The organism is Burkholderia sp. LS-044, assembly GCF_004803625.1.
GTDB lineage: Bacteria > Pseudomonadota > Gammaproteobacteria > Burkholderiales > Burkholderiaceae > Burkholderia > Burkholderia cepacia.
The window spans coordinates 113,340-169,563 of sequence record NZ_SSWO01000017.1 but is presented as its reverse complement, the minus strand read 5'-3'; the positions used below and the strand labels follow the sequence as shown (position 1 = coordinate 169,563).

Below are 56,224 nucleotides of genomic sequence, written 5' to 3'. Positions count from 1 at the left end.
GTGATCGAGATCGGGATGAACCATCCGGGCGAGACCGAAGTCCTCGCGCGTCTCACGGCGCCGACGGTCGCGCTCGTCAACAACGCGCAGCGCGAGCACCAGGAATTCATGGCGACGGTCGAAGCGGTCGCGCTCGAACATGCGGCCGTGATTCACGCGCTCCCGCCGGACGGCGTTGCGGTGTTCCCGGCCGACGACGCGTATGCGGGCATCTGGCGCGTCGCGGCGACCGGCAACCGGATCCTCGATTTCGCGCTGCACGACGCCGAACGGCAGAACGACGCGCAGGTCACGGGCCGTCTTCACGGCGGCGAACTCGCGATCGATACGCCCGCGGGCGCCGTCACAGTGCGGCTGCGCGCGCTCGGCGAGCACAACGCGCGCAACGCGCTGGCCGCCACGGCCGCGGCGCTGGGTGCCGGCGTCGCGCTGTCGGCGATCAAGCAGGGTCTCGAATCGTTCGAGCCGGTCAAGGGCCGGCTGCAGGTGAAGCAGGCGATCGCGGGCAGCCTCGCGGGTGCGACGGTCGTCGACGATACGTACAACGCGAATCCCGATTCGATGCGTGCCGCGATCGACGTGCTCGCCACGCAATCGGCGCCGCGCGTGCTGGTGATCGGCGACATGGGCGAGGTCGGCGACGAAGGGCCGGCATTCCATCGCGAGGTCGGTGCATACGCGCGCGAGCGCGGGATCGACGCGCTGTTCGCGCTCGGCGACGCATCGCGAGATGCGTGCACGGCGTACGGCGACACGGCACGCCACTTCGACGACGTCGGCGCGCTCGTGGCGGCGCTGCTCGCGGCCGGTTACGGCGCGCAGGCGACGCTGCTCGTGAAGGGCTCGCGGTACATGAAGATGGAGCGCGTGGTCGACGCGCTGACGAACCAACCCGCGGCGGGCACGGCGCCCGCTGCACACTGAGTAGAAGGAAGGAAGCATGCTGCTGGCGCTGGCGCAATGGCTGCAAGGAGACGCAAGCTTTTTGCGCTTGTTCACGTACCTCACGTTCCGGGCGGTGATGGCCACCATCACCGCGCTCGGGATCGGGCTCGTGTGCGGACCGTGGGTGATCCGCAAGCTGACGCAAATGAAGGTCGGTCAGGCCGTGCGCAAGGACGGCCCGCAGACGCACCTCGTCAAGTCCGGCACGCCGACGATGGGCGGCGTGCTGATCCTGATCGGCATCGCGGTCGCGACGCTGCTGTGGGGCGACCTGACGAACCGTTTCATCTGGATCGTGATGCTCGTCACGTTCGGTTTCGGCGTGATCGGCTGGGTCGACGATTACCGCAAGGTCGTCCACAAGGACCCGCGCGGGATGTCGTCGCGCGAGAAGTATTTCTGGCAATCGGTGATCGGGCTGTTCGCCGCTGTCTACCTCGCCTTCAGCGTGTCCGAGGCGAACAACGTGCGCGTGTTCGACCTGTTCATGGCGTGGGTGAGGAGCGGCCTGTCGATGGGGCTGCCGGCACGCGCCGACCTGATGCTGCCGTTCCTGAAGTCGATCAGCTATCCGCTCGGCGTGTGGGGTTTCATCGTGCTGACGTACTTCGTGATCGTCGGCGCGAGCAACGCGGTGAACCTGACCGACGGCCTCGACGGCCTCGTGATCATGCCGGTCGTGCTGGTCGGCGCGTCGCTGGGTGTGTTCGCGTACGTGATGGGCAGTGCGGTCTATTCAAAATACCTGTTGTTCCCGCATATCCCGGGCGCGGGCGAACTGCTGATCTTCTGTTCCGCGATGGGCGGGGCAGGGCTCGCGTTCCTCTGGTACAACACGCACCCCGCGCAGGTGTTCATGGGCGACGTCGGCGCGCTGGCGCTCGGCGGCGCGCTCGGCACGGTCGCGGTGATCGTGCGCCAGGAAATCGTGCTGTTCATCATGGGCGGCATCTTCGTCGCGGAAACGCTGTCGGTGATGCTGCAGGTGTCGTGGTTCAAGTACACGAAAAAGCGCTACGGCGAAGGGCGGCGCCTGCTGAAGATGGCGCCGCTGCATCACCATTTCGAATTGTCCGGCTGGAAGGAAACGCAGGTGGTCGTGCGTTTCTGGATCATCACGCTGATGCTGTGCCTGTTCGGTCTGACCACCCTCAAGCTGCGGTAAAGGAAAGGTAACAAGGATGTCTGGCGAGATGTTTGGAGATCGGCAACGGCCGATGGTGCTCGTACTGGGGCTCGGGGAATCGGGTCTCGCGATCGCGCGATGGTGCGCGAGGCACGGGTGCCGGCTGCGCATTGCCGATACCCGCGAGGCGCCGCCGAACCTTGCCGCGCTGCAGGCCGAAGGCATCGATGCGGAGTTCGTCGGCGGGGCGTTCACGCCTGCGCTGCTCGACGGTGGCATCGAGCTCGTCGGGCTGAGCCCCGGGCTGTCGCCGCTCGAACCGGCGCTCGCGGCGCTGGTCGCGGCCGCGAACGAGCGCGGCATCGCGGTGTGGGGCGAGCTGGAATTCTTCGCGCAGGCGCTGCGTGCGCTCGGCACGAGCGGCTACCAGCCGAAGGTGCTCGCGATCACGGGCACCAACGGCAAGACCACGACGACGAGCCTCACGGGCCTGCTGTGCCAGCGCTCGGGCAAGAAGGTCGCGGTCGCGGGCAACATCAGCCCGGCGATGCTCGACCGGCTCGCCGGCGCGATCGACGAAACCGCGCTGCCGGACGTATGGGTGCTCGAACTGTCGAGCTTCCAGCTCGAGACCGCGCGCACGTTCGCGCCCGATGCGGCCGCGATCCTGAACATCACGCAGGACCACCTCGACTGGCACGGCAGCTTCGAAGCGTACGCGCAAGCAAAGGGCCGGATCTTCGGCGCGACGACGACGCGCGTGCTGAACCGCGACGATGCGGCCGTGATGAAGTTCGCGCCGGCAGCCGGCGCGGCCGACGCGCCGCGTACGGTCACGTTCGGCCTGAACGAACCGGTGCAGGACGGCGACTACGGGCTGTCGCGCGACAACGGCATCGCGTGGCTGGTGGAAGCCGTCGATCGCGATGCACCGGACGAAGCGGCGACGACGAGCCGCCGGCGCAAGCGCGATGCCGCGCACACGCCCGACATCGCGCAGAAGCGCCTGATGCCGGTCGACGCACTGCGTATCCGCGGGCTGCACAACGCGGCGAACGCGCTGGCCGCATTCGCGCTCGCACGCGCGATCGACCTGCCGGCCGCGCCGCTGCTGCACGCGCTGCGCGAGTACCGCGGCGAAGCGCATCGCGTCGAAGTGATCGCGACGATCGACGACGTGGACTACGTCGACGACAGCAAGGGCACGAATGTCGGCGCGACGGTTGCCGCGCTCGACGGGCTCGCCCAGAAGATCGTGCTGATCGCGGGCGGGGACGGCAAGGGCCAGGATTTCGCGCCGCTGGTCGCGCCGGTCGCGCGCTGGTGCCGCGCGGTGATGCTGATCGGCCGTGACGCGCCGGCGATCCGCGACACGCTCGCCGAAACAGGCGTACCGCTTGCCGACCACACGACGCTCGAAGGCGCGGTGCACGCGGCGGCCGACCTCGCCGAGCCGGGCGATGCGGTGTTGCTGTCGCCTGCATGCGCGAGCCTCGACATGTTCAGGAACTACGCCCATCGCGCGGATGTGTTCCGCGCGGCGGTCGACGAAATCGCCATCGACAAAGGAGCGACGCCATGAGCTGGTCCGATCGCCTCGTCTCCCGTTTCAACGATCGGCGCGACACCGGCGGCAATGCCGCGGGCGGCCGCGTCGCGTCGGCCACGCGCGCCGCGACCGGCGGCCTCGCGAGCGTCGTCAACGGCGTGCGCCCGAGCCGTTCGCGGATGCTCGACTTCGACTACTCGCTGCTGTGGGTCGCGATCGCGCTGCTCGGGCTCGGCGTCGTGATGGTGTATTCGGCGTCGATCGCGATGCCCGATTCGCCGAAATACGCGGCGTATCACGATTACGCGTTCCTGATGCGCCACTGCGTATCGCTCGTCGTCGCGTTCATCGCGGCGGTGATCGCGTTCCGGGTGCCGGTGTCGACGTGGGACAAATACGCGCCGCATCTCTTCCTGATCGCGCTGGTCGGCCTCGTGATCGTGCTGATCCCGCACGTCGGCAAGGGCGTGAACGGCGCGCGCCGCTGGATTCCGCTCGGCATCACGAACATGCAGCCGTCGGAAATCATGAAGCTCGCGGTGACGATCTACGCGGCGAACTACACGGTGCGCAAGCAGGAATACATGCAGAGCTTCGCGAAAGGCTTCCTGCCGATGGCGTTCGCGGTCGGCCTGGTCGGTGCGCTGCTGCTGCTCGAGCCGGACATGGGCGCATTCATGGTCGTCGCGGCGATCGCGATGGGCGTGCTGTTCCTCGGCGGCGTGAACGGCAAGCTGTTCGGCGGCCTCGTTGCGACGGCGGTCGGCACCTTCACGATGCTCGTATGGCTGTCGCCGTGGCGTCGCGAGCGGATCTTCGCGTACCTCGATCCGTGGGACGAGCGCTACGCGCAGGGCAAGGCATACCAGCTCACGCACTCGCTGATCGCGTTCGGACGCGGCGAGTGGTTCGGTGTCGGCCTCGGCGGCAGCGTCGAGAAGCTGAACTACCTGCCGGAAGCGCATACCGACTTCATCCTCGCGGTGATCGGCGAGGAACTCGGTTTCGTCGGCGTGCTGGTCGTGATCCTGCTGTTCTACTGGATCGTGCGCCGCGCGTTCGAGATCGGCCGTCAGGCACTCGCACTCGATCGCACGTTCGCGGGCCTGATGGCGAAGGGCATCGGCATCTGGTTCGGTGCGCAGACCTTCATCAACATGGGCGTGAACCTCGGGCTGCTGCCGACCAAGGGCCTGACGCTGCCGCTCGTGAGCTACGGCGGCTCCGGCATTCTGCTGAACTGCGTGGCGCTCGCGGTGCTGCTGCGGGTCGACTATGAAAACCGGGTGCTGATGCGCGGGGGGAAGGTATGACCGCGTCGCAACGCACGCTGATGGTGATGGCAGGCGGCACCGGGGGCCATGTGTTCCCGGGGCTCGCGGTCGCGCACCGGATGGAGGCGGCGGGCTGGCGCGTCGTGTGGCTCGGCAATCCGGCCGGGATGGAAGCGACGCTCGTGCCGAAGCACGGCATTCCGATGGAATACGTGCGGTTCGGCGGGCTGCGCGGCAAGGGCCTGAAGACCAAGCTGACGCTGCCGTTCAACCTGCTGCGCGCATGCGGGCAGAGCCTCGCCGCGCTGCGCCGCGTGCGGCCCGACGTCGTGCTCGGGATGGGCGGCTACATCACGTTCCCGGCGGGTGTGATGACGGCGCTGTCGGGGCGTCCGCTCGTGCTGCATGAACAGAATTCGATCGCGGGCCTGACGAACAAGGTGCTCGCGAAATTCGCGAAACGCGTGCTCGTCGCATTCCCCGGCGCGCTGCCGCATGCGGAATGGACCGGTAACCCGATTCGCGCGGAACTTGCCGGCACCGAAGCGCCCAAAGCACGCTACGCGTCGCGCAGCGGCCCGCTGAACGTGCTGGTCGTCGGCGGCAGCCTCGGTGCGGCCGCGCTGAACGAAGTCGTGCCGCGCGCGCTGGCGATGCTGACGCCGGGTGAACGTCCGCGCATCGTGCATCAGGCCGGCGCGAAGCACATCGACGCGCTGAAGGCGAATTACGAAGCGGCCGGTTTCGCGGCCGGCGAAGACGTGCGGCTCGTGCCGTTCATCGACGACATGGCGGCCGCGTATGCGGCGGCGGATCTCGTGATCTGCCGGTCGGGCGCGATGACGGTGTCGGAGATCGCGGCGGTGGGCGTGGCGGCGCTGTTCGTGCCGTTCCCGTACGCGGTCGACGATCACCAGACGAGCAACGCCGCGTTCCTCGCCGATGCGGGCGCGGCCGTGCTGGTGCAACAACGCGACCTGTCGGCGGAACTGCTCGCCGACTGGCTGCGCGGCCAGTCGCGGGCATCGCTCGCGGACATGGCGGAACGTTCGCGCTCGCTGGCGAAGCCCGAGGCCACCGACGAAGTCGCGCGCGTGTGCGCGAAGGCGGCCGGCGCGAACCTGGAAATATTGCAATGAAACATATCGTCAAACACATTCATTTCGTCGGGATCGGCGGCGCGGGCATGAGCGGCATCGCCGAAGTGCTCGTCAACCTCGGCTACGAGGTCAGCGGCTCGGATCTCTCGCGCAACGCGGTGACCGATCGTCTCCAGGCGCTCGGCGCGCGGATCGCGATCGGCCACGACGCGGCGAACATCGAGGGCGCGAACGCGGTCGTCGTATCGACGGCCGTGCGCTCGGACAACCCGGAAGTGCTGGCCGCGCGCGCGAAGCGCGTGCCGATCGTGCAGCGCGCGGTGATGCTCGCCGAGCTGATGCGCCTGAAGCAGGGCATCGCGATCGCCGGCACGCACGGCAAGACCACGACCACCAGCCTCGTCGCGAGCGTGCTCGCCGCGGGCGGCCTCGACCCGACTTTCGTGATCGGCGGGCGGCTGATCAGCGCCGGCGCGAACGCGCGGCTCGGCACGGGCGATTTCATCGTCGCCGAGGCCGACGAGTCGGACGCGTCGTTCCTGAACCTGTATCCGGTGATCGAAGTCATCACGAACATCGATGCCGACCACATGGACACCTACGGCCACGATTTCGCGCGGCTCAAGCAGGCGTTCATCGAATTCACGCAGCGCCTGCCGTTCTACGGCAGCGCGGTCGTGTGCGTCGACGATCCGAACGTGCGGCAGATCATCCCGTTCATCTCGAAGCCGGTCGTGCGCTACGGACTGTCGCCGGACGCGCAGGTGCGCGCGGAAGACATCGACGCGCGCGACGGCCGGATGCATTTCACGGTGATCCGCGAAGGGCGTGCACCGCTCGCGGTGGTGCTGAACATGCCGGGCCTGCACAACGTGCAGAACGCGCTCGCGGCGATCGCGATCGCGACCGACCTCGGCGTGACGGATGACGCGATCCAGCAGGCGCTGGCCGAATTCAACGGCGTCGGCCGGCGTTTCCAGCGCTACGGCGAGGTGCCGACCGCGGACGGCGGCCAGTACACGCTGATCGACGACTACGGCCATCACCCGGTCGAGATGGCCGCGACGATCGCGGCCGCGCGCGGCGCGTTCCCGGGGCGTCGCCTCGTGCTGGCGTTCCAGCCGCACCGCTACACGCGCACGCGCGATTGCTTCGACGATTTCGTCAACGTGCTGTCGACGGTCGATGCGCTGGTGCTGACGGAAGTCTACGCGGCCGGCGAGGCCGCGATCTTGACCGCCAACGGCGACGCGCTGTCGCGCGCGCTGCGCGCGGCAGGAAAGGTTGACCCGGTGTTCGTCGCGACGGTCGACGACGTGCCGGACGCATTGGCGAAGGTCGCGCAGAACGGCGACGTGGTGATCACGATGGGCGCGGGTTCGATCGGCGGCGTGCCGGCGAAGGTCGCGCAGCACACTCAACAGAAGGCATGACATGAGCGGGATTGATCCGAAACGTTTCGGCAAGGTGGCGGTGTTGTTCGGCGGCGAGTCCTCGGAGCGCGAGGTCTCGCTCACGTCCGGCCAGCTCGTGCTGCAGGGCCTGCGCGACGCAGGCATCGACGCGCACCTGTTCGACCCGGCCGAGCGCCCGCTGGCGGCGCTGAAGGACGAAGGGTTCGTGCGTGCGTTCAACGCGCTGCACGGCGGTTACGGCGAGAACGGCCAGATCCAGGGCGCGCTCGATTTCTACGGGATCCGTTACACGGGCAGCGGTGTGCTCGGGTCGGCGCTCGGCCTCGACAAGTTCCGCACGAAGCTCGTCTGGCAGCAGACGGGCGTGCCGACGCCGCCGTTCGAGACGGTGCTGCGCGGCGACGACCTCGCGGCGCGCGCGACGGACATCGTCGCGAAGCTCGGCCTGCCGCTGTTCGTGAAGCCGGCGAGCGAGGGCTCGAGCGTCGCGGTGCTGAAGGTGAAGACGGCCGATGCGCTGCCGGCTGCGCTCGAGGAAGCCGCGAAGCACGACCCGATCGTGATCGTCGAGAAGAGTATCGAAGGCGGCGGCGAATACACCGCATGCATCGCCGGCGATCTCGACCTGCCGGTGATCAAGATCGTGCCGGCCGGCGAGTTCTACGACTATCACGCGAAGTACATCGCCAACGACACGCAATACCTGATCCCGTGCGGGCTGCCCGCCGACAAGGAGGCGGAGCTCAAGCGCGTCGCGCGCCGTGCGTTCGACGTGCTCGGCTGCACCGACTGGGGCCGCGCGGACTTCATGCTCGACGCCGATGGCAATGCGTACTTCCTGGAAGTGAACACCGCACCGGGCATGACCGACCACTCGCTGCCGCCGAAGGCCGCGCGCGCGGTCGGCATCAGCTATTCGGAGCTGGTCGTGAAGGTGCTGTCGCTCACGCTCAACGACTGACGCAGGAACGGAACGACGTATGTGGAACAACGTTCGCCAACTCAACCTTGCCGCCAGCGCGCTGTACGCGCTGCTGCTGCTCGTGTTGGCGGCGGCCGGTTGCTACTGGCTGATCCAGCGCCCGACGTTCGCGTTGCGGGAAATCCGGATCGACGGCGACACCGAGCACATCAATTCGCCGACGGTACGCGCGGGCGTGGTCGGCCGGCTGAAGGGCAATTTCTTCACGGTCGATCTCGACGCCGCGCGCGCCGCGTTCGAGCAGATGCCCTGGGTGCGCCATGCGAGCGTGCGCCGGGTGTGGCCGAATGCGCTGGCTGTCACGCTCGAGGAGTACAAACCGCTCGGGACCTGGGGCAGCGACCAGCTCGTGAGCGTCGACGGCGAGCTGTTCACCGCGAACCAGGGCGAGCTGGATCAGGAACTGCCGGCGTTCGACGGCCCGGAGGGCAGTGCGAAGGAAGTCGTCACGCGGTATCGCGACTTCGGGAAATGGTTTGCGCCGCTGAAGGCGGCGCCGGAAGAAGTGACGCTGTCGGCGCGGTACGCGTGGACGGTGAAGCTGTCGAACGGCATGCAGGTCGAGCTGGGCAAGGAACGCAACAGCGAGTCGCTGCATGACCGGAGCCAGCGCCTGGTCGCCGCCTGGCCGGCGGTCACGGAGCGCTGGGGCAACGACATCGAGTACGCGGACCTGCGTTATCCGAACGGATTCGCGATTCGCGCGGCAGGCATGCGGTTCCTGACCGATACCGACAAGCGCAAGAAGTAACGAGAGATCACACGCAAGAGCACTTTATGAGCAAAGACTACAAGGATCTGCTGGTTTCCCTCGACATCGGCACGTCGAAGGTGGTGGCCATCGTCGCCGAGCTGAAGGGCGAAGGTCACTACGAGGTGATCGGTCTCGGCCAGAGCGAGTCGAAGGGTCTGAAGAAAGGTGTGGTGGTCAACATCGAGGCCACCGTGCAGTCGATCCAGCGCGCGCTCGAGGAAGCCGAGCTGATGGCCGACTGCAAGATCACCAACGTGTTCACGGGGATCGCCGGCAGCCACATCCGCAGCTTCAACTCGAGCGGGATGGTCGCGATCAAGGACAAGGAAGTCACGCAGACCGACGTTGCGCGCGTGATCGAGACCGCGAAGGCGATCAACATCCCGACCGACCAGCAGGTGCTGCACATCCTCACGCAGGAATTCATCATCGACGGCCAGGAAGACGTGCGCGAGCCGATCGGGATGAGCGGCATCCGGCTGGAAGTGAAGGTGCACATCGTGACGGGCGCGGTGAGCGCCGCGCAGAACATCGTCAAGTGCGTGCGCCGCTGCGGGCTGGAAGTGAATGACCTGATCCTGCAGCCGCTCGCATCGTCGCTGGCGGTGCTGACGGAAGACGAGAAGGATCTCGGCGTGGTGCTGGTCGACATCGGCGGCGGCACGACGGACATCGCGATCTTCGCCGAAGGCGCGATCCGCCACACCGCGGTGATTCCGATCGCCGGCGACCAGATCACGAGCGACATTGCGATGGCGCTGCGCACGCCGACGCCGGATGCGGAAGACATCAAGGTCGGCTACGGGATCGCGAAGCAGGCGCTCGCCGATCCGGACGAAATGGTGGAAGTGCCGGGCCTCGGCGAACGCGGTCCGCGCACGCTGTCGCGCCAGGCGCTCGCGGCCGTGATCGAGCCGCGCGTCGAGGAACTGTTCTCGCTCGTGCAGCAGGTCGTGCGCGAATCGGGTTACGAAGAACTCCTGAGCTCCGGCGTGGTCATTACCGGCGGTGCGTCGATGATGCCCGGCATGGTCGAGCTCGGCGAAGACATTTTCCTGAAACCGGTGCGCATCGGTGCGCCGGAGTATGCAGGCGGCCTCTCCGACGTCGTGCGCAATCCGCGCTACTCGACGGCGATGGGGCTGCTCGTCGAAGGCAGTGCCCAGCGCATGCGCGGCCGCAAGGTCGCCGTGCAGTCCGGCAACGCGGGGCAGGTGTTCTCGCGGATGAAGGAATGGTTCCTGAGCAACTTCTGACAAACCGAATCTCGAAATTCGCGCTGGTGCCGGCGGCTGGCGCGCGACAGGGGGTTGCCCGATCTCCTGCCGAATAACGGCCGATTAGCAGTTTTTCTCTTGACGGAGGCAACATGGAATTCGAAATGCTGGAAACCGAGACCAACGGCACCATCATCAAGGTGGTCGGCGTTGGCGGCGCTGGCGGCAATGCCGTCCAGCACATGATCAACCGCGGCGTGCAGGGCGTCGATTTCATCGTGATGAACACGGATGCGCAGGCGCTGTCGCGTTCGCGCGCATCGTCGGTGATCCAGCTCGGCAATACGGGCCTCGGCGCCGGTGCAAAGCCGGAAATGGGCCGTGCGGCAGCGGAAGAAGCGCGTGAGCGCATCGCCGACGCACTGCGCGGCGCGCACATGGTGTTCATCACGGCCGGCATGGGCGGCGGGACGGGCACGGGCGCGGCACCGGTGGTCGCGCAGATCGCGAAGGAGATGGGCATCCTGACGGTCGGTGTCGTCAGCAAGCCGTTCGAGTTCGAAGGCGGCAAGCGCATGCGCGTCGCTGAAGCAGGTTCGCAGCAACTGGAGGATCACGTCGACTCGCTGATCGTCGTGCTGAACGACAAGCTGTTCGACGTGATGGGCGACGACGCCGAGATGGACAAGTGCTTCCAGTGCGCGGACGACGTGTTGAACAACGCGGTGGCAGGCATCGCTGAAATCATCAACGTCGATGGCCTCGTGAACGTCGACTTCGAAGACGTGAAGACGGTGATGGGCGAGCAGGGCAAGGCGATGATGGGCACGGCGACGGTCGCCGGCGTCGATCGCGCGCGCCTCGCGGCGGAACAGGCCGTGGCGAGCCCGCTGCTCGAAGGCGTCGACCTGTCGGGCGCACGCGGCGTGCTGGTCAACATCACGTCGAGCCGTTCGCTGCGCCTGTCGGAAACGCGCGAAGTGATGAACACGATCAAGAGCTACGCGGCGGAAGATGCGACGGTGATCTTCGGTGCGGTGTACGACGACGCGATGGGCGATGCGTTGCGCGTGACGGTCGTGGCAACGGGTCTGGGCCGTGCGGCGAAGAAGCAGCAGTCGGCACCGATGACGCTGCTGCGCACGGGTACGGACAACCAGCCGGTCAGCGCGGTGTCGCACGGCTATGCACCGGCGCATCACGTCAGCACGGCCGACTACGGCGCACTCGATACGCCGGCGGTGTGGCGCAATTCGCGTGAAACCGCGGCATCGCACGTGCAGGCACTGCAGGAGAAGGGTGTCGACACGTACGACATCCCGGCTTTCCTGCGCAAGCAGGCTGACTGACGCAAACACAGGCGAAGCCGCGGCGAAACTGCCGCGGTATCGCCGGCGTGACGGATGCTACGGACCACGACAGGCCGCGTCGGCTGCGACGCCGGGCCGGGAAACGTGCCCTCTCCGCACAAGCGGAGCGGGATGGGCCGTGCTGTCCGCGACACGCTGAAAAACCGTATCGCTATGAGGGACCAGCCATGATTCAAGTGGGCGACGCGCTGCCCGACGCGCAACTGTTCGAGTACATCGACGACGCGCGCGAAGGGTGCACGCTGGGGCCGAACGCCTGCAGCGTGCGCGATCAGGTTGCGGGAAAGCGGGTGGTGATCTTCGGATTGCCGGGCGCTTTCACGCCGACCTGTTCGGCGCAGCATGTGCCGGGCTACATCGAACACGCCGAGCAACTGCGCGCGGCGGGTATCGACGAGATCTGGTGCGTGTCCGTCAACGACGCATTCGTGATGGGCGCATGGGGACGTGATCTGCACACCGCGGGCAAGGTGCGCATGATGGCGGACGGCAGCGCGGCTTTCACTCATGCGCTGGGGCTGACGCAGGATTTGTCCGCGCGTGGCATGGGAATTCGTTCCCTGCGCTACGCGATGGTGATTGACGGCGGTGTGGTCAAGACGCTGGCCGTCGAGGCGCCGGGCAAATTCGAAGTGAGCGATGCGGCGAGTGTTCTCGCGACGTTGACGTCCTGATCGTGCGGTGCGCCGTTGCCTGCCGGCAACGCTGCTCACCGGCCTCAGGGCAGTTGTAACACGGGCTGATGACCGGAAACGCCTCCGTTCCGGGCATCGGCCCGTCCCGTATCGGCAGGGGTAAACAGCCGAAACAGATTGATACGCAGTTTCAAACTGCGTTGAATAGGGAATTACGCTATAATCCCCCCTATTGAATATAACTCCTGATTGATATCTTCAATCACGACGAAGAACATCATGCTGAAGCAGCGCACCATCAAATCCATCGTGAAGACCGTGGGTATCGGTGTCCACTCGGGCCGCAAGATCGAGCTGACGCTCCGTCCCGCCGCACCGGGCACGGGCATCGTGTTCTCCCGCGTCGACCTTCCCACGCCCGTCGACATTCCCGCGGCGGCGACGTCGATCGGCGATACGCGGCTCGCGTCGGTGCTGCAGAAGGATGGCGTGCGCGTGTCGACCGTCGAGCACCTGATGTCGGCATGTGCCGGCCTCGGCATCGACAACCTCTATGTCGACGTGACGGCCGAGGAAATCCCGATCATGGACGGCAGCGCGGCGACCTTCGTGTTCCTGATCCAGTCCGCCGGGATCGAGGAGCAGAACGCGCCGAAGCGTTTCGTGAAGGTGAAGAAGACGGTCGAAATCCGTGACGGCGACAAGTTCGCGCGTCTCGATCCGTACTTCGGCTTCAAGCTGAAATTCTCGATCGACTTCCGTCACCCGGCCGTCGACAAGACCGGCCAGGAGCTCGAGGTCGATTTCGCGAATACGTCGTATGTGCGCGAGATCGCGCGCGCACGCACGTTCGGCTTCGCGCACGAGGCCGAGATGCTGCGCGAGATGGGCCTCGCCCGCGGCGGCAGCATGGAAAATGCGATCGTGCTCGACGAGTACCGCATCCTGAACAACGACGGGCTGCGCTACGACGACGAGTTCGTGAAACACAAGATGCTCGACGCGATCGGCGACCTGTACGTGATCGGCCATCCGCTGCTGGCGTCGTACACGGCGTACAAGTCCGGCCACGGGCTGAACAACGCGCTGCTGCGCGAGCTGCTCGCGAACGAAGATGCGTACGAGATCGTCACGTTCGACGATCCGCAGGCCGCGCCGAAGGGTTTCGCGTTCGACGCGCAGACGGCCTTCGCCTGAACTGTGTTCGGCGCAAGCAACAAAAAAGCAGCCTTCGGGCTGCTTTTTTGTTGGCCGGGCGATGCCGGCGGCGTAGACCGTCAGCGCGGCTTTGCGCCGTGCCGGGCCGCCATCCGCGCAAGCGCGGCCTGCAGCGGCGACGGTTCGAGATGGTCGGCCAGATCGCGCAACGCGGCCGCGCCGACCGACGTCATCCGCGCCTGCTTCACGTGCGGCGGCTCCGGCGCATCCTTCGGGCGCACGCGCACGCGCAGCGTCGAGACCGGCCAGCCGCGCTTTTGCAGATCGCCGAGCAGCCGCGGCTCGACCTGCCGCAGCCGCGCGGCCAGCGCGTTGTGCGCGGCAAAGAGGGTCAGGGTGCCGTCCTTCACGAAGCCGGGTTCGACGTGGTTCGCCAGGTAGTCGGGCAGAAGCGCGGCAAGATCGCGCTGCAGCGACGCGATTTGCTCGACGCCGGCGCGCAGTGCCGCGAACGCGTCGGTGCGGCCGAGCACTTCGGACACGGGTTGCGGGCGATAGGCGGCGAGCGGGCCGAAACGCTTGGAAAATCGGTTCATCGAGACATTCTTCGGGCGCGCACGCGCGCGGACGTTGACGCCGATTGTACCCGCGCGGGCCCGTGCACGGGCGGCTTTCGCCCCGTGGGCCCGGCCGTAGGCGCGCAGTGCCTGTCCGGCCGAGACACGGGCGCACGCTTTCCCGCGTGCTAAAATTCGACGTTTGAGTCCACTAATTCGCTAAGCCGCCGAGGCTCGGGCGTCGGGGCGCGCAACACGCGCCGGGCGCCGGTGCTGCGACGCAGGATCCGATCCGATGACAACCGGTTTTCTCCAGAAAATTTTTGGCAGCCGCAACCAGCGGCTCGTCAAGCAATACCAAAAGACCGTCGCGACGATCAATGCGCTCGAAACGCAGATCGAGAAGCTGACGGACGACCAGTTGCGCGGCAAGACGGACGAATTCCGCCAGCGGGTCGCGGCCGGCGAGTCGCTCGACAAGCTGCTGCCCGAGGCGTTCGCGGTCTGTCGCGAGGCCAGCCGGCGCGTGCTGAAGATGCGGCACTTCGACGTGCAGATGATCGGCGGCATGGTGCTCCACTACGGCAAGATCGCGGAAATGCGCACCGGCGAGGGCAAGACGCTCGTCGCGACGCTGCCCGTGTACCTGAACGCGCTGGCCGGCCGCGGCGTGCACGTCGTGACCGTCAACGATTACCTCGCGCAGCGCGACGCCGAATGGATGGCGCGCCTCTACAACTTCCTCGGTCTGTCGGTCGGCATCAACCTGTCCGGCATGGAGCACGACCAGAAGCAGCAGGCTTACGCGGCGGACATCACGTACGGCACGAACAACGAGTTCGGCTTCGACTACCTGCGCGACAACATGGTCTACGAGACCGACGCGCGCGTGCAGCGGGCACTGAACTTCGCGGTCGTCGACGAAGTGGACTCGATCCTGATCGACGAAGCGCGCACGCCGCTGATCATTTCGGGCCAGGCCGAGGATCACACCGAGCTGTACGTGCGGATGAACGCACTGCCGCCGCTGCTCGAGCGCCAGATCGGCGAAGAGAAGGCCGACGGCACGGGTGTCGAGAAGCCGGGCGACTACACGCTCGACGAGAAGGCCCGCCAGGTGTTCCTGACGGAATCGGGCCACGAGAAGGCCGAGCGCCTGCTCGCCGAATGGGGCCTGATCGGCGAGGGCGAGAGCCTGTACGCGCCGCAGAACATCACGCTGATGCACCACGTGTACGCGGCGCTGCGCGCACACACGCTGTTCCACAAGGATCAGCACTACGTCGTGCAGAACGGCGAAGTGGTCATCGTCGACGAATTCACGGGCCGCCTGATGGCCGGCCGCCGCTGGTCCGACGGCCTGCACCAGGCGGTCGAGGCGAAGGAACACGTGAAGATCCAGAGCGAGAACCAGACGCTCGCGTCGATCACGTTCCAGAACTACTTCCGGATGTACGCGAAACTCGCGGGCATGACCGGTACCGCGGACACCGAAGCGTACGAATTCAACGAGATCTACGGCCTCGAGACGGTCGTGATCCCGACCAATCGCCCGCCGAAGCGGATCGACAAGCAGGACCAGATCTACAAGACGGCCAAGGAGCGCTACGACGCGGTGATCCGCGACATCCGCGAATGCTACGAGCGCGGCCAGCCGGTGCTGGTCGGCACGACGTCGATCGAGAACTCGGAACTGCTGTCGCACCTGCTGAAGCAGGCCGGGCTGCCGCATGAGGTGCTGAACGCGAAGCAGCACGAGCGCGAAGCGGCGATCGTCGCGGAAGCCGGCCGTCCGAAGCGCGTCACGATCGCGACCAACATGGCCGGCCGTGGTACCGACATCGTGCTCGGCGGCAATGCCGAGAAGCAGGCCGCGTTCATCGAGGCCGACGACGCGATCCCGGCCGACGAAAAGGCGCGCCGCATCCAGCAGTTGCACGACGAGTGGGAAACGCTGCACGAGCAGGTGAAGGCTGCTGGCGGCCTGCACATCATCGGCACCGAGCGCCACGAATCGCGCCGGATCGACAACCAGCTGCGCGGCCGTGCAGGCCGTCAGGGCGATCCGGGCTCGTCGCGCTTCTATCTGTCGCTCGACGATCCGCTGCTGCGCATCTTCGCGGGCGACCGCGTGCGTTCGATCATGGATCGCCTGAAGATGCCGGAAGGCGAGGCGATCGAGGCAGGCATCGTCACGCGCTCGATCGAGTCCGCGCAGCGCAAGGTCGAAGCGCGCAACTTCGACATCCGCAAGCAGCTGCTCGAATACGACGACGTGTCGAACGACCAGCGCAAGGTCATCTACCAGCAGCGCAACGAGCTGCTCGAAGCGCACGACATCACCGAGACGATCTCCGCGATGCGTCACGGCGTGATTGCCGAAGTCGTCCGCCAGTTCGTGCCGGAAGGCAGCATCGAGGAGCAGTGGGACGTGCCCGAGCTCGAGGAAGCGCTGCGCAACGACTGGCAGCTCGACCTCGCGATCCAGGAAATGGTGAACGAGTCGTCGTCGATTACGGCCGAGGAGATTCTCGACGCCGTGATGACGGCCGCCGACGAGCAGTACGAGGCGAAGGTCGCGATGGTCGGCCGCGAATCGTTCAGCGCATTCGAGCGCTCGGTGATGCTGCAGACGGTCGACCGCCTGTGGCGCGAGCACCTCGCGGCGCTCGACCATCTGCGCCAGGGCATCCACCTGCGCGGCTATGCGCAGAAGAACCCGAAGCAGGAATACAAGCGCGAAGCGTTCGAGCTGTTCGCCGCGATGCTCGAGGCGATCAAGCAGGAAGTCACGCGTGTCGTGATGAACGTGCAGATCCAGTCGCCGGAACAGCTCGAGGAAGCGGCCGAGCAGATCGAGGAGCGCGCAGGTCATCTCGAGAACGTCGAGTACCAGCACGCCGACTACGCGGAAGCCGGTGCGCCGGTGGCGAACGTCACGGCTGCCGCAGCGGCCACGGCGACGGCCGACATGGTCGGCAGCGCGATGACGCACAGCGGCCCCGGCGGTGAAATGCCGAAGGTCGGCCGCAACGACCCGTGCCCGTGCGGCAGCGGCAAGAAGTACAAGCAATGTCACGGGAAGCTGTCATGATCGACGGCGGCGCGCGTGACGCGCGCCGCTCGGTTCGCAGCTTCGAGCGCGTGATCTGAGTTGCGGCGGCCCGCGCATGCGGCCGCCGGTTCTTCCAATCGATGCCGGCGCACGCCGGCATTTTCCATCTGGCAGGTGTGCCCCATGGCTGTCAATTTTCCGTCGATCGATCCCGCCCAACTGCATCCCGTCGCCGGCGTCACGCTCGGCTGGGCGGAAGCGAACATCCGCAAGCCGAATCGCAAGGACGTGCTGGTCATCTCCGTCGACGAAGGCGCGACGGTCGCGGGCGTGTTCACCGAAAACCGCTTCTGTGCCGCGCCGGTCATCGTCTGCCGCGAGCATCTGGCGAAGGTGCGCGCGGGCGGTGCGGGCATTCGCGCGCTCGTCGTGAATACGGGCAATGCCAACGCCGGTACCGGCGAGCCGGGCCTCGTGAACGCGCGCGAAACCTGCACGGAACTTGCCCGCCTCGCGGGTATCGAGCCGGCGCAGGTGCTGCCGTTCTCGACCGGCGTGATCCTCGAGCCGCTGCCGATCGACCGCCTGAAGGCCGGGCTGCCGGCCGCGCTCGCGAACCGCAAGGCCGCGAACTGGTTCGACGCCGCGCAGGCGATCATGACGACCGATACGCTGCCGAAGGCCACGTCGCGCCAGGTGACGATCGACGGTCACACGGTCACGCTGACGGGCATCAGCAAGGGCGCCGGCATGATCAAGCCGAACATGGCGACGATGCTCGGCTTCCTCGCGTTCGACGCGAACGTCGCGCAGCCGGTGCTCGACACGCTCGTGAAGGAAGTGGCCGACCGCTCGTTCAACTGCATCACGATCGACGGCGACACGTCGACGAACGACTCGTTCATCCTGATCGCGTCGGGCAAGAGCACGCTGCCGGCGATCACGTCCACGGATTCGCCGGCCTATGCGGCGCTGCGCGATGCGGTGACGGAAGTCGCGCAGGTGCTGTCGCAGCTGATCGTGCGCGATGGCGAAGGTGCGACGAAATTCATGACGGTGCAGGTCGAAGGCGGCAAGAGCGTCGCGGAATGCCGCCAGATCGCTTACGCGATCGGCCATTCGCCGCTCGTGAAAACCGCCTTCTATGCATCCGACCCCAACCTCGGCCGGATTCTCGCGGCGATCGGTTATGCGGGCGTCGCGGATCTCGACGTCGGCAAGATCGACCTCTATCTCGACGATGTGCTCGTCGCAAAGGCGGGCGGCCGCAATCCGGCTTACCAGGAAGAGGACGGCCAGCGCGTGATGAAGCAGAGCGAAATCACGATCCGCGTGCTGCTTGGCCGCGGCGACGCACAGGCCACCATCTGGACGTGCGACCTGTCGCACGACTACGTGAGCATCAACGCGGATTACCGCTCCTGATCGGGAGTGCCTGAACGACATGGACAAGCTTGAACAGTTTCTGACGCGCGCGGAAGCGCTGCTCGGTCGTCTCGAGGGGATGTTGCCGCCCGCGCAGGCAGCGGTCGACTGGAATGCCGCACACGCGTTCCGCTGGCGCAAGCGCCAGGGGCGCGGTTATCTGCAGCCGGTGCCGGCCGTGTCGTCGATCACGCTCGACGACCTCCACAACATCGATCGCCAGAAAGGGCTGATCGACCAGAACACGCGGCAGTTCGTGCAGCAGAAGCCGGCGAACAACGTGCTGCTGACCGGCGCGCGCGGTACCGGCAAGTCGTCGCTGATCAAGGCGTGCCTGAACGCGTATGCGAAGGACGGGCTGCGTCTGATCGAAGTCGACAAGGACGACCTGCACGATCTCGGCGACATCGTCGACCTGATCTCGCAACGTCCCGAGCGCTTCATCGTGTTCTGCGACGACCTGTCGTTCGAGGAAGGCGAGTCGGGCTACAAGGCGCTGAAGGTGGCGCTCGACGGCTCGATCGCCGCGCAGTCGGACAACGTGCTGATCTACGCGACGTCGAACCGCCGCCATCTGCTGCCCGAGTACATGAGCGACAACGAGACGTACAAGCATCTCCCGGATGGCGAGATTCACCCCGGCGAAGTCGTCGAGGAGAAGATCTCGCTGTCGGAGCGCTTCGGTCTGTGGGTCAGCTTCTATCCGTTCAAGCAGGACGACTATCTCGACATCGTCGGGCACTGGCTGCGTCATTTCGGTTGCCCGGATGCGGAGATCGAGTCCGCACGCGGCGATGCGCTCGTGTGGGCGCTCGAGCGCGGCTCGCGGTCGGGGCGCGTCGCGTGGCAGTTTGCGCGCGACTGGTCGGGTCGCAAGGAGCAAGCATGAGCGCGGATCTCGCACAAGGCGCCGTGCGCGCGCCCGATGGCCGCAAGGTGACGGAAGTGGCGGTCGGCGTGATGGTGCAGCCTGGTGGCCCGGTCGGCCGCTGCCGCTATCTGCTCGCGCAGCGGCTGCAAGGCAAACCGTACGAAGGCTACTGGGAATTTCCGGGCGGCAAGCTGGAGGCCGGCGAAAGCGTCGAGGACGCGCTTGCGCGCGAACTGCACGAGGAACTCGGCATCCAGGTCACGGCCAGCCATCGCTGGCACACGCTCGAGCACGATTATCCGCATGCCTATGTGCGGCTTTATTTCTGCAAGGTGACGGGCTGGACGGGCGAGCCGCACAGCAAGGAAGGGCAGGCGTTCGTATGGCAGCAACTGCCGGTCGAGGTCGCGCCGTTGCTGCCGGCCGCGCTGCCGGTGCTTGAACTGCTCGAGAAGGAAGCTGCGTCGATCTGACGCCACGATGGCCTGCCGGAAAGGCGGGCCATATCACTGTCACTGGCTGACGGTGCCGAGCGCCGCTCAGCTGTCGCGGCGGCCGTCCGTGCCGTCTTCTTCCGACGAGGGCCCCTCGTCGGAGGATCCCCCGATCCGGTACTTTTCCGCGGCCCAGGCGCCGAGGTCGAGCTGCTTGCAGCGGGCCGAGCAGAACGGACGGAACTGATTTTCGGGCGTCCAGCGCACTTCGGCGCCACACGACGGGCATTTCACAACGGTAGTCATACGAAAGCGATCCGGCACGCGGCCGTTACAGATTGCACAGTGTCAGATGGAACGGCACGTCGATGTCCACCGCGCGAGGCCGCACATCGCCGTCCTGCGTGGTGAACCGTACCCACAGCATGTATTTGTTGGCGCTTGCCTCGGGAATGACGCGCAATTCCGGCGCCACGCGCACCTGCATCAACTGGTAGGTGCGGCCGGACAGCATCTGCTGGTAGCTGCCCTGCATCGCCATGACCTTCGACGCCTGGCCCGATTCGCGCGCGAGCCGCAGCACGATCGCAGCGGCATCGCGCAGCGGCAGCATCGGCAGGATCCATTTCGCGATGTCCTGGCGCCGCTGCTCGGCGGGCCATTGCTGCCATGCGTAGTACGACGGCAGGTCGAACTTGCACGTGCCGCCCGGAATCACCGCACGGCTGCGGATGCTGGCGAGCCACTCGTTGTCGACGAGGTGCTGCCCGGTCTTGCCCTGCATCTGCGCGAGATTCGCGAGCGTCTGCTCGATTTCGCCGAGCACGGCTTCGAGCGCGTTCTGCTCGATGCCCGGATTGCCGCGAAAGGGGGCGAGCGTCTGGCGTTGACGTTCGAGCTCCTTCATCAGATCCGATTTCAGGTCCGCGCGGCCCGTTACCTCGGCGATTTCGAACAGCGTCGTCAGCGCGACGTGGTGTTCACGCGGGTCCTCCTGAGCCAAAAAGAACGCGAAGCGCTCGAAGAGATCTTCGAGGCGCAACAGCGTGCGAATTCGCTCGTTGAACGGATACTCGTAAAGAATCAAGCGCGCTCGCCTCTTGGGTAGGGATTGAAACAATGCAGGACATTCTAATGCCCACGCTCTACCCTAGCAACGCGCCAATTTCGTACACCATCACGATCGCGCGCGAGGCTCAGTGCGCGGCGGCCGCGAACCCGAGATAGCGTTGGTGCAGTGCATCGACCTGCGCGGCGAGCGCATCGGGCGTCGTCGCGTCGTTGACGATGACGTCGTCGGCCGCCGCGAGGCGGGCCTCGCGCGACGCCTGCCGCGCGATGATCGCCTCGACCTGCTCGCGCGTGAAGCCGTTGCGCCGCATCACGCGTGCGATCTGCGTTTCGACCGGACAGTCGACGACGAGCACGCGATCGCAGCGCGCCTTCCAGTTGCCGGATTCGACGAGCAGCGGCACGACGAACATCACGTATGGGCCCTGCGCTTCGCGCGCCTCACGATCGGTCTCCGCCCGGATCAGCGGGTGCGTGATCGCTTCGAGGCGCCGACGCGCGTCGTCGTCGCTGAAGATCAGTGCGCGCATCTGCGCGCGGTCGAGCGAGCCGTCGGCGGCAACGAAGTCGCGGCCGAATGCCTGTTCGATCGCGGGCATCGCGAGGCCGCCCGGCGCGGTGATGCGATGGGCGATCAGATCGGTGTCGACCAGCGATGCGCCTCGGGCGGCGAACAGGTCGGCGACGGTCGTCTTGCCGCTGCCGATGCCGCCGGTGAGTCCAATTGCGAACATGTCAGCCTCCGAGCGCCGAATAGAAAGGGGTGCCGAAAAACAGCGTCGCGACACCGCCTGCCGCGAGGAACGGGCCGAACGGAATCGGCTCCTCGAAGCGCATGCGACCGCGCCAGGTCGCGACGAGCCCGACGACCGCGCCCGTCACAGCGGCGAACAGCACGACCTGCGGCAGTGCGGCCCAGCCCATCCATGCGCCGAGCGCGGCGAGCAGCTTCAGGTCGCCGAAACCGATGCCCTCGATGCCGCGCAGCCATTTGAACAGCCAGTAGACCGACCACAGGAACAGGTAGCCGGCCATGGCCCCGATCACGGCCGAACGCAGCGATGTGAACGTGCCGCCGAGGTTCAGCACGAGCCCGGCCCAGAGGAGCGGCAGCGTCATCGAGTCGGGCAGGTAGCCGGTCCGGATATCGATCGCGCTCATCGCGAGCAGCGCGGCGCACAGCGCGAACGCGGCGAGCGCGGCGACGGTCGGGCCGAATGCCGCGAGCGAGCCGGCGGCGAGCAGCGCGCACGCAAGCTCGACGAGCGGATAACGGATGCCGATCGCGTGGCCGCAGCGTCGGCAGCGCCCACGCAGGATCAGGTAGCTGACGAGCGGGATGTTTTCCCATGCGCGCAGCACGTGGCCGCAATGCGGGCAGGCGCTGCGCGGGTGCCACAGGTCGTAGCGCGGCGGGTAGCCGTCTTCGGGAGTGGCACTCGTGTTGCCGGTCGCTTCGTCGATCTCGGCCTGCCATGCGCGCTGCATCATCACGGGCAGCCGGTGCACGACCACGTTCAGGAAGCTGCCGACGCACAGGCCGATGATGACCGCGAACGCGTACTGCAGTGCGGCCGGCAGCATCGCCAGCGCGAGCAGCGTGCTCTCGGGCGAATCGGAAACGGCGGACAAGGGCGCGGGTGTCATGAGGCTCAAGGTTCGGACTAAAAGGCGACAGAATCGGTTGCGATGCTACACCACGTTGCCGAGCTGAAGGATGGGCAGGTACATCGCGATCACGAGGCCGCCGACGAGTGCGCCCAGTACGATCACGATCAGCGGTTCGCCGAGCGCGGCGAGCGTATCGAGATGCGCGTCGAGCTGGCGCTCGCACAGCGTGGCGATGTCGGCGAGCATCGTGTCGAGCGCACCGGTCTCCTCGGCGACGGCGATCGGTTGCACGACGTCGTCCGGAAAGCAGCCGGCCGACTGCATCGCGTCCGCGAGACGCGCGCCGCGCAGCACGTGGGCGGCGATGTGGGCGGTGGCGCGCTCGAACACGGGATGGCCGGCCGTGCGTTCGAGCGTGGCGAAGGCGTCTGCGAGCGGCACGCCGGCGCCGAGCAGCGTCGCCAGCGAACGGCACCAGCGCGCGGCCGCGAACCGGCTCATCGCGCTCCCCGCGAGCGGGACGTGCAGCAGGCGCCGCGCGACGGCGTGGCGCAGCGGTGCCGATAGCCGTAGCGCGCGATGGGCGGCCAGCGCGGCTGCCGCCGTACCGGCAACCAGCACACCGCCCCACGCCGACAGTGCCGAGGACAACGCGAGCAGCGCACGGGTCGGTGCCGGCAGCGCGGCGCCGAAACCGTCGAAGATCTGGCGGAACGTCGGTACGACCCACACCATCAACGCGGCCGAAATTGCGAGCCCGAACAGGATGACGGCCGCCGGATAGGCAAGCGCGGCCCGCAGCTTGCGCCATTGCGCGTCGGCGCGCTCGCGGTGCTCCGCGACCCGTGTCAGCACGACGCCGAGCGAGCCTGACGCTTCGCCGACCTCGATCAGCTGGCGATACAGTGTGCCGAACTGCGCCGGATAGCGTGCAAGTGCATCGGCGAAGCGATGGCCGCCGACGATCTCGCGGGCGAGACCGGCGGCGATTCGCGGCAGGCCGTCGCGTGGCCGCGTGCGCGCGAGCATCTCGAGCGACGGCGCGAGCGGCAACCCGGCCTGCAGCAGGCTCGCGAGCTGACGCGTGAAGCGCGTGATGTCCCGCGTGCCGGCCATTGGCGGCCGGGCCGGCCCGCGGATGTCGAGCGATAAGACTGCGATGCCGTCGCGCGCGAGTGCGGCGCGTGCACTCGCAGCGTCGAACGCGATGATGATCCCGCGGCGTGGTGTGCCGTCGCGATGGCGGCCGCGCCATCCGAAGCGGCTTTCGCGCGGCGTTGTGCGCATGCTCATGCAGCAGGTGTCGCGGCGATGGCTTCCGCGATGCTCGTCGTGCCGTCCTGGACACGCGCGAACGCCGCGTCGCGCAGACTGCGCACGCCTTCGGCCGCCGCGCATTGCGCGAGTTCGCCGACGCTTGCCCGGGCGACGATGCGTTCCGCCAGCCGGGGCGATACCGGCATCGTCTGATGCAGGCCGATACGGCCGCGATAGCCGATGCCGTGACAGGCCGAACAGCCTCGCGCGACGAACGGCCGCCATCCTGCGGCGAGCGCAACCGGGTCGCAGCCGGCTTCGCGCAATACGGGCACCGGTGCGTCCGAGTGCATGCGGCAGGCGGTGCACAGCCGCCGGACGAGGCGCTGCGCGGTGACGAGGTGCAGCGCGGCCGCGAGGTTGTACGGGGCGACCCCGATATCGAGCAGCCGCGCGACGGCGGCCGGCGCGTCGTTCGTGTGCAGCGTCGACAGCACGAGATGGCCGGTCTGCGCGGCCTTGATCGCGACGTCGGCCGTCTCCGCATCGCGAATCTCGCCGACCATGATGATGTCCGGATCCTGCCGCAGCAGCGCGCGCAGTGCCGTCGCGAACGTGAGCCCCGCCTTTTCGGCGACGCCGACCTGGCTGATGCCGTCGAGCTGGATCTCGGCGGGATCCTCCACCGTGCAGACGTTGTGCGCGTCGCGATCGAGCATCTGCAGCGCGCAGTAGAGCGACAGCGTCTTGCCGCTGCCGGTCGGGCCCGTGACGAGCACGAGGCCATGCGGTGCGCGTATCGCGGCTTCCATCGCGGCCGCCTGTTGCGCGTCGAAGCCGAGACGGGCGAGCGTGAGGTCGGTCGGCAGGGTTTCGAGGCGCCGCAGCACGAGCTTTTCACCGAACAACGTCGGCAGCGAACTGACCCGGTAGTCGCCGCGCGTACCGCCGTCGATCGCGATACGCAGCCTGCCGTCCTGCGGGAGCCGTCGCTCGGCGATGTCCATGCGTGCGAGCACCTTGATCCGCGTGACGAGCGCGTCGCGCAGATGAAGAGGCGGCCGCGCATGTTCATGCAGCACGCCGTCGATGCGCAGGCGGATGCGCCAGCCGGCTTCGAACGGTTCGACGTGGATGTCGGATGCGTCGCGCACGCGTGCAGCGTGAAGCGTGTCCGTCAGCAGCCGCACAGCCGGCGCGTCGTCGAGCTGGGCCGCGTCGAGCGCGCGCGGTGCGGTGACGGGCGACGCATCGGAATGAGCGGGCGGCGGCTGCGTGCGCAGCGGCGCCCCGGGAGGAGTGAAATGCATGTGAGCCGGCACGCTGGCCGCCAGTTGACCGTGACCAGCAGATGGTCGCGCGTCGCGGGCGGCGCCGGCAGTCGGCCGTTCGGCTAACGCGCGGCGGCGCGTGCGGTGCGCGAGCCGCGCGGCTTGAAGAGCTTGACGGTGCGCACGGCCTGATCGTCGCTGCGCATCACCTCGAGCATCACGTCGCCGATTTTCAGGCACACGTCGTCTTCCGGAATTTCCTCGAGGATTTCGAGGACCAGTCCGTTCAGCGTCTTCGGCCCGTCGGTCGGCAGCTTCAGGTGCAGCCAGCGATTCAGTTCGCGCAGCGGCATGCTCGCCGAGACGATGCATTCGCCGTTCTCGTCCCAGCCGCCCGCGCGTTCGCTGCGCGGCATCGATGTCGTGAATTCGCCGATCAGCTCCTCGATGATGTCTTCGGGCGTGACGAGCCCTTCGAGTTCGCCGTACTCGTTGACGACGAGCGCGGTCCGCTGTCGCGTTTCCTGGAAAAACTGGAGCTGCTGGACCACTGGCGTGCCCGACGGCACGTAGTACGGCTCGGCGAGCAGCGTGCGCAGCGTCTCGCGGTCGAACTCCTGGTTGTGCAGCGCGGTCAGCGTCTTGCGGACGTGCAGCACGCCGAGCACCTTGTCGATGTCGCCTTCGTAGACGACAAGCCGGTTGTGATAGCAGGTTTCGAGCTGGTGCAGGACGTCGTCGAGCGGCGCATAGAAGTTGAGCGACTCGATCTGGCGGCGCGGCACCATCACGTCGTCGACCGTGATGTTCTCGAGGTCGAACAGGTTGAGCAGGATGCTGCGGTGCTTGGTCGGCATGAAACTGCTCGACTCGAGCACGATGGCCCGCAGCTCGTCGGCCGACATCCGCTGGTCGCGGCCCTTCTTCGTGTTGATGCGCAGCACCCACAGCACGCCGTTCGCGAGTGCGTTGACGAACCAGACGACCGGCTTGAACACGCGCATCAGCGGCGCGATCACGAGGCTCGCGGGCAGTGCGATGCGTTCGGGGAACGTCGCGCCGACGATCTTCGGCGCGATTTCGGCGAACACGATGATCAGGAACGCGACGATGCCGGTCGCGATCGACAGCGCGAGATTGTTGCGGCCGAACGTATGGAGCGCGAGCGACGTCGTCAGGACCGGGATGATCGTGTTGAACAGGTTGTTGCCGATCAGGATCACGCTGAGCAGCAGGTCAGTGCGCGTCAGCAGCCCCTGCGTGGTTTTCGCGCCGAGCGCGCCCTGGCCGGCGAGATGCTTCAGCCGATGGCGGTTGAGCGCCATCATCGCGGTCTCGGAAATGGAAAAGAAGCTGGAACAGAGGAGAAGCAGGAAGACGGCGCCGATTTGCGCCCATAAGGGAATTTGGTCCACGCGTTGGAAGGAGCAGTGAAGGACAGGGATGGAGGGAATATAGCAGAGGCCGGCGACCGTGATGTGTCGTGCGCGACACGAGGGGCCCGCGGCGGCCGGACGAAAAAAAACCGTGCACGTGGTGCACGGTTTTTTCAAAATCTGGTCGGGGTGAGAGGATTCGAACCTCCGGCCTCTACGTCCCGAACGTAGCGCTCTACCAGGCTAAGCTACACCCCGATTTGTACTCTTCCGATTTCGCCGTCTTCTTCAAGACCGCTGCGTCGTCAAGCAAGAACATAACTATAACGACGTTTCTTCAAGAAGGGAAGCCCTTGGAGAAAAAATTTTTCGAGACGGGTGATTTTCCCGTGTCGAACGTGTGTCGCAGCCGTGGCGGCGACACACGACATGCAATCAGGACTGCCGCGACGTCGAGTAAGAGCACAGCGCGAGCAGGCTCTCCTTGTAGATCGAATCGGGGAATGCGGCGATCGCGGCCGCGGCCGCCTGCGCTTCCTGGCGCGCGCATTCGAGCGTGTGATCCAGTGCGCCCGAGCGCGTGATCGCTTCGAAAATCGTGTCGAAGCGATCGGTGCCGCCCTGTTCGATCGCCTCGCGTGCCAGCGCTGCCTGCTCGGGCGTGCCGCGCTCGATCAGATAGATGAGCGGCAGCGTCGGCTTGCCTTCGCGGAGGTCGTCGCCGGCATTCTTGCCCATTGCCTCGACGGTGCCCGCGTAGTCGAGCCAGTCGTCCATGATCTGGAATGCGGTGCCGATCCGGCGGCCGTATTCGGCGGCGGCGGCCTCGGTCGGCGCATCGGCGCCCGCGAGCACCGCGCCCAGGCGTGCCGATGCCTCGAACAGCTTGGCCGTCTTGTAGCGGATCACCTGCATGTAGCGCGTTTCGTCGACGTCCGCGTCGTGCATGTTGAGGAGCTGGAGCACCTCGCCTTCGGAAATGATCGTCGTCGCTTCGGACAGGATCTCCATCACGCGCATCTTGCCGACGCCGACCATCATTTCGAACGAGCGTGAATAGAGGTAGTCGCCTACCAGCACGCTCGCCGCGTTGCCGAACAGTGCATTGGCGGTCTGGCGGCCGCGGCGCAGCTCGGATTCGTCGACGACGTCGTCGTGCAGCAGCGTGGCCGTGTGGATGAACTCGACGACGGCGGCCAGCACGTGCCGCTGGTGCGACGTCTCGCCGAGTGCACCGGCGACGAGCAGCAGCAACGCCGGGCGCAGCCGCTTGCCGCCCGCGCCGATGATGTACTCGGCGATCTGGTTGATCAACAGTACGTCGGACGCGAGGCTTTGCCGGATAACGCGATTCACCTGCTCCATGTCGCTGGTGATCGGAGCGAGCAGGTGGGCGGCGCTGAGGGTGGGGGAGGCGGTGGACGACGACATGATGATGGAATTGGGTGATGCCGCGGATTATAAGTCGAATCCGAGATATCCCGGTCTGTCACACGTGCCGCAGCCGCGAATTTGGCCGTTCGGCCGAGGCCCGCGCGCGGCAATCGTCGATCGGTTTTGACTTCGGTGCTAACCCCATGTATAATCACGTGTTTTCCGCGCGTGGTGTGCGGAAAAATTGGATCCAGAGTGAGGTTCTCAATGTACGCGGTCATAAAAACCGGCGGCAAGCAGTACAAGGTTGCCGTTGGCGAAAAACTCAAAGTAGAACAGATACCGGCTGACATTGACGCTGAAATCACGCTCGACCAGGTTCTCGCAGTGGGCGAAGGCGAATCGATTAAGTTCGGTACGCCGCTGGTCAGTGGGGCTTCCGTCAAGGCCACCGTTGTGTCGCACGGTCGTCATGCCAAGGTCACCATCTTCAAGATGCGTCGCCGGAAGCACTACCAAAAGCACGGCGGCCACCGCCAGAACTACACTGAGCTGCGCATCGACGCGATCAACGCGTAAGCGCCTCGGTAAAGGAGCAATCAGATGGCACACAAAAAGGCAGGCGGCTCTTCCCGGAACGGCCGCGACTCCGAGTCGAAACGTCTCGGCGTGAAAGTGTACGGCGGCCAGGCAATCAATGCCGGCGGCATCATCGTGCGTCAGCGCGGTACGCGCATGCACGCAGGCGAGAACGTCGGCATGGGCAAGGATCACACCCTGTTCGCGCTGGTCGACGGTCACGTCAAGTTCGCGACGAAAGGCGCGGACAAGAAGCATCTGGTCATCGTCGTCCCGGCGGCTGCCTAATTCAGGCACCCACGGGCTTCGTAGCCGAAAGGCCCCGCAGTCTTCGCGGGGCCTTTTTTTATTTGGCCGCCGGGCGCATGCGCGTTCCGGCGACCGTTGCGCAACCGGCGTACGATCGGCCGAACGGCAGATTGTTCAAGCGTGCCGGCGCGCGGCACAATAGCGGAAATACTGGGCGGAGTGACGAATGAAGTTCATTGACGAAGCACGAATCGAAGTCATCGCCGGCGACGGAGGCGATGGCAGTGCGTCGATGCGCCGCGAGAAATTCGTCCCGTTCGGCGGGCCGGACGGCGGCGACGGCGGTCGGGGCGGTAGCGTGTACGCGATCGCCGACCGCAACATCAACACGCTGATCGACTACCGTTACGCGAAGAAGCATCTGGCGCGCAACGGCGAAAACGGGCGAGGCTCGGATTGCTACGGCAAGGGTGGCGACGACGTCACGCTGCGCATGCCGGTCGGCACGATCATCAGCGACATGGATACCGGCGAGCTGATCGCCGACCTGACCGAGCACGACCAGCAGGTGATGCTTGCGCAGGGCGGCGCTGGCGGGCTCGGCAACCTGCATTTCAAGTCGAGCACGAACCGCGCGCCGCGCCAGAAGACGGACGGCAAGCCCGGCGAGCGTCGCATGCTGAAGCTCGAGCTGAAGGTGCTCGCCGATGTCGGCCTGCTCGGCATGCCGAACGCAGGCAAGTCGACGTTCATCTCGTCGGTGTCGAATGCGCGGCCGAAGATCGCCGACTACCCGTTCACGACGCTTGCGCCAAATCTCGGCGTGGTGCGGGTCGGCCCGAGCAAGAGCTTCGTGATCGCCGACATCCCGGGGCTGATCGAGGGCGCCGCCGAAGGCGCGGGCCTCGGCCATCAGTTCCTGCGCCACCTGCAGCGCACCGGCGTGCTGCTGCATCTGGTCGATCTCGCGCCGTTCGACGAAAGCGTCGATCCGGTTGCCGAAGCGACGGCGATCGTCGGCGAGCTGCGCAAATACGACGAGGCGCTCTACGAGAAGCCGCGCTGGCTCGTGCTCAACAAGCTCGACATGGTGCCGGAAGACGAGCGCAAGGCGCGCGTCGCGGATTTCCTCGAGCGCTTCGAGTGGGACGGCCCGGTGTTCGAGATTTCGGCACTGACGGGCCAGGGCTGTGAAGCACTGTGCTACGCGATCTACGACTACCTCTCCGAACATTCGGACGCGCATCGCGCGGCGGAGGCGGAAGATCTCGCGGCGGACGTGCGTTTCCGCGACGCGCCGCCTGCGAAGGGCGAGGCCGCGCCGGGCGACGACGCCTGAGTGGTTCCGGAGCGCGCCGGGCGTGCCGCCCGGCGTCGGCGCTCAATCGCGCCCGGCCGGGCAGGCATCAGATACAGGAGACAGTGCAGGATGCGTTCGATCATCGCGGATTCGAAGCGATTGGTGGTGAAGGTGGGCTCCAGCCTCGTGACCAACGACGGCAAGGGGCTCGATCATGCTGCAATCGGCCGCTGGGCGGCCCAGATCGCCGCGCTGCGCGCCCAGGGCAAGGAAGTCGTGCTCGTCAGCTCGGGCGCGATTGCCGAAGGGATGCAGCGGCTCGGCTGGAGCAAGCGGCCGCGGGAAATCGACGAGTTGCAGGCGGCCGCCGCGGTCGGCCAGATGGGGCTTGCGCAGGTCTACGAGAGCCGCTTCACCGAGCACGACATCCGCACCGCGCAGATCCTGCTGACGCATGCCGACCTGGCGGACCGCGAGCGCTACCTGAATGCGCGATCGACGCTGCTGACGCTGTTGCGGCTCGGCGTCGTGCCGATCATCAACGAGAACGACACGGTCGTCACCGATGAAATCAAGTTCGGCGACAACGACACGCTCGGTGCGCTCGTTGCAAACCTGATCGAAGGCGATGCGCTGATCATCCTGACCGACCAGTCGGGGCTGTTTACGGCCGATCCGCGCAAGGATCCGAACGCGACGCTCGTCGCGGAAGCGAATGCCGGCGCGCCGGAACTCGAGGCGATGGCGGGCGGTGCGGGCTCGAGCCTTGGCCGCGGCGGGATGCTGACGAAGATCCTCGCGGCGAAGCGCGCGGCGCACAGCGGTGCAAATACGGTGATCGCGAGCGGCCGGGAGTCCGACGTGCTCGTGCGTCTGGCGGCCGGCGAGGCGATCGGCACGCAACTGATCGCACGTACCGCGCGGATGGCGGCACGCAAGCAGTGGATGGCCGATCACCTGCAGGTGCGCGGCCATGTCGTGATCGATGCGGGCGCGGTCGAGAAACTGACGGCCGGCGGCAAGAGCCTGCTGCCGATCGGCGTGATCGACGTACAGGGTGCGTTCGCGCGCGGCGAAGTCATCGCGTGTGTCGGCCCCGACGGGCGCGAAGTGGCGCGAGGGCTCACGAACTACAGCAGCGCGGAGACGAAACTGATTCACCGCAAGCCGAGCGGCGAGATCGAATCCGTGCTCGGCTACATGCTGGAGCCCGAACTGATCCATCGCGACAATCTGGTGCTGGTGTGATCATTCGCCTTGCCGGTTCAGGCCGTCAAATGAAAAAGCCCGCGTGATGCGGGCTTTTTCATGCAGCGGGGCAGAAAGAGCGGCGGCGGGCGCCGCGCGCCATCAGCGCAACTGGCTCATCGCGGTACGGTGAAACCGGATGTTCTCCAGGATCTGCCGGGTCGAGCCTTGCGGCATCTTGTTCGCGCAGAAGTAATCCTGATACAGCGCCGAGTGGTAGGCATTCAGCTCGCCGTTCTCGATGCGCTGCCAATCGTTCTCGACCGTGCGATCCCAACCGTCGTGGTCCGAATTCAGGCCGGCATACTGGCGCCATTCGTAGGTGTCGCAGCGGATGCCCTCGTAGTTCACGTTGCGCGCGCCGGCCGGGCTCGTGACGACGACCGCGTAGCGCACGACGCCGTCGGTGCCGACCGCGAGCGACTTCGCGTCGACGAAGAACTTGAGCGGCGTGTTCTGCGAGACGTTGAACGGCAGCAGGTCGCTCGCCTGCGGCAGCGGCGGCAGCGAGTCGACCGTGTTTTCCTTCCACGTTCCCTGGCGGTCCAACAGATACACGAACTCGCTGTCATCCTTGTTGGTCGGCGTCTTCGAATTCGCGCAACCTGCCAGCGTGGCCACCGCGGCAATCGATGCGAGCGCGAGAGCAATCGCTTTCAATATGCATTCCTCGTAAAAAAAGGGCGCGACACCAAGGTCGCGCCCGGTCATGCAGTTCGATTCGTCATTTGCCGACGATCACGCGGGGCGGCATCTCGTCGAGCGTGCTCGCTTCCACTTCGATCTCCGAACAGACTACCGATGCGTCGACAATCGTCAGCGTCTGCTGGGCCTGTGCGCCGATGACGCGCGGATAGCGCGACAGACGCGGCCCACGCGGCTTCTCGGCTCGCTGCGCCGGGCGGCGCAGGAAGCGCGACAGTTCCGTCAGCGCCAACTGATAGACATCCCGCTTGAACTCGATCACCGCATCGAGCGGCACCCAGTACTCGTTCCAGCGCCACGCATCGAACTCCGGGTGGTCGGTCGCGCGCAAGCAAATGTCGCAATCGCGTCCGACCATCCGCAGCAGGAACCAGATCTGCTTCTGGCCGCGGTAATGACCGCGTACTTCGCGTTTGATGAACTTGTCAGGCACCTCATAACGCAACCAGTCGCGAGTGCGGCCGATTATCTTGACGTGTTCCGGATGCAGGCCCGTTTCCTCGTGCAGTTCCCGGTACATCGCCTGCATGGGGGTCTCGCCGTACTTGATCCCACCTTGAGGAAACTGCCAGGAGTGCTCGCGGAGCCGCTTGCCCCAAAACACCTCGTTGCGCGCGTTCAAGAGGATGATGCCGACGTTCGGGCGAAAGCCTTCACGATCCAGCATACAACCACCTTCGAATCCTTTAAAATTGCTTTGATTATAAACAGATAACGGGCGCTGCGCACCGTAGCGGAGCGAATCCGCGCGGGGTACACCGGCTGAATTGTCCCTGATTAGTCTGCTACGTCGTCTGCGCCATCGTCGTCCATTGCTGTTCGCCGCGCGCAGCTTTTTCACCTTGAAACTTTTTCGGGCGCCCCGCCTGGGGGCGCCGTTTTTGGAACCGTCCGCATGAAAGCTTCCCGTTTCTTTATCGGCACCCTGAAAGAAGCACCCGCCGACGCAGAGATCGTCAGCCACAAGCTGATGGTGCGCGCCGGCATGATCCGTCGCGTCGCCGGCGGTATCTATAACTACCTGCCAATCGGCCTGCGTTCGATTCGCAAGGTCGAGGCGATCGTGCGCGAGGAAATGAACCGGGCGGGCGCCATCGAGCTGCTGATGCCGGCCGTGCAACCAGCCGAACTGTGGCAGGAGTCGGGCCGCTGGGAACAGTACGGCCCCGAGCTGCTGCGCTTCAAGGACCGCAAGGACAACGACTTCGTGATCGGGCCGACGCACGAGGAAGTCATCACCGACATCGCGCGCAACCAGATCAAGAGTTACCGGCAGATGCCGGTGAACTTCTACCAGATCCAGACGAAGTTCCGCGACGAGATCCGTCCGCGCTTCGGCGTGATGCGCGGCCGCGAATTCATCATGAAGGACGCGTACTCGTTCGACAAGGATGCGGCCGGCCTGAACGAGTCGTATCGCAAGATGTACGACGCGTACGTGCGCATCTTCACGCGCCTCGGCCTCGAGTTCCGTGCGGTCGCGGCCGACAGCGGCTCGATCGGCGGCAACTTCTCGCACGAATTCCACGTGATCGCCGACACCGGTGAGGACGCGATCGCGTACTGCCCGACGTCCGAGTTCGCGGCGAACGTCGAAGCGGCCGAAGCGCTGCCGCTGAGTGCCGAACGCGCGGCGCCGGCCGAGGCGATGGCGAAGGTCGCGACGCCGGGCAAGGCGAAATGCGAAGCCGTCGCCGAACTGCTGGCCATCCCGCTTGAGCGCACGATCAAGTCGATCGTGCTCGCGACCGACAACGAAGGCGCCGAGCCGACCATCTGGCTCGTGATGCTGCGCGGCGACCACGACCTGAACGAGATCAAGGTGTCGAAGCTGCCGGGCCTGAAGAACCACCGCTTCGCGACCGAGCAGGAAATCGTCGAGTGGTTCGGCACGCCGCCGGGCTATCTCGGCCCGGTCGGCACCAAGAAGCCGGTGAAGGTGATCGCCGATCGCACGGTCGCGAACATGAGCGACTTCGTCGTCGGCGCGAACGAGGTCGACTATCACATCGCCGGCGTGAACTGGGGCCGCGACCTGCTCGAGCCGGACGTCGCCGACGTGCGCAACGTGAAGAAGGGCGACCTGTCGCCGGACGGCAAGGGCGTGATCGACATCTGCCGCGGCATCGAGGTCGGCCACGTGTTCCAGCTCGGCACCAAGTATTCGGAAGCGATGGGCGCGACGTTCCTCGACGAGTCGGGCAAGCCGCAGCCGATGCTGATGGGCTGCTACGGCGTCGGCGTCACGCGTATTCTCGGCGCGGCGATCGAGCAGAACTTCGACGACCGCGGCATCATCTGGCCCGAATCGATCGCGCCGTTCGAAGTCGTGCTGTGCCCGATGGGCTATGACCGCAGCGACATGGTGCGCGAGACCGCCGACAAGCTGTACGCGGAACTCGCCGCGGCCGGCATCGACGTGATCCTCGACGATCGCGGCGAGCGCCCGGGCGTGATGTTCGCCGACTGGGAGCTGATCGGCGTGCCGCATCGCCTCGTGATCGGCGAGCGCGGCCTGAAGGAAGGCAAGATCGAGTATCAGGGCCGCCGCGACGCCGAAGCGACGCTGCTGCCGGCCGACGCGGCTGCGGCGACGGTCGCGGAGAAGATCCGCACCGCGCTCGCGCGCTAAGCGCACCGACCGGGGAACGCGGTGGAATACACCTTCCTGTCGGCCACCGTGCTCCTGGTGCTGATCACCGATCCGCTCGGCAACATCCCGCTGTTCATTTCGGCCATGCGGGATGTGCCGCGCGAGCGGCGCGTGAAGCTGATCCTGCGTGAAGTGGGGATCGCGTTCGTGATCCTGCTGTTCTTCATGCTGGTCGGCGACCGCTTCCTGCGGATGATGAGCCTCACCGACCTGTCGTTGCGGCTCGGCGGCGGGATCGTGCTGTTCCTGATCGCGCTGCGGATGATCTTCCCGCATCCGGACGGCGCACTCGGCAGCGATCCGCGCGCGGGCGGCGAGCCGTTCATCGTGCCGCTCGCGATTCCGGCGCTCGCCGGGCCGTCGGCGCTTGCGACGGTGATGCTGCTGACGTCGCAGGGGCCCGGCAAGATGCTCGAGTGGGTCGGCGCGCTGACGGTCACGATGATCGTCTGCGCGGTGACGCTGGTGCTGGCCGAGCGGATCCAGCAATGGATCGGCGAACGGACCGTCGCGGCGTTCGAGCGGTTGATGGGCCTCGTGCTCGTCGCGATTTCGGTCGAGATGATGCTGGGCGGCATCCGCGCATTCGTGCACCAGCTGTAGGCTGGCGGCGCGTGCCCACAAAAAAGCGGCGCTCCGGGAAACCGGAGCGCCGCTTTCTATTTATATAGTGCGGAGCGGGGCGCTCAGACGTCCGTGGTCAGCGCGCGGATCGTCGGCAGGTTGCGCCAGTAGCCCTTCGCATCCATCCCGCAGCCGAACACGTAGCGATCTGGCACCGCGAAGCCGCAGAAGTCGGGGTGCAGCGGCTTCGCCTTCGCGAGCGTCTTCTCGCACAGCACGGCCGACATGAAGCGCTTCGCGCCCATGTCGAGGATGCGGTCGCGGATCGCGGCCATCGTCTCGCCTTCGTCGAGGATGTCGTCGAGCACGAGCACGATCCGGTCCTTCACCGATTCGCGCGGCGCGACGCGCCAGTGCATTTCCGGGCTGCCCTGCGTCGTGTTGCGGTAGCGGGTCAGGTGGATGTAGTCGAATTCGAGCGGGAAATCGAGATGCGGCAGCAGCATCCCGGTAAACACCGCGGCGCCGCCCATCACCGAGAGAACGAGCGGGAACGCATCGCCGATCTCGGCGCGGATCGCGTCGGCCATCCGGGAGATCGACGCATTGACGGCGTCGGCCGAGACGATCTCTTCGGAGTGGTTGAAAATGTGGAGGGCTTCTTCGCGGTTCATGTGTTCTGGCGGGCAGTCGGTATACAAATAAGAATGAAGCAGAACGGACGGCGCGCGCTACAGCAAAAACCCGCGCGCCGGCCGATGGGCGGAATCAGCGCATGCCGGGCATCATGCCCTTCAGGCCGCGCATCATCTTCTGCATGTTGCCGCCCTTCAGCTTCTTCATCATCGTACGCATCTGGTCGTACTGGTTCAGCATCCGGTTGACTTCCTGCACCGGCACACCCGCGCCGGCTGCAATGCGGCGCTTGCGCGTCGCCTTGATGATCTCGGGTTTCGCGCGCTCGGCGGGCGTCATCGAGCTGATGATGCCTTCCATCCGGCGGATCGACTTCTCGGCCTGGCCCATGTCGGCGCCGGCCGCCGCCTGCTGGAACTGCGCCGGAAGTTTATCCATCAGCGACGACAGGCCGCCCATGTTCTTCATCTGCGAGATCTGCGCGCGGAAATCGTTCAGGTCGAAGTCTCCGCCTTTCTTGACCTTGTCGGCGAGCTTCTGCGCGGCCTGCACGTCGACGCCGCGCTGCGCCTCCTCGACGAGGGCGAGGATGTCGCCCATGCCGAGGATCCGGTTTGCCATCCGGTCGGGGTGGAACACCTCGAGACCGTCGAGCTTCTCGGCCACGCCGACGAACTTGATCGGCTTGCCCGTGACGTGACGCACCGACAGCGCGGCGCCGCCGCGCGAATCGCCGTCGAGCTTGGTCAGCACGACGCCGGTGAGCGGCAGCGTGTCGTTGAACGCCTTCGCGGTATTGACCGCGTCCTGGCCGAGCATCGCGTCGACCACGAACAACGTTTCGGCCGGCTTCAGCGTGCCGTGCAGCGCGGCGATTTCCTGCATCATCGCCTCGTCGATACCGAGGCGGCCGGCCGTATCGACGATCAGCACGTCATGGTAGTGGCGCTTCGCCCAGTCGACGGCCGCGACCGCGATGTCGACGGGCTTCTGGTCCGGCGTGGACGGGAAGAAGTCGGCGCCGACCTGTTCGCTCACCGTTTTCAGCTGCATGATTGCGGCCGGGCGATACACGTCGCACGACACGGTCAGCACCTTCTTCTTGTACTTCTCGCGCAACAGCTTCGCGAGCTTGCCGGCGGTCGTGGTCTTGCCCGCGCCCTGCAGGCCGGCCATCAGGATCACCGCGGGCGGCGTGACCGCGAGGTTCAGCTCGGCGGCCTTGCCTTCGTAGTCGCCGCCGATCACGGCGGTCAGTTCCTTCTGGACCACGCCGACGAGCGCCTGACCCGGCGACAGGCTGCTGATCACTTCTTCGCCGAGCGCCTTTTCCTTGACCTTGGCGATGAATTCGCGGACGACCGGCAGCGAAACGTCGGCCTCCAGCAGCGCGAGACGCACCTCGCGGAGCATCTCCTGCGTGTTCGCCTCGGTAAGCCGGGCCTCGCCGCGCAGCGTCTTGACGACGCGCGCCATCCGTTGAGTGAGATTGTCGAGCATGGGGAGCGATGGACAGTGGGGCCCGAAGGCGCGGCGGAACCGAACAAAGGGAGCCGTCGCGGGAAGGGGGCCTAGTGTAAACTTCGAACATGGATATTGTACTGTATGCCCTCACCGCATTCCTCTACGGCGGCCTTGCCGTCGCAGGCTGGCGCACGCACCGCCAGGGCGCGACGCCGCTCGTCGCGAGCGTGCCGGCCGTGCCGGTTCCCGCGTCCGCCGCGTCCGGGATGAGCGGGGCCGGCCGCGCGCTGCTGTTCGCCGCGCTCGTCGCGCACGGCGTGCTGCTCCATACGACCATCTTCCCGCACGACGCGATGGTGTTCGGCTTCGCGTTCGCGCTGTCCGCGATGTTCTGGCTCGGCGCCGGCATCTACTGGATCGAGAGCTTCTTCTTCCCGCTCGACAGCCTGCGGCTGCTCGTGCTGCCGCTCGCGTGCGGTGCGTCGCTGCTGCCGCTCGTGTTCGGCGGCGTGCGGGTGCTTCCTTATGCCGCAGCGCCGCTGTTCAAGCTGCACTTCCTGATCGCGAACATCGCATACGGGCTGTTTGCGATCGCCGCGCTGCACGCGATCCTGATGCTGATGGTCGAGCGGCGCCTGCAGTCGCTGAGGAGCGGCGGACGCGACGGCTCGACGGGCTGGATCGCGAGCTGGCTCGAGACGCTGCCGCCGCTGCTCACGCTCGAGAAGCTGCTGTTCCGCCTGATCGGCGCCGGCTTCGTACTGCTCACGCTGACGCTCGCGTCGGGCATCCTGTTCAGCGAGCAGGTCGACGCGCGCGCGCTGCGGCTCGACCACAAGACCGTATTCGCGATCCTGTCGTGGCTGATGTTCGGCGGCCTGCTGGTCGCCCGCAAGACGTCGGGCTGGCGTGGCCGCGGTGCCGCGCGCTGGGTGCTCGTGTCGTTCGCCGCGCTGCTGCTCGCGTATGTCGGCAGCCGGTTCGTTTTCGAGGTGCTGCTGCACCGTTCCGTGGTTTGAACGCAGGTTTCCGATGCGACAGATTCTTCTCCTGATCCTTCTCTTCTTCGCGGGTTCGTGGCTCGCGCGCAAGCTGCGCCAGGCGCAGGAGCACGCGCAGGCGCGCACCGGCCGCGGCGCCGGTTACGACGGCGCGCCCGGCACCGGCGGGGCTGCGCGGCCGAACGGCGACGCCGCTCGCTCGCTGCCCGAGCCGATGGTGCGCTGCGCCGAATGCGGCGTGCATGCGCCGAAGGGCGATGCCGTCGTCGCGGGCGGCGAATACTTCTGCAGCACCGAGCACGCGCAGCGCCACGGCGCACGCGCGAGCGGCCACGACGCCCGATGAACGACGCAGCACGACTGTCGGTCGACGCACACGGCTGGGTGCGCGAAGCGCGCCACGCGCCGTCGCCGAATTACGAGGTGCGGCCCGCGGGCGCGGTGCCGACGCTCGTCGTCGTCCACAACATCAGCTTGCCGCCCGGCGAGTTCGGCGGCGACGCGATCGAGGCACTGTTCCTGAATCGCCTCGACTGCGATGCGCACCCCTATTACCAGAGCCACCTGCGCGGCGTGCGCGTGTCCGCGCACTTCCTGATCCGCCGCAGCGGCGAACTCGTGCAGTTCGTGTCGTGCGACGAGCGTGCGTGGCACGCGGGCTCGTCCGAATTCTTCGGCCGGCCGCGCTGCAACGACTTCTCGATCGGCATCGAGCTCGAGGGCGCGGACGACGTGCCGTTCGACGACGCGCAGTACGCGACGCTCGCCGCACTCTCCCGCGCGCTCGCCGCACGCTACCCGGTCGACGCATTCGCGGGGCACTCGGACGTCGCGCCGGGTCGCAAGACCGACCCGGGCCCGCATTTCGATTGGCAACGCTTCGCGAGCGATGCCGGGTTTTCCGCCGAATACTTTCCTTTCCGTCAGCACTGATCGCGGGGTTTTTTGACCGGAGAAAGTTTTTTCTCCGACCAATGCCTTGTCGTGTCTGCGCGTGAGCGATGTCAAGACCTCCATCGTAAATTATCCGTTTGGACGTCCTCCGAATGTCCACTATACTTGGTGCCAGTTGAGCAGTTCTGCACTAGATATAGTGTGTGTCGCAGGGGAAACCCGAGCGGCACCGGCCGGCGGCCAACGCTGGCGGACAGGGTTCTCAGGGCGGCGCGTCAGGCCGGGCGGTCCGGGCGTCGCGATCAGCGCAGCGAACTTCGACGGGGCAGGGTATACATGACGAAGCACACGACCGGCTCGGTTGTCGCGCATCGACCGAACCGGCTTCCCCGGCGCATCGCTCGCCTCTTACCGCTCGCGCACCGCGTTGCGCAGCGTTCGTTTTAATCCGCGGTTCTCTCCGCACCATCCAACACCAGGAGCTTTGCACATGCAAACCACCGACAACGCGACGTCCCAGTACGAGAGCGCCTCGAGCCGTCCGCTCGGCGGGACCGAACAGGGCGCGAAGGCGCTCGCGCCGCAGGCCACGTTCGCCGACTACAAGGTGATCCGCCGCAACGGCAGCGTCGTATCGTTCGAACCTTCGAAGATCGCGATCGCGGTGACCAAGGCTTTCCTGGCCGTCAATGGCGGGCAGGGCGCGGCATCGGCGCGCGTGCGCGAGCAGGTCGAACAGCTGACGCACAACGTCGTGCGCGCGCTCGTACGCAGCCGCCCGAACGGCGGTACGTTCCATATCGAAGACATCCAGGACCAGGTCGAACTCGCGCTGATGCGCGGCGGCGAGCACAACGTCGCGCGTGCGTACGTGCTGTATCGCGAGAAGCGTCACCTCGAGCGCCAGCATGCGGGCGAGGAAGCAGCGGCAGCGGGCGGCGAGTCGAGCACCGGCATCAACGTCGTCGACAACGGCGTCACGCGTCCGCTCGACCTGCACGCGCTGCGCGCGCTGATCGTGTCGGCATGCGACGGCCTCGGCGCTGCGGTTAACCCTGACCCGATCGTCGCCGAAACGGTGAAGAACCTGTACGACGGCGTGCCGATGAGCCAGGTCTACGACTCGGCGATCCTCGCAGCGCGCACGATGATCGAGAAGGACCCGGCATACAGCCAGGTCACGGCCCGCATCCTGCTGCACACGATCCGTCGCGAGATCCTCGGCGAGGAAGTCGTCCAGGCCGAGATGCCGGCCCGTTACGCGGAATACTTCCCGCAGTTCCTGAAGCGCGGCGTCGACGCCGGCCTGCTCGACGACAAGCTGCTGCAGTTCGACCTGAAGCGCCTCGGCGAAGCCCTCGACGCGAACCGCGACCTGCAGTTCGGCTACCTCGGCCTGCAGACGCTGTACGACCGTTACTTCCTGCACGTCGACGGCACCCGCATCGAAATGCCGCAGGCATTCTTCATGCGCGTCGCGATGGGCCTGTCGCTGAACGAGATCGACCGCGAGACGCGTGCGATCGAGTTCTACAACGTGCTGTCGAGCTTCGACTTCATGAGCTCGACGCCGACGCTGTTCAACTCGGGTACGCACCGCTCGCAGCTGTCGTCGTGCTACCTGACGACGGTCGCGGACGATCTCGACGGCATCTATGAAGCGCTGAAGGAAAACGCACTGCTGTCGAAGTTCGCCGGCGGCCTCGGCAACGACTGGACGCGCGTGCGTGCGCTCGGCTCGCATATCAAGGGCACGAACGGCAAGTCGCAAGGCGTGGTCCCGTTCCTGAAGGTCGTGAACGACACGGCCGTCGCGGTGAACCAGGGCGGCAAGCGCAAGGGCGCGGTCTGCGCGTACCTCGAATCGTGGCACCTCGACATCGAGGAATTCCTCGAGCTGCGCAAGAACACCGGCGACGACCGCCGCCGTACGCACGACATGAACACGGCGAACTGGATTCCCGACCTGTTCATGAAGCGCGTGATGGAAGGCGCCGACTGGACGCTGTTCTCGCCGTCGACCTGCCCGGACCTGCACGACAAGTTCGGCGCCGATTTCGAGAAGGCTTACACGGCTTACGAAGAGAAGGTCGCGCGCGGCGAGATCAAGCTGTTCAAGAAGATCCCGGCGCAGCAACTCTGGCGCAAGATGCTCGGCATGCTGTTCGAGACGGGCCACCCGTGGATCACGTTCAAGGATCCGTGCAACGTGCGCTCGCCGCAGCAGCACGTCGGCGTCGTCCACTCGTCGAACCTGTGCACGGAAATCACGCTGAACACGAGCGACACCGAAATCGCGGTGTGCAACCTCGGCTCGGTGAACCTCGTCGCCCACCTGGTGAAGCAGGCCGACGGCAGCTACGCGCTCGACCACGAGAAGCTGAAGCGCACGATCAGCGTCGCGATGCGCATGCTCGACAACGTCATCGACATCAACTACTACGCGGTGCCGAAGGCGCGTAACTCGAACCTGAAGCACCGTCCGGTCGGCATGGGCATCATGGGCTTCCAGGACTGCCTGCACCTGCTGCGCACGCCGTACGCGTCGGAAGCGGCGGTCGAGTTCGCCGATCGTTCGATGGAAGCGGTCTGCTACTACGCGTACTACGCGTCGACCGAGCTGGCCGAAGAGCGCGGCCGCTACTCGAGCTACCGCGGCTCGCTGTGGGATCGCGGCATCCTCCCGCAGGACACGCTGAAGCTGCTGACGGAAGCGCGCGGCGGCTACGTCGAGGTCGACACGTCGGAGTCGCTCGACTGGACGTCGCTGCGTTCGCGGATCGCCGCACACGGCATGCGCAACTCGAACTGCGTCGCGATCGCGCCGACGGCGACGATCTCGAACATCATCGGCGTGTCGGCCTGTATCGAGCCGACCTTCCAGAACCTGTACGTGAAGTCGAACCTGTCGGGCGAATTCACGGTGGTCAACGAGTACCTCGTCCGCGACCTGAAGGAACGCGGCCTGTGGGACGAAGTGATGGTCGCCGACCTGAAGTACTTCGACGGCATGCTGTCGCGCATCGACCGCATCCCGGCCGACCTGCGCGCGATCTACGCGACCGCGTTCGAAGTCGACCCGACGTGGCTGGTCGAAGCGGCATCGCGTCGCCAGAAGTGGATCGACCAGGCGCAGTCGCTGAACATCTACATGGGCGGCGCGTCGGGCAAGAAGCTCGACGAGGTCTACAAGCTCGCATGGTTGCGCGGCCTGAAGACGACCTACTACCTCCGCACGATGGCGGCGACGCACGTCGAGAAATCGACGGTCGCGCACGGCGCACTGAACGCAGTGCCGACGAGCGGCGGCTCGAGCAGCGGCGGCGCGCAAGGCGCAGCGGGCGGCTTTGGTGCGGCGGGCGGCGATGCGTCGTCGGGCGCGGTCAACGCAGCGCCGGCGCTTGCGCCGGTCGAGGCGGATGGTCCGGTGTGCACGATGCGTCCGGGCGATCCTGGCTTCGACGAATGCGAAGCGTGCCAGTAACGCAGTGCGCCTGACCTGAGAAGCAGGCAAGGGCGGCGCACACGACGACCGATCGAGGTTGAAGTGTGCGCCGCTCTCAACTAAAAAAATGATAAGGAATCTGTAACGCGGCACCTGCGTTGCAGGCAGTGACAAGCGATCGAAACATCCCCGACGACGTCGTGTTTCGATCAGCGTTCGATGCGTCGAGCGCACCTCGCGATACACGCGCGACTCACATCGCGCGCTGCATGAATGACGATGCGTTGCTCAAAGTGTTGTATCGAGGTCGCAACGCGAATCGAAAAAAGGATTTTTCGTGAGCGAACCCTTTTATCGCTCAGGAAAAGATGGTACAAACCGTTCTAAATTGATGGTGAGAATTTATGCTCAACTGGGATGACGAGAAGACTGCCGTAACCCCCGCGAGCGGAGCGCAGCAAAACGCAATGCGCACCTCCGCCGGGATGGCTGTCGGAATGCAGGCTGCAACGCCTGCCGCCCATCAGGTCCGTGACATTTTCGAAGGCGATCTTGCGGTGCCACCGCAAGCATCGGCTGTTCCCGCCGGCGGTTCGGAAGCGCGGGTCAATGTCGCCGACAAGCGCATCATCAACGGCCAGACTGACGTGAATCAGCTGGTGCCGTTCAAGTACAAGTGGGCGTGGGAAAAGTATCTGGCCGGTTGCGCGAACCACTGGATGCCGCAGGAAATCAACATGTCCCGCGACATCGCACTGTGGAAGGACCCGAACGGTCTGACCGAGGACGAGCGCCGCATCGTGAAGCGCAACCTCGGCTTCTTCGTGACGGCCGATTCGCTCGCGGCGAACAACATCGTGCTCGGCACGTACCGCCACATCACGGCGCCCGAGTGCCGGCAGTTCCTGCTGCGCCAGGCGTTCGAGGAAGCGATCCACACGCACGCGTACCAATACATTGTCGAATCGCTCGGTCTCGACGAAGGCGAGATCTTCAACGCGTACCACGAGGTCACGTCGATCCGCGCGAAGGACGAATTCCTGATCCCGTTCATCCACACGCTGACGGATCCGGCCTTCAAGACCGGTACGCTCGAAGCGGACCAGAAGCTGCTGAAGTCGCTGATCGTGTTCGCCTGCATCATGGAAGGCCTGTTCTTCTATGTCGGGTTCACGCAGATCCTCGCGCTCGGCCGCCAGAACAAGATGACGGGTGCTGCAGAGCAATATCAGTACATCCTGCGCGACGAGTCGATGCACTGCAATTTCGGCATCGACCTGATCAACCAGATCAAGCTCGAGAACCCGCATCTCTGGACCGCGGAATTCCGCGCCGAGATCCGCGAGCTGTTCAAGCAGGCTGTCGAACTCGAATACCGCTACGCCGAAGACACGATGCCGCGCGGCGTGCTGGGTTTGAACGCGTCGATGTTCAAGAGCTACCTGCGCTTCATCAGCAACCGCCGTTGCCAGCAGATCGGCCTCGATCCGCTGTACCCGAACGAGGAAAACCCGTTCCCGTGGATGAGCGAGATGATCGACCTGAAGAAGGAACGCAACTTCTTCGAGACGCGTGTGATCGAGTATCAGACGGGCGGTGCGCTGTCCTGGGAATAACCCGCAGCAGCGAACCCGTCACATGATGTGAGCAGCCGGTGGCCTCTCGGCCCCGGCCCAAGGTTTAGGAGCAAGAACGCCTGATGCAAAGCATGCCCGGTGCCTTAACGGCCCAACGACACGACAGGCACTTTGCGAACCCTTCAGTGGGATGGGCAAACTTCCCTCCGGAAAAAGCGGACGGCCGTGTGGCGGTCCGCTTGATCAAGCGATTAGGGGTAGCGGCGCGAGGTGCGCCGGCTACCGACTTGATTTGGCGCGCGAGGCCGGGTGGTCACGCGCGCCATACCGTATTCATTAGCGTAAGCGCGTGGTATCCGCGTACGCCGATGAATAGCCCGCTTCGAAGCGCACGTCCTGAACAGCGTCCGCGGGAAGCGGGTTTTGACGAAGGGTGTAGTTTGAACTGACTCTCATCTGAACCTGAAGGAGAACAACATGGCTACCGCCAAGAAGAAACCGGCTGCTAAGAAAGTTGCTGCCAAGAAGACCGTTGCGAAGAAGGCTGCTGCTCCGGCGAAGAAGGCTGCTGCAGTGAAGAAGGTTGCTGCGAAGAAGGTCGCGGTGAAGAAGGTTGCCGCGAAGAAGGCAGCACCGGCGAAGAAGGCCGCAGCGAAGAAGGTTGCAGCCAAGAAGGTCGCGGTGAAGAAGGTTGCTGCGAAGAAGGCAGCACCGGCGAAGAAGGCCGCAGCGAAGAAGGTTGCAGCCAAGAAAGTCGCAGTGAAGAAGGTTGCTGCGAAGAAGGCAGCACCGGCGAAGAAGGCTGCTGCGAAGAAGGCCGCACCGGCGAAGAAGGCTGCTGCGAAGAAGGCCGCGCCTGCTAAGAAGGCTGCTGCCAAGAAGGCCGCGCCTGCGAAGAAGGCTGCCGCGAAGAAGGCTGCGCCTGCTGCGAAGAAGGCTGCCGCTGCTCCTGCGAAGAAGGCCGCTGCTCCGGCGAAGAAGGCTGCTGCACCGGCCAAGAAGGCTGCAGCTCCGAAGAAGGCCGTCGTGAAGAAGGCTGCGCCGGCAACGACCGCGTCGACCGCATCGGTTGCGCCGGCATCGGGCGTGAAGACCGCGCTCAACCCGGCAGCGGCATGGCCGTTCCCGACCGGCAGCCGTCCGTAATCGAGGCTGACCCGTACCACCCGGACACTCACATGGTGTCCGTGGGTTGAGTAGCGCTACTCAATCAGTCCCGCCATCTGGCTCAGGTGGCGGGATTTTTTTCGTCCGTGTTTGTCGATGTGCCTGGGAGCCTGTGTGCCGGCTGCCCGTATGCGGGCCGCGGCGAGTACGGACGAAAAAAAACGCATGTGCAGCTTCGCACATGCGTTCGACCGCGGCTTGCGCCGCGAGCTGAGGTACCTGTTAGTGCGTGACGCGCGTGACGCCGCCGCTCGACAGCAGTCGCACCCGTTCGCCGGCGCGGAACGCTTCGCCGCTTGCTGCCTGCGTGATCGAGCGCAGATCGCCGTTGTCGAGGCGCACGGTGATTTCGACACCGTTCGCCGTGCTGAGGTTTTCGCCGACCGCGTTGCCCGCGACCGCACCGACGAGACCGCCCGCGATCGCGGTCAGGATCGATCCCTTGCCGCCGCCGATCGCGCTGCCTGCCACCGCACCGAGTGCGCCGCCGCCGAGCGTGCCGATCGCACTGCCGCCGCCGTCGGACTGGATGCGCACTGCACGGACGCTTTCGACCGTGCCCATGCGAACCGTCTGTTCGCGTTGCGCCTGGCCGACGCTATAGACATCCGCCGAGCCCGGCGCGGTGAAGCAACCGGTGAGCGTCAGCGAGGCCGTCAGCATGGCCGCGAGCGTGAGGGTCTTTTTCGTCAACATCTTTGCTCTCCCACAATATTCATTTGAGACTGTAACCGAATGCAGTCTCGAAGCGCGCGTCGATCTCGGCGCGCGTCAGTACGTAAGTCTGGGGCCCCTGGTGGGCGATCTTGATCGAGCCCATCAGGCTCGCGAGGCGGCCCGTGGTTGCCCAGTCGAGGCCATGCTCGATGCCGTACAGCAGGCCGCCCCGGAAGGCGTCGCCGCAGCCGGTCGGATCGGCGACGTGCTCGGCCGGTACGACCGGAATCTGCTCCGCACCCTGCTTATGGCGGATGGTCGCGCCGTGCTCGCCACGCGTAATGACGAGGGCGTCGACCCGGCTGGCGATTTCATCTTCGGACCATCCCGTCTTGTCGCTCACCAGCTTGGCCTCGTAGTCGTTGACCGCTACATAGGTCGCAAGTTCAATGCTGCGGCGCAGCGTCGCACCGTCGAACAGCGGCAGGCCCTGGCCCGGATCGAACACGAACGGCACACCGGCCTTGGCGAGCTCTTCCACGTGCTGCACCATCCCGTCGAAGCCGTCAGGGCCGACGATCGCGAGCTTGATGTCCGGCGCGTCGCCCGCGTGGTTCAGGTGCGACTGCATCATCGCGCCCGGGTGGAACGCCGCGATCTGGTTGTTGTCGAGATCGGTCGTGATCATCGCCTGCGCCGTATAGGTATCGGGCAGCACGCGAACGTGGTCGCGGCGCAGGCCGAGCTGGTCGAGCCGGTCGAGATACGGCTGCGCGTCGAGCGCGCCCACCGTTCCCATCATGCGTGCATCGCCGCCGAGCAGGTGCAGCGCGTACGCGATGTTGCCCGCGCAGCCGCCGAATTCGCGGCGCATCGTCGGCACCAGGAAGCTCAGGTTGATGAGGTGCACCTGGTCGGGCAGGATGTGCTCGCGGAACCGCCCTTCGAAGGTCATGATGGAGTCGTAGGCGATCGAGCCGCAAATCAACGTAGCCAAGGTGTGCGTTCCTGTAGAAATGAGGGACCCTGCGCGACAACGCCGCGCGAAAGGCGCGGCGCGGCAGGGGAAAGCGGAAGAAAGCTTACTTCAGTGCGGCGAGCGCTGCATCGTAGTTCGGCTCGTCCTTGATTTCGCTGACGAGTTCCGCGTGGATCACCTTGTCCTGCGCGTCGAGCACGACGACCGCACGGGCGGTCAGGCCGTTCAGCGGGCCGCTCGTCACGTCGACGCCGTATGCGTTCGCGAATGCGCGGCCGGTGCGGAACGTCGAAGCCGTCACGACGTTCTCGAGGCCTTCGGTCGTGCAGAAGCGCGTCGCGGCGAACGGCAGGTCGGCCGACACGACGACGACAACCGTGTTGTCGAGCGACGATGCGGCTTCGTTGAACTTGCGGGTCGACGTCGCGCAGGTCGGCGTGTCGAGGCTCGGTACGATGTTCAGCACCTTGCGCTTGCCGGCGAAGCTGGCGAGCGACAGGTCGGCGAGATCCTTGCCGACCAGCTTGAAATCGGCGCCTTGCGCGCCGACGGCCGGGAACGTGCCGGCGAGATCGATCGGGTTGCCACCCAGCGTAACTTTGCTCATGTTCGTGCTCCGAATGAGCGCGCCGCTCGGGCGCGCGGGTTGAGACGGGCGCGCATGCGCGCGCCGCGGTGCGTCACGGATAGAAGATCTGGACGCGGAAATTCGAGGCGGGCGTGCCGTTCGTTTCGAGGCGGACGACCATCGTCTGCGTCGTGCCGGGCGGCAACCCGGCGTCGATCGGCGTGCCCGGGCGCACGTAGTCGCGCGGTGCGAGTACGCGGCGCACGGTCACGTGGTTGGTGTCGTCCAGCAGCGTCAGTTCGAGCGACGGGTAGGCGAGCGCGACGCGGTAGCGGTTCGTCAGCGGTACCTTCAGCTCGAGCTCGCGCGGGCCGTCGAGCTGGCGCAGGTCGGTCGCGTCGAGCCGCAGGCCGTCGATCGCGCGCGGCGGCGCGACCGTGCAGCCGAGCGGCGCGCAGGCCTGCCGGAACCAGCCCTGCGTGACCGGCCAGTGGATCATCAGCGTTTCGCGTTGCCACCACGCGAGTTGCGCGACGAGCAGCACGGCCAGCACGGCGGCGACGAGGCCGCCGAAAAAGCCGCCGAGCATTCCGCGCCGCTGCGGGGCGCGCGTCTCGCGCGTGACGGCGAAGTGAGGACGATCGTCGTCGGTCAGCGCAGCGGGGAACGGTGCGGCCGGCGCGCTGGCGGCCGCGGCTGGCTTCTCTTCGTGCGGTGCCTTTGCGCCGGTACCGGTGTCGGGTTCGGATCCGGCTGTTGCGATGGCCGGTGCCGGTGCAAATGCAAAACGCGGTTCGCGCGGCGCGCGTTCGTCGTCCGGCACGGCGAAGTGTGCGGTGCCAACGGGTTCGGCGGCATCGTGAGCGGTATCTGCGTCCGACGGACGGTGTGCGACGAAGCGTGGCTCACGCGGGTCGCGCTCGACGGGCGCGGCCGATGGTTCGGTATCCCGCGGCGTTTGCGTCTGCAGCGATTCGGCTGGTTGCGCGACGGCAGCGGAAGTGTCCAGCTCGGCCGGGGAGGGGGCGAACGGCGCGGGCGCACCCGACAAGTGAACGACGCCGGCGTCGGTGGACGGAAGGGCGAGCGGAATCAGCGGCTCGGTGCGCACGGTCTGCACGTTGTGTTGCAGCGACGGGTCGACGCCGGCGTCGAGCCACGGCGCCCACATGTCCCAGCCTTCCGGCTTGTAATCGGTGTCGGAAGATGCCCCGGCCGGCGCATCGGTAGTGAACAGCCGGGCCGGCGGGGCCGGATGGTGCGCGTTGCCTTCGTCCGGCGCGGCAGCCGGTTCGGTCAGGGCCGGCTCGGGCTGCTGCGCGTGCTCGGGAACGAGCGACTCGGATGCGTTGAAGACTTCGTGGCAATGCCCGCAGCGCACGAGCCCTTGATGCAGCGAGAGCTGTTCCTGCTGCAGCCGGAAGACGGTTTCGCAATGAGGGCAGCGCGTCGCAAGAAGCATGTCGAGCCGGGCGGCCTGCTGGCCAGAGTGAAGGACAGCGCTATTCTAATGGCTTTCGCGCCGGGTTCCGGCGAGGCATACCCAACCTTCGTGTTCACGCCAGACCGAGATGTCGACGTAGCGCGCGTAGACGGCCGCGACTTCGTCCGCCTGGCGCGCGAGCACGCCCGACAGCGCGATGCGCCCGCCCGGCTTGACCTTCGATGCGAGCATCGACGCCATCAGCTTCAGCGGATTCGACAGGATGTTCGCGACGACGATGTCGAATTCGCCGTCCGGGCACGCATCCGGCAGCCCGTACGTGACTTCCGCACGGTTGCGTTCGCTGTTCTGCCGTGCCGATTCGACGGCTTGCGGATCGATGTCGATGCCGATGACGGGGTTCGCCCCGCATTTCTTCGCGAGGATCGCGAGAATGCCAGAGCCGCAACCGTAGTCGAGCACCGATTGGCCGGGTTTCACCGACTGCTCGAGCCATTCCATGCACAGACGCGTGGTCGGGTGGCTGCCGGTGCCGAACGCGAGGCCCGGATCGAGTTCGAGGACGAGTGCATCGGGATCGGGCGCATCGTGCCACGACGGCACGACCCAGATCCGCTCGCCGATCGGGATCGGCTCGAACTGCGATTGCGTGAGTCGCACCCAGTCCTGTTCCTCGACTTCGCGGACGACGAACGTCGGCGTTTCAGCGATGCCGATCTCGTTGGCAGCCGCGGCGAGCAGCACGGCCGGCTCATGCTCGGCCGCGAGCAGCGCGACCACGCGCGAATGCTGCCACGCGGTGCGGTCGGGCACGAGGCCCGGCTCGCCGAAGAGCGGCTGTTCGTCGGGCGTGTCGGCGTCGGCGTCTTCCACGGACACCGACAGCGCGCCGAGTTCGAGCAGCGCGTCGGACAGTGCCTCCGCGTGCTCACGGGCCAGTTCGACGACGAGTTCGCGATAGCTCATGCTTACGCTTCTTCCGGTGCGACCTGCTGCTTCTGGGCGAGCCGGTTTTCGAGGTAGTGGATGCTGGTGCCGCCTTCGACGAACTTCGAATCGATCATCAGCTCGCGGTGCAGCGGGATGTTGGTCTGGATGCCTTCGACGACCATTTCGGACAGCGCGATGCGCATCCGGCTGATCGCCTGCTCGCGCGTCGCGCCGTAGGTGATCAGCTTGCCGATCATCGAATCATAGTTCGGCGGCACGAAATAGCCATTGTAGGCGTGCGAATCGACGCGCACGCCGGGGCCGCCCGGCGTATGCCACGACGTGATCCGGCCCGGCGACGGCGTGAACTTGAACGGATCTTCGGCGTTGATCCGGCACTCGATCGCATGTCCGCGGAACTGGATGTCGCGCTGGCGCAGCGTGAGCTTCTCGCCGGCCGCGATGCGGATCTGTTCCTGCACGATGTCGACGCCCGTGATCAGCTCCGAAACCGGATGCTCGACCTGCACGCGCGTGTTCATCTCGATGAAGTAGAACTCGCCGTTTTCGTACAGGAATTCGAACGTGCCCGCGCCGAGATAGCCCATCTTCTTGCAGGCGTCCGCGCAGCGGTCGCCGATGCGGTCGATCAGGCGGCGCGGAATGCCGGGCGCCGGCGCTTCCTCGATCACCTTCTGGTGGCGGCGCTGCATCGAGCAATCGCGTTCGCCGAGCCAGATCGCGTTCTTGTACGCATCGGACAGCACCTGGATTTCGATGTGGCGCGGGTTCTCGAGGAACTTCTCCATGTACACCTGCGGGTTGCCGAACGCACGGCCGGCTTCCTCGCGGGTCATGTTGACCGCGTTGACGAGCGCGGCCTCGGTGTGCACGACGCGCATCCCGCGCCCGCCACCGCCGCCCGCCGCCTTGATGATGACCGGATAGCCGATCGCGCGCGCAATCTTGACGATCTCTTTCGGATCGTCCGGCAACGCGCCTTCCGAGCCCGGCACGCACGGCACGCCGGTCTTGATCATCGTCTGCTTCGCGGTGACCTTGTCACCCATCATGCGGATCGTTTCCGGGCGCGGGCCGATGAACGTGAAGCCCGACTGCTCGACGCGTTCCGCGAAATCGGCGTTCTCCGACAGGAAGCCGTAGCCGGGGTGGATCGCTTCGGCGTCGGTGACTTCCGCGGCGCTGATCAGCGCCGGCATGTTCAGGTAGCTCAGGTTCGACGGGGCCGGGCCGATACAGACGGCTTCGTCCGCGAGGCGCACGTACTTGGCTTCCTTGTCGGCTTCCGAGTAGACGACCACCGTCTTGACGCCGAGCTCGCGGCACGCACGCTGGATGCGCAGCGCGATTTCACCGCGGTTGGCAATGAGGATTTTTTCAAACATAGCGAGTATTCGTCTCTTCGAGGGGCGCGCGAACGGCGCCTGGCGAGCATCGGCGGAGCGCGGCCCGCAGGCCGCGCGGCGGACTTAGCCGATCACGAAAAGCGGCTGGCCGTATTCGACGGCCTGGCCGTTCTCGACGAGGATTTCCTTGATCACGCCGGCCTTGTCCGACTCGATCTCGTTGAGCAGCTTCATCGCTTCGATGATGCAGATCGTCTGGCCTTCCTTGACCGTGTCGCCCACCTGGACGAACGGGTCCGCGCCCGGCGACGGCGCGCGATAGAACGTGCCGACCATCGGCGACGTCACGACGTGGCCCTGCGGGGCAGCCGGTGCGGCAGCGCCGCCAGCGGCCGGCGCGGCAGCGCCTTCGGTCGGCAGCGCGACCGACGGAGCGGGCGCGCTGACTTGCGGGGCATACCCAGCCGTCGGCTGCACGTAGACCGGCGGCGCGTTCTTGACGATGCGCACCTTGCCTTCGCCTTCCGTCACTTCCAGCTCGGAGATGCCGGATTCGGAAACGAGGTCGATCAGAGTTTTCAGCTTACGAAGATCCATCGGGAATTCCCCTTTCAATACGTGAAAGCGCCGGTTAGGGGCCGGCGCTGAATCTAGATCGCGAATTCAGCCGCGCGACGTGCCTTGCAGCTTGTCCAGCGCGTACTCGAGCGCGTACAGATAACCTTTCCAGCCGAGCCCGCAGATCACGCCTTCGGCCTGGTCGGAAAAGTAGGAGTGGTGCCTGAACGCTTCGCGGCGATGCACGTTCGACAGGTGAACCTCGACGAACGGGATGCCAACGCCGGCGATCGCGTCCCGGATCGCGACGCTCGTGTGCGTATACGCGGCCGGATTGATCAGGATGAAATCGGTCTGTTCCTCCCGCGCGGCCTGGATGCGGTCGACCAGCGCGCCTTCATGGTTGCTCTGGAACGACGACAGTTCGGCGCCGGCTTCCCGGGCGCGCGCGGCAAGCGCCTGATCGATCTGTGCGAGCGTCACGCGGCCGTACACCTCCGGTTCCCGGGTGCCGAGAAGGTTCAGGTTGGGGCCGTGCAGCACCAGCAATCGTGTCATGGTCGCTTCTATTTCTGCGGAATTGCGCGAACTTTAGCGCTATTTAGAGAAATTTGTCTAGTTTTGCCGAACGGCCGAGCGCGCGGGACCTGCAAGAATTACCGGCGCGCATGCAAAGTATCGGCGAATTCACGCGAAATTGCGGCGATCGACGGGCAAATCGCCGACAACGTCCGGGCTGCCGTTCGGACAGGTTACAGCGCGTCGAGCGTCTTTTTCAGCTCGGCCGGCTGGATTTGTCCCAATTTTGTCTCGCGAATCTTGCCGGTTTGGTCGATGACGACCGTAAACGGCAACGCGCCGGCGGTATTTCCGAAATTGCGGGCCAGATCGGCGCCCGCATAGCCGCTGACGAAGACGGGATAGTCGACCTTCACCTTCTGCAGAAAGTTCTTCACGTTCTGTTCGGAATCGACGCCGATCCCGATGAAACGGATGCCCTTCTGTTTGTATTGGTGCGACAGCGCGACGAGCTCCGGCATCTCCTCGACGCACGGGCCGCACCATGACGCCCAGAAATTGACGACGACCTTCTGGCCCTTGAAGGCGGACAGCGTGGCCGGCTTGCCGTCGACACCCGTCAGGGAGGCCGCCCACAACTGTTCGACCGGGCTGCCCTGTGCGGCGGGCGCGGCGACGGCGACCCCGTCATCGGCGGTGCCGCGGAACCAATGGCCGGCGGCGAGCCCGCCGGCAACGGCGGCGGCCGCGACGACCGCGAGCGCCAACATGCGTTTCATCATCATCGTTGAATCATTCCGGTTCGGAAGGGGCCTTGCCTGCTTCGACGAGCGCGCGCAGCGCGGCGGCATCCGCACGGGCGACCCGGCCGCGCGCGTCGGCCTTGACCGCGCCGCGCAGGTCGTCGCTCGCATAGAGCGCGAGATGGATGCCGATCGCATCCACGTCGCGCCGCGGGCGCCACAGGAAACTGAGCGTCTCGACGTCGGCGCGGCCCGCGAAATGCCGCGTCTCGGACACGTCGTACTGAACGTTCTGGTTCAGCAGGTAGATCGCGACGTCCTTCGGGTTGTCGGTGAATGCCTGCAAATGGATATCCGAATGCGCGTTCGCGGTGCCGTTCAGCACGGCACCCGTCACATAAGGATGGAACTCGGCGAGCCGGCGCATCCAGTCGAGCGCGACTTCGCGCAGGCGGCGCAGTTCGTCCGGCTGCGTGTCGCTCTGGAACAGCGCGAGGTACTCGCGCAGTTCTTCCTCGATCTGGTCGTTATCCGGCAGCCATTCGCCTGCAACGCGCGAGTCGCCCAGCAACTGGCGCGCGGCCTTGCGTTTTGCGCCGGCATAGTCGAGGCCGTCCTCCGCGATCAGGCGGGCGGCGGACTGGGCAATTTCCTCGCGGAGGCGCCGCGGGTCGACAAGAGGTTTGCGAGACATGATCCGGCAATCATACTCGATCGCCGCGGCGCCCGAGCGCGGGTGCGGCGGCCTGCCGCCCGGCGTGCCGGCGCCGCTCGCGCGCATCGTTCGGGCCGCCGGGCACGGCAGGCCGTCAGTTACAATAGTGCTCTTTGTGTCGCGGCAAAAGCCGTTGGCCGGGCGCCGGCCGCGCGGCCCGTCCGGCGCGCCGCACACACATCTTTTCCGAATCGACGGCGCCCGGCGGCGCGAAAGCATTCATCTATGCACATCCACATTCTTGGCATCTGCGGCACCTTCATGGGCGGTCTCGCCGTACTCGCGCGCGAGGCGGGCCACACGGTGACGGGTTGCGACGCGGGCGTCTATCCGCCGATGAGCACGCAGCTCGAGGCGCAGGGCATCACGCTGATCGAGGGCTACGGCGCCGAGCAGATCGACCTGAAACCGGATCTGTTCGTGATCGGCAACGTCGTCACGCGCGGCAATCCGCTGATGGAGGCGATCCTCGATCGCGGCCTGCCTTATGTATCCGGCCCGCAATGGCTCGGCGAGCACGTGCTGGCCGGCAAGTGGGTGCTCGCGGTCGCAGGCACGCACGGCAAGACGACCACGTCGTCGATGCTCGCGTGGCTGCTGGAAGACTCCGGTCTGAACCCGGGCTTCCTGATCGGCGGTGTGCCGCTGAACTTCGGCGTGTCGGCGCGGCTCACCGATTCGAGCTTCTTCGTGATCGAGGCCGACGAATACGATACGGCGTTCTTCGACAAGCGCTCGAAGTTCGTCCACTACCGGCCGCGCACCGCGGTGCTGAACAACCTTGAGTTCGATCACGCCGACATCTTCCCCGATCTCGCCGCGATCGAGACGCAATTCCACCATCTCGTGCGTACCGTGCCCGGTGTCGGCAGGATCGTCACGAACGGCCGTTCCGACGCGCTCGAGCGTGTGCTGGCGCGCGGCTGCTGGAGCGAGGTCGAGCGGTTCGGCGTCGACGGCGGCTGGCAGGCGCTGCCGGCCGAGGACGGCGTGCCGGTCGACGAGCGTTTCGCGGTGTATTCGCACGCGGAACGCGTCGGCGAAGTCGCATGGCAGGTGCAGGGCGATCACAACCGGATGAACGCGCTCGCGGCGATCGCGGCCGCGCGCCACGTCGGCGTGCCGCCCGCGCAGGCCGCCGCGTCCCTCGCGTCGTTCCGCAACGTGAAGCGCCGCATGGAAGTGCGCGGCAGCGTGGACGGCGTGACCGTCTACGACGACTTCGCGCACCATCCGACTGCGATCGAAACCACGATCGCCGGCCTTCGTGCACGCATCGGCCGCCAGAATTCCCGCATTCTCGCCGTGCTCGAGCCGCGCTCGAACACGATGAAGCTCGGCGTGATGAAGTCGCAATTGCCGGCGAGCCTGGCCGACGCCGATCTCGTGTTCGGTTACGGCGCGCCGGCCGGGCGCGACGCGCTCGGCTGGAATCTGGCCGAGGCGCTGGCGCCGCTCGGCGACCGCGCGCACGCGTTCGACGACCTGCACCTGCTGGTGAAGTCCGTCGTCGCAGCCGCCCGCCCGGGCGACCACGTGCTCGTGATGAGCAACGGCGGCTTCGGCGGCGTTCATCAGAAGCTGCTCGATGCGCTCGGGAGCCGCTCGTGATCCTGTATCTGCACGGCTTCCGGTCGTCGCCGGAATCGCAGAAGTCGCGCCAGCTCGCCGCGCGCATGGCCGAGCTCGGCCGCAGCGGCGAGTGGCGGTGCCCGTCGCTGTCGGTGTCGCCGCTCGAAGCGATCGCGGTCGCGGAAGCCGAGGTGGCGGGCGCGCGCGACGTGACCGTCATCGGCAGCTCGCTCGGCGGCTATTACGCGACCTGGCTGGCCGAAAAACACGGCTGGAAGGCCGTGCTGCTGAATCCGGCCATCGTGCCGCAGCGCGATCTCGAGCAGCACCTGGGCGAACAGCCGCTGTGGCACGGCGGCGGCACGATCGTCGTCGAGCGCCATCACCTGCATGAACTCGACGCGCTGCGCGTGCCGGCAATCACGCGTGCCGAACGCTACTATCTGTTCGCGGCGACCGGTGACGAAGTGCTCGATTACCGCGAGATGCTCGCGCACTACCCGGGCGCGAAGACGCGCGTGATCGAAGGCAGCGATCACGGGATCAGCGAATTTGCCGACTATGTCGACGACGTTCTCGCGTTTTGCGACGGAAAGACGTCTTAATCCGGCCATGTGCCGATCGAATTCCCATCATCATGCGGCGCCGCGGACGCGGCGCCCGGCAGTCTGAACGAGAGTACTGAGTGAACGTTTTCTTCGAGGAATCGGGCAGTTTCAAGGCGGGCAGCGTGCTGTCGCGCCAGGGCGACGCATTTCAGGTCGAGTTGCCCGGTGGGCGGCGGGCCAAGGTGCGCGCGAAAGACGTGCTGATCGAATTCGACAAGCCGGCCGCGGGCGAACTGATGCAGGAAGCCGACACGG

Annotated in this window: 55 protein-coding genes and 1 tRNA gene (2 of these 56 only partly in view); 32 read left to right on the top strand and 24 right to left on the bottom strand. The window is 66.1% G+C overall.

What is annotated here, in order from left to right:
- From murF to lpxC, 12 genes are all read left to right on the top strand, one after another.
- A protein-coding gene (gene murF / locus E9536_RS33160) for a UDP-N-acetylmuramoyl-tripeptide--D-alanyl-D-alanine ligase (RefSeq protein WP_136472188.1) crosses the window boundary here: on the top strand, positions 1 to 924 show its 3' portion. 483 nt of this gene lie to the left of the window's left edge; only the last 924 of its 1,407 coding nucleotides appear in the window; the start codon falls outside the window, past its left edge; it ends in the stop codon at positions 922 to 924.
- 16 nt (positions 925 to 940) lie between these two features.
- On the top strand, positions 941 to 2,110 hold the full coding sequence (gene mraY / locus E9536_RS33155; protein ID WP_006477019.1) for a phospho-N-acetylmuramoyl-pentapeptide-transferase: 1,170 nt from the start codon (positions 941 to 943) through the stop codon (positions 2,108 to 2,110).
- 28 nt (positions 2,111 to 2,138) lie between these two features.
- The gene (gene murD, locus E9536_RS33150; RefSeq protein WP_136472186.1) at positions 2,139 to 3,653 is read left to right on the top strand and encodes a UDP-N-acetylmuramoyl-L-alanine--D-glutamate ligase; all 1,515 of its coding nucleotides are present in this window, start codon (positions 2,139 to 2,141) and stop codon (positions 3,651 to 3,653) included.
- On the top strand, positions 3,650 to 4,933 hold the full coding sequence (ftsW, locus tag E9536_RS33145) for a putative lipid II flippase FtsW (protein WP_021159916.1): 1,284 nt from the start codon (positions 3,650 to 3,652) through the stop codon (positions 4,931 to 4,933). Before murD ends, ftsW begins: the two co-directional genes overlap by 4 nt.
- Positions 4,930 to 6,033: an undecaprenyldiphospho-muramoylpentapeptide beta-N-acetylglucosaminyltransferase gene (gene murG, locus E9536_RS33140; RefSeq protein ID WP_021159915.1), complete on the top strand. Its 1,104-nt coding sequence runs from the start codon at positions 4,930 to 4,932 to the stop codon at positions 6,031 to 6,033. The genes ftsW and murG overlap by 4 nt, the downstream gene beginning before the upstream one ends.
- Positions 6,030 to 7,427 carry a UDP-N-acetylmuramate--L-alanine ligase gene (murC, locus tag E9536_RS33135; RefSeq protein WP_059687201.1) on the top strand — a complete coding sequence of 466 codons (1,398 nt, stop codon included), beginning with the start codon at positions 6,030 to 6,032 and terminating at the stop codon, positions 7,425 to 7,427. Before murG ends, murC begins: the two co-directional genes overlap by 4 nt.
- 1 nt (position 7,428) lies before the next feature.
- Positions 7,429 to 8,370, top strand: coding sequence for a D-alanine--D-alanine ligase (locus E9536_RS33130; protein WP_021159913.1), 942 nt, complete (start codon positions 7,429 to 7,431; stop codon positions 8,368 to 8,370).
- A gap of 19 nt (positions 8,371 to 8,389) precedes the next feature.
- Positions 8,390 to 9,142, top strand: coding sequence for a cell division protein FtsQ/DivIB (locus E9536_RS33125; protein WP_021159912.1), 753 nt, complete (start codon positions 8,390 to 8,392; stop codon positions 9,140 to 9,142).
- A gap of 26 nt (positions 9,143 to 9,168) precedes the next feature.
- Complete coding sequence (ftsA, locus tag E9536_RS33120) at positions 9,169 to 10,401, top strand: cell division protein FtsA (RefSeq protein ID WP_006487138.1); 1,233 nt, start codon at positions 9,169 to 9,171, stop codon at positions 10,399 to 10,401.
- Between the two features lie 113 nt (positions 10,402 to 10,514).
- Positions 10,515 to 11,711: a cell division protein FtsZ gene (ftsZ, locus tag E9536_RS33110; RefSeq protein WP_021159911.1), complete on the top strand. Its 1,197-nt coding sequence runs from the start codon at positions 10,515 to 10,517 to the stop codon at positions 11,709 to 11,711.
- Positions 11,712 to 11,899: 188 nt separating this feature from the next.
- Positions 11,900 to 12,406: a peroxiredoxin gene (locus E9536_RS33105; RefSeq protein ID WP_124818394.1), complete on the top strand. Its 507-nt coding sequence runs from the start codon at positions 11,900 to 11,902 to the stop codon at positions 12,404 to 12,406.
- Positions 12,407 to 12,646: 240 nt separating this feature from the next.
- Positions 12,647 to 13,564: a UDP-3-O-acyl-N-acetylglucosamine deacetylase gene (gene lpxC / locus E9536_RS33100; RefSeq protein ID WP_027788449.1), complete on the top strand. Its 918-nt coding sequence runs from the start codon at positions 12,647 to 12,649 to the stop codon at positions 13,562 to 13,564.
- An 80-nt stretch (positions 13,565 to 13,644) separates the two neighbouring features.
- On the opposite strand, the gene E9536_RS33095 is transcribed toward lpxC, so the two are convergent.
- Positions 13,645 to 14,121: a DUF721 domain-containing protein gene (locus E9536_RS33095; protein WP_021159908.1), complete on the bottom strand. Its 477-nt coding sequence runs from the start codon at positions 14,119 to 14,121 to the stop codon at positions 13,645 to 13,647.
- Positions 14,122 to 14,377: 256 nt separating this feature from the next.
- Here E9536_RS33095 and secA point away from each other — a divergent pair, with 256 nt between their 5' ends.
- The 4 genes from secA (at position 14,378) to E9536_RS33075 (ending at position 19,906) form a co-directional block, all read left to right on the top strand.
- Positions 14,378 to 17,176 carry a preprotein translocase subunit SecA gene (gene secA, locus E9536_RS33090; protein ID WP_027788448.1) on the top strand — a complete coding sequence of 933 codons (2,799 nt, stop codon included), beginning with the start codon at positions 14,378 to 14,380 and terminating at the stop codon, positions 17,174 to 17,176.
- A 144-nt stretch (positions 17,177 to 17,320) separates the two neighbouring features.
- Entirely contained in the window at positions 17,321 to 18,562 is a 1,242-nt protein-coding gene (argJ, locus tag E9536_RS33085; RefSeq protein ID WP_124919591.1) for a bifunctional glutamate N-acetyltransferase/amino-acid acetyltransferase ArgJ, read from the top strand.
- Between the two features lie 19 nt (positions 18,563 to 18,581).
- Positions 18,582 to 19,451 (top strand): ATP-binding protein, encoded by an 870-nt coding sequence (locus E9536_RS33080; RefSeq protein ID WP_021159904.1) that lies wholly within the window; start codon positions 18,582 to 18,584, stop codon positions 19,449 to 19,451.
- Positions 19,448 to 19,906 carry an NUDIX domain-containing protein gene (locus E9536_RS33075; protein ID WP_027788445.1) on the top strand — a complete coding sequence of 153 codons (459 nt, stop codon included), beginning with the start codon at positions 19,448 to 19,450 and terminating at the stop codon, positions 19,904 to 19,906. Before E9536_RS33080 ends, E9536_RS33075 begins: the two co-directional genes overlap by 4 nt.
- Positions 19,907 to 19,972: 66 nt before the next feature.
- Here the strand turns inward: E9536_RS33075 and E9536_RS33070 are convergent, their stop codons facing one another.
- The 9 genes from E9536_RS33070 to E9536_RS33030 form a co-directional block, all read right to left on the bottom strand.
- On the bottom strand, positions 19,973 to 20,173 hold the full coding sequence (locus E9536_RS33070; RefSeq protein ID WP_027788444.1) for a DNA gyrase inhibitor YacG: 201 nt from the start codon (positions 20,171 to 20,173) through the stop codon (positions 19,973 to 19,975).
- Between the two features lie 25 nt (positions 20,174 to 20,198).
- A complete protein-coding gene (zapD, locus tag E9536_RS33065; RefSeq protein ID WP_027788443.1) occupies positions 20,199 to 20,954 on the bottom strand; it encodes a cell division protein ZapD in 756 nt (251 codons plus the stop codon).
- 109 nt (positions 20,955 to 21,063) lie between these two features.
- Positions 21,064 to 21,672: a dephospho-CoA kinase gene (gene coaE, locus E9536_RS33060; protein WP_027788442.1), complete on the bottom strand. Its 609-nt coding sequence runs from the start codon at positions 21,670 to 21,672 to the stop codon at positions 21,064 to 21,066.
- A gap of 1 nt (position 21,673) precedes the next feature.
- On the bottom strand, positions 21,674 to 22,585 hold the full coding sequence (locus E9536_RS33055; RefSeq protein ID WP_060085791.1) for an A24 family peptidase: 912 nt from the start codon (positions 22,583 to 22,585) through the stop codon (positions 21,674 to 21,676).
- 45 nt (positions 22,586 to 22,630) lie between these two features.
- Positions 22,631 to 23,842, bottom strand: coding sequence for a type II secretion system F family protein (locus tag E9536_RS33050; RefSeq protein ID WP_060318871.1), 1,212 nt, complete (start codon positions 23,840 to 23,842; stop codon positions 22,631 to 22,633).
- On the bottom strand, positions 23,839 to 25,116 hold the full coding sequence (locus E9536_RS33045; RefSeq protein WP_059697881.1) for an ATPase, T2SS/T4P/T4SS family: 1,278 nt from the start codon (positions 25,114 to 25,116) through the stop codon (positions 23,839 to 23,841). The genes E9536_RS33050 and E9536_RS33045 overlap by 4 nt, the downstream gene beginning before the upstream one ends.
- A gap of 83 nt (positions 25,117 to 25,199) precedes the next feature.
- Entirely contained in the window at positions 25,200 to 26,492 is a 1,293-nt protein-coding gene (locus E9536_RS33040; RefSeq protein WP_021159896.1) for an HlyC/CorC family transporter, read from the bottom strand.
- A 142-nt stretch (positions 26,493 to 26,634) separates the two neighbouring features.
- Positions 26,635 to 26,711 (bottom strand) — tRNA-Pro (locus tag E9536_RS33035).
- A 177-nt stretch (positions 26,712 to 26,888) separates the two neighbouring features.
- Positions 26,889 to 27,884: a polyprenyl synthetase family protein gene (locus tag E9536_RS33030; RefSeq protein ID WP_059236288.1), complete on the bottom strand. Its 996-nt coding sequence runs from the start codon at positions 27,882 to 27,884 to the stop codon at positions 26,889 to 26,891.
- A 210-nt stretch (positions 27,885 to 28,094) separates the two neighbouring features.
- On the opposite strand from E9536_RS33030, the gene rplU reads away from it, so the two are divergent.
- The 4 genes from rplU (at position 28,095) to proB (ending at position 31,203) form a co-directional block, all read left to right on the top strand.
- Positions 28,095 to 28,406 carry a 50S ribosomal protein L21 gene (gene rplU, locus E9536_RS33025; protein ID WP_006025184.1) on the top strand — a complete coding sequence of 104 codons (312 nt, stop codon included), beginning with the start codon at positions 28,095 to 28,097 and terminating at the stop codon, positions 28,404 to 28,406.
- A gap of 24 nt (positions 28,407 to 28,430) precedes the next feature.
- Positions 28,431 to 28,694 (top strand): 50S ribosomal protein L27, encoded by a 264-nt coding sequence (gene rpmA / locus E9536_RS33020; protein ID WP_006476999.1) that lies wholly within the window; start codon positions 28,431 to 28,433, stop codon positions 28,692 to 28,694.
- Between the two features lie 187 nt (positions 28,695 to 28,881).
- Positions 28,882 to 29,994: a GTPase ObgE gene (gene obgE / locus E9536_RS33015; protein ID WP_042975354.1), complete on the top strand. Its 1,113-nt coding sequence runs from the start codon at positions 28,882 to 28,884 to the stop codon at positions 29,992 to 29,994.
- Between the two features lie 90 nt (positions 29,995 to 30,084).
- Positions 30,085 to 31,203, top strand: a complete 1,119-nt coding sequence (gene proB, locus E9536_RS33010) for a glutamate 5-kinase (RefSeq protein ID WP_027788436.1) — start codon at positions 30,085 to 30,087, stop codon at positions 31,201 to 31,203.
- A gap of 102 nt (positions 31,204 to 31,305) precedes the next feature.
- Here the strand turns inward: proB and E9536_RS33005 are convergent, their stop codons facing one another.
- Positions 31,306 to 31,914: a CNP1-like family protein gene (locus E9536_RS33005; RefSeq protein ID WP_034195819.1), complete on the bottom strand. Its 609-nt coding sequence runs from the start codon at positions 31,912 to 31,914 to the stop codon at positions 31,306 to 31,308.
- Between the two features lie 13 nt (positions 31,915 to 31,927).
- Positions 31,928 to 32,575, bottom strand: coding sequence for an RNA pyrophosphohydrolase (locus E9536_RS33000; RefSeq protein WP_027788434.1), 648 nt, complete (start codon positions 32,573 to 32,575; stop codon positions 31,928 to 31,930).
- Between the two features lie 228 nt (positions 32,576 to 32,803).
- On the opposite strand from E9536_RS33000, the gene E9536_RS32990 reads away from it, so the two are divergent.
- Complete coding sequence (locus E9536_RS32990) at positions 32,804 to 34,540, top strand: proline--tRNA ligase (RefSeq protein WP_136472184.1); 1,737 nt, start codon at positions 32,804 to 32,806, stop codon at positions 34,538 to 34,540.
- A 21-nt stretch (positions 34,541 to 34,561) separates the two neighbouring features.
- Entirely contained in the window at positions 34,562 to 35,164 is a 603-nt protein-coding gene (locus E9536_RS32985; RefSeq protein WP_059697879.1) for a MarC family protein, read from the top strand.
- An 83-nt stretch (positions 35,165 to 35,247) separates the two neighbouring features.
- Here E9536_RS32985 and E9536_RS32980 read toward each other — a convergent pair whose 3' ends face one another.
- Both E9536_RS32980 and ffh read right to left on the bottom strand, forming a co-directional pair.
- Positions 35,248 to 35,799 carry a hypoxanthine-guanine phosphoribosyltransferase gene (locus tag E9536_RS32980; RefSeq protein ID WP_060169891.1) on the bottom strand — a complete coding sequence of 184 codons (552 nt, stop codon included), beginning with the start codon at positions 35,797 to 35,799 and terminating at the stop codon, positions 35,248 to 35,250.
- 94 nt (positions 35,800 to 35,893) lie between these two features.
- Complete coding sequence (gene ffh / locus E9536_RS32975) at positions 35,894 to 37,261, bottom strand: signal recognition particle protein (RefSeq protein ID WP_021159890.1); 1,368 nt, start codon at positions 37,259 to 37,261, stop codon at positions 35,894 to 35,896.
- Positions 37,262 to 37,350: 89 nt separating this feature from the next.
- Between ffh and ccsA the strand changes: the two genes are divergently transcribed.
- The 7 genes from ccsA (at position 37,351) to E9536_RS32930 (ending at position 45,288) form a co-directional block, all read left to right on the top strand.
- Complete coding sequence (gene ccsA, locus E9536_RS32970) at positions 37,351 to 38,244, top strand: cytochrome c biogenesis protein CcsA (protein ID WP_027788432.1); 894 nt, start codon at positions 37,351 to 37,353, stop codon at positions 38,242 to 38,244.
- A gap of 13 nt (positions 38,245 to 38,257) precedes the next feature.
- Complete coding sequence (locus E9536_RS32965; RefSeq protein ID WP_136472181.1) at positions 38,258 to 38,572, top strand: PP0621 family protein; 315 nt, start codon at positions 38,258 to 38,260, stop codon at positions 38,570 to 38,572.
- Entirely contained in the window at positions 38,569 to 39,159 is a 591-nt protein-coding gene (gene ampD, locus E9536_RS32960; protein ID WP_021161899.1) for a 1,6-anhydro-N-acetylmuramyl-L-alanine amidase AmpD, read from the top strand. Before E9536_RS32965 ends, ampD begins: the two co-directional genes overlap by 4 nt.
- A 451-nt stretch (positions 39,160 to 39,610) precedes the next feature.
- A complete protein-coding gene (locus tag E9536_RS32950) occupies positions 39,611 to 42,604 on the top strand; it encodes a ribonucleoside-diphosphate reductase subunit alpha (protein ID WP_136472179.1) in 2,994 nt (997 codons plus the stop codon).
- A 365-nt stretch (positions 42,605 to 42,969) separates the two neighbouring features.
- A complete protein-coding gene (locus tag E9536_RS32940; protein WP_014898151.1) occupies positions 42,970 to 44,181 on the top strand; it encodes a ribonucleotide-diphosphate reductase subunit beta in 1,212 nt (403 codons plus the stop codon).
- A gap of 83 nt (positions 44,182 to 44,264) precedes the next feature.
- Positions 44,265 to 44,591: a hypothetical protein gene (locus tag E9536_RS32935; protein WP_080982133.1), complete on the top strand. Its 327-nt coding sequence runs from the start codon at positions 44,265 to 44,267 to the stop codon at positions 44,589 to 44,591.
- A 28-nt stretch (positions 44,592 to 44,619) separates the two neighbouring features.
- Entirely contained in the window at positions 44,620 to 45,288 is a 669-nt protein-coding gene (locus E9536_RS32930) for a histone H1-like DNA-binding protein (protein WP_021161894.1), read from the top strand.
- A gap of 243 nt (positions 45,289 to 45,531) precedes the next feature.
- On the opposite strand, the gene E9536_RS32925 is transcribed toward E9536_RS32930, so the two are convergent.
- The 10 genes from E9536_RS32925 to E9536_RS32880 form a co-directional block, all read right to left on the bottom strand.
- Positions 45,532 to 46,005: a glycine zipper 2TM domain-containing protein gene (locus E9536_RS32925; RefSeq protein WP_021161893.1), complete on the bottom strand. Its 474-nt coding sequence runs from the start codon at positions 46,003 to 46,005 to the stop codon at positions 45,532 to 45,534.
- A gap of 19 nt (positions 46,006 to 46,024) precedes the next feature.
- Positions 46,025 to 46,963, bottom strand: a complete 939-nt coding sequence (locus tag E9536_RS32920; RefSeq protein WP_059697874.1) for a carbohydrate kinase family protein — start codon at positions 46,961 to 46,963, stop codon at positions 46,025 to 46,027.
- An 85-nt stretch (positions 46,964 to 47,048) separates the two neighbouring features.
- Positions 47,049 to 47,552, bottom strand: coding sequence for a thiol peroxidase (gene tpx / locus E9536_RS32915; protein WP_060085796.1), 504 nt, complete (start codon positions 47,550 to 47,552; stop codon positions 47,049 to 47,051).
- Positions 47,553 to 47,625: 73 nt separating this feature from the next.
- A complete protein-coding gene (locus E9536_RS32910) occupies positions 47,626 to 48,975 on the bottom strand; it encodes a zinc-ribbon and DUF3426 domain-containing protein (protein ID WP_136472177.1) in 1,350 nt (449 codons plus the stop codon).
- A 45-nt stretch (positions 48,976 to 49,020) separates the two neighbouring features.
- Positions 49,021 to 49,923, bottom strand: coding sequence for a 50S ribosomal protein L11 methyltransferase (prmA, locus tag E9536_RS32905; protein WP_021161891.1), 903 nt, complete (start codon positions 49,921 to 49,923; stop codon positions 49,021 to 49,023).
- A 2-nt stretch (positions 49,924 to 49,925) separates the two neighbouring features.
- Positions 49,926 to 51,293 (bottom strand): acetyl-CoA carboxylase biotin carboxylase subunit, encoded by a 1,368-nt coding sequence (gene accC, locus E9536_RS32900; RefSeq protein ID WP_021161890.1) that lies wholly within the window; start codon positions 51,291 to 51,293, stop codon positions 49,926 to 49,928.
- Between the two features lie 84 nt (positions 51,294 to 51,377).
- Entirely contained in the window at positions 51,378 to 51,851 is a 474-nt protein-coding gene (gene accB, locus E9536_RS32895) for an acetyl-CoA carboxylase biotin carboxyl carrier protein (protein WP_021161889.1), read from the bottom strand.
- A 66-nt stretch (positions 51,852 to 51,917) separates the two neighbouring features.
- Complete coding sequence (gene aroQ, locus E9536_RS32890; protein ID WP_011350880.1) at positions 51,918 to 52,370, bottom strand: type II 3-dehydroquinate dehydratase; 453 nt, start codon at positions 52,368 to 52,370, stop codon at positions 51,918 to 51,920.
- A 194-nt stretch (positions 52,371 to 52,564) separates the two neighbouring features.
- Positions 52,565 to 53,116 carry a TlpA disulfide reductase family protein gene (locus tag E9536_RS32885; protein ID WP_021161888.1) on the bottom strand — a complete coding sequence of 184 codons (552 nt, stop codon included), beginning with the start codon at positions 53,114 to 53,116 and terminating at the stop codon, positions 52,565 to 52,567.
- A gap of 7 nt (positions 53,117 to 53,123) precedes the next feature.
- On the bottom strand, positions 53,124 to 53,768 hold the full coding sequence (locus E9536_RS32880) for a hypothetical protein (protein ID WP_027788425.1): 645 nt from the start codon (positions 53,766 to 53,768) through the stop codon (positions 53,124 to 53,126).
- 42 nt (positions 53,769 to 53,810) lie between these two features.
- On the opposite strand from E9536_RS32880, the gene mpl reads away from it, so the two are divergent.
- The 3 genes from mpl to E9536_RS32865 form a co-directional block, all read left to right on the top strand.
- Positions 53,811 to 55,400 (top strand): UDP-N-acetylmuramate:L-alanyl-gamma-D-glutamyl-meso-diaminopimelate ligase, encoded by a 1,590-nt coding sequence (gene mpl / locus E9536_RS32875; RefSeq protein WP_224052407.1) that lies wholly within the window; start codon positions 53,811 to 53,813, stop codon positions 55,398 to 55,400.
- Positions 55,397 to 55,966 (top strand): YqiA/YcfP family alpha/beta fold hydrolase, encoded by a 570-nt coding sequence (locus tag E9536_RS32870; RefSeq protein ID WP_021161885.1) that lies wholly within the window; start codon positions 55,397 to 55,399, stop codon positions 55,964 to 55,966. The genes mpl and E9536_RS32870 overlap by 4 nt, the downstream gene beginning before the upstream one ends.
- Before the next feature lie 80 nt (positions 55,967 to 56,046).
- Positions 56,047 to 56,224, top strand: partial view of an RNB domain-containing ribonuclease gene (locus E9536_RS32865; protein ID WP_027788423.1) — the start only. It continues 1,919 nt past the right edge of the window; the window shows 178 of its 2,097 coding nt (coding positions 1–178); it begins with the start codon at positions 56,047 to 56,049; the stop codon falls past the right edge of the window.

Excerpts from the sequence above, each read along its gene's own strand:
- mraY (WP_006477019.1), top strand. The coding sequence starts at position 941 with ATGCTGCTGGCGCTGGCGCAATGGCTGCAAGGAGACGCAAGCTTTTTG.
- murD (WP_136472186.1), top strand. The coding sequence starts at position 2,139 with ATGTTTGGAGATCGGCAACGGCCGATGGTGCTCGTACTGGGGCTCGGG.
- ftsW (WP_021159916.1), top strand. The coding sequence starts at position 3,650 with ATGAGCTGGTCCGATCGCCTCGTCTCCCGTTTCAACGATCGGCGCGAC.
- murG (WP_021159915.1), top strand. The coding sequence starts at position 4,930 with ATGACCGCGTCGCAACGCACGCTGATGGTGATGGCAGGCGGCACCGGG.
- murC (WP_059687201.1), top strand. The coding sequence starts at position 6,030 with ATGAAACATATCGTCAAACACATTCATTTCGTCGGGATCGGCGGCGCG.
- E9536_RS33130 (WP_021159913.1), top strand. The coding sequence starts at position 7,429 with ATGAGCGGGATTGATCCGAAACGTTTCGGCAAGGTGGCGGTGTTGTTC.
- E9536_RS33125 (WP_021159912.1), top strand. The coding sequence starts at position 8,390 with ATGTGGAACAACGTTCGCCAACTCAACCTTGCCGCCAGCGCGCTGTAC.
- ftsA (WP_006487138.1), top strand. The coding sequence starts at position 9,169 with ATGAGCAAAGACTACAAGGATCTGCTGGTTTCCCTCGACATCGGCACG.
- ftsZ (WP_021159911.1), top strand. The coding sequence starts at position 10,515 with ATGGAATTCGAAATGCTGGAAACCGAGACCAACGGCACCATCATCAAG.
- E9536_RS33105 (WP_124818394.1), top strand. The coding sequence starts at position 11,900 with ATGATTCAAGTGGGCGACGCGCTGCCCGACGCGCAACTGTTCGAGTAC.
- lpxC (WP_027788449.1), top strand. The coding sequence starts at position 12,647 with ATGCTGAAGCAGCGCACCATCAAATCCATCGTGAAGACCGTGGGTATC.
- E9536_RS33095 (WP_021159908.1), bottom strand. The coding sequence starts at position 14,121 with ATGAACCGATTTTCCAAGCGTTTCGGCCCGCTCGCCGCCTATCGCCCG.
- secA (WP_027788448.1), top strand. The coding sequence starts at position 14,378 with ATGACAACCGGTTTTCTCCAGAAAATTTTTGGCAGCCGCAACCAGCGG.
- argJ (WP_124919591.1), top strand. The coding sequence starts at position 17,321 with ATGGCTGTCAATTTTCCGTCGATCGATCCCGCCCAACTGCATCCCGTC.
- E9536_RS33080 (WP_021159904.1), top strand. The coding sequence starts at position 18,582 with ATGGACAAGCTTGAACAGTTTCTGACGCGCGCGGAAGCGCTGCTCGGT.
- E9536_RS33075 (WP_027788445.1), top strand. The coding sequence starts at position 19,448 with ATGAGCGCGGATCTCGCACAAGGCGCCGTGCGCGCGCCCGATGGCCGC.
- E9536_RS33070 (WP_027788444.1), bottom strand. The coding sequence starts at position 20,173 with ATGACTACCGTTGTGAAATGCCCGTCGTGTGGCGCCGAAGTGCGCTGG.
- coaE (WP_027788442.1), bottom strand. The coding sequence starts at position 21,672 with ATGTTCGCAATTGGACTCACCGGCGGCATCGGCAGCGGCAAGACGACC.
- E9536_RS33055 (WP_060085791.1), bottom strand. The coding sequence starts at position 22,585 with ATGACACCCGCGCCCTTGTCCGCCGTTTCCGATTCGCCCGAGAGCACG.
- E9536_RS33050 (WP_060318871.1), bottom strand. The coding sequence starts at position 23,842 with ATGAGCATGCGCACAACGCCGCGCGAAAGCCGCTTCGGATGGCGCGGC.
- E9536_RS33045 (WP_059697881.1), bottom strand. The coding sequence starts at position 25,116 with ATGCATTTCACTCCTCCCGGGGCGCCGCTGCGCACGCAGCCGCCGCCC.
- E9536_RS33030 (WP_059236288.1), bottom strand. The coding sequence starts at position 27,884 with ATGTCGTCGTCCACCGCCTCCCCCACCCTCAGCGCCGCCCACCTGCTC.
- rplU (WP_006025184.1), top strand. The coding sequence starts at position 28,095 with ATGTACGCGGTCATAAAAACCGGCGGCAAGCAGTACAAGGTTGCCGTT.
- rpmA (WP_006476999.1), top strand. The coding sequence starts at position 28,431 with ATGGCACACAAAAAGGCAGGCGGCTCTTCCCGGAACGGCCGCGACTCC.
- obgE (WP_042975354.1), top strand. The coding sequence starts at position 28,882 with ATGAAGTTCATTGACGAAGCACGAATCGAAGTCATCGCCGGCGACGGA.
- proB (WP_027788436.1), top strand. The coding sequence starts at position 30,085 with ATGCGTTCGATCATCGCGGATTCGAAGCGATTGGTGGTGAAGGTGGGC.
- E9536_RS33005 (WP_034195819.1), bottom strand. The coding sequence starts at position 31,914 with ATGACCGGGCGCGACCTTGGTGTCGCGCCCTTTTTTTACGAGGAATGC.
- E9536_RS33000 (WP_027788434.1), bottom strand. The coding sequence starts at position 32,575 with ATGCTGGATCGTGAAGGCTTTCGCCCGAACGTCGGCATCATCCTCTTG.
- E9536_RS32990 (WP_136472184.1), top strand. The coding sequence starts at position 32,804 with ATGAAAGCTTCCCGTTTCTTTATCGGCACCCTGAAAGAAGCACCCGCC.
- E9536_RS32980 (WP_060169891.1), bottom strand. The coding sequence starts at position 35,799 with ATGAACCGCGAAGAAGCCCTCCACATTTTCAACCACTCCGAAGAGATC.
- ffh (WP_021159890.1), bottom strand. The coding sequence starts at position 37,261 with ATGCTCGACAATCTCACTCAACGGATGGCGCGCGTCGTCAAGACGCTG.
- ccsA (WP_027788432.1), top strand. The coding sequence starts at position 37,351 with ATGGATATTGTACTGTATGCCCTCACCGCATTCCTCTACGGCGGCCTT.
- E9536_RS32965 (WP_136472181.1), top strand. The coding sequence starts at position 38,258 with ATGCGACAGATTCTTCTCCTGATCCTTCTCTTCTTCGCGGGTTCGTGG.
- ampD (WP_021161899.1), top strand. The coding sequence starts at position 38,569 with ATGAACGACGCAGCACGACTGTCGGTCGACGCACACGGCTGGGTGCGC.
- E9536_RS32950 (WP_136472179.1), top strand. The coding sequence starts at position 39,611 with ATGCAAACCACCGACAACGCGACGTCCCAGTACGAGAGCGCCTCGAGC.
- E9536_RS32940 (WP_014898151.1), top strand. The coding sequence starts at position 42,970 with ATGCTCAACTGGGATGACGAGAAGACTGCCGTAACCCCCGCGAGCGGA.
- E9536_RS32935 (WP_080982133.1), top strand. The coding sequence starts at position 44,265 with ATGCAAAGCATGCCCGGTGCCTTAACGGCCCAACGACACGACAGGCAC.
- E9536_RS32930 (WP_021161894.1), top strand. The coding sequence starts at position 44,620 with ATGGCTACCGCCAAGAAGAAACCGGCTGCTAAGAAAGTTGCTGCCAAG.
- E9536_RS32925 (WP_021161893.1), bottom strand. The coding sequence starts at position 46,005 with ATGTTGACGAAAAAGACCCTCACGCTCGCGGCCATGCTGACGGCCTCG.
- tpx (WP_060085796.1), bottom strand. The coding sequence starts at position 47,552 with ATGAGCAAAGTTACGCTGGGTGGCAACCCGATCGATCTCGCCGGCACG.
- E9536_RS32910 (WP_136472177.1), bottom strand. The coding sequence starts at position 48,975 with ATGCTTCTTGCGACGCGCTGCCCTCATTGCGAAACCGTCTTCCGGCTG.
- prmA (WP_021161891.1), bottom strand. The coding sequence starts at position 49,923 with ATGAGCTATCGCGAACTCGTCGTCGAACTGGCCCGTGAGCACGCGGAG.
- accC (WP_021161890.1), bottom strand. The coding sequence starts at position 51,293 with ATGTTTGAAAAAATCCTCATTGCCAACCGCGGTGAAATCGCGCTGCGC.
- accB (WP_021161889.1), bottom strand. The coding sequence starts at position 51,851 with ATGGATCTTCGTAAGCTGAAAACTCTGATCGACCTCGTTTCCGAATCC.
- aroQ (WP_011350880.1), bottom strand. The coding sequence starts at position 52,370 with ATGACACGATTGCTGGTGCTGCACGGCCCCAACCTGAACCTTCTCGGC.
- E9536_RS32885 (WP_021161888.1), bottom strand. The coding sequence starts at position 53,116 with ATGATGATGAAACGCATGTTGGCGCTCGCGGTCGTCGCGGCCGCCGCC.
- E9536_RS32880 (WP_027788425.1), bottom strand. The coding sequence starts at position 53,768 with ATGTCTCGCAAACCTCTTGTCGACCCGCGGCGCCTCCGCGAGGAAATT.